This window comes from Streptomyces sp. NPDC012510 (genome assembly GCF_042955065.1).
Lineage (GTDB): Bacteria > Actinomycetota > Actinomycetes > Streptomycetales > Streptomycetaceae > Streptomyces.
The window spans coordinates 467,068-523,264 of sequence record NZ_JBIBEN010000004.1 but is presented as its reverse complement, the minus strand read 5'-3'; the positions used below and the strand labels follow the sequence as shown (position 1 = coordinate 523,264).

The following is a 56,197-nucleotide window of genomic DNA, read 5'->3' as shown; positions in this document are numbered from 1 at the left end:
CCTGCGGCACCGGCCACACCGAATCCGAAGGCGAGCACCGCCGCCCGGCCGCCGTACCGGGCGGGCGGCACAGGAGGATGTCGGATCAGACCTTCTTCACGACACCGGACTTGAGCCGCATCGCGCCGAACCCGTCGACCTTGCAGTCGATGTCGTGGCCGTCCACGCCGTCGACCAGGCGGATGTTGCGCACCTTGGTGCCCGCCTTGATCCCGGTCGGGCTGCCCTTGACCTTCAGCGTCCTGACGACCGTCACGGTGTCACCGTGGGCAAGCACGTTGCCGACCGCGTCCTTGATCACCCTGCTTCCCGAGGCGTCGTCCGCGGATTCCGCGGACGGTGACCACTCGTGTCCGCACTCCGGGCAGACCAGGAGCGCACCCATCCCGTAGGTGTGGGCGCCGGCGCATTCGGGACAGGGGGGAAGGTTCTCACTCATGGCACGGGGGTCTTTCAGTCGGTGAGCGGATACGGGGGTCAGGTGGGCCGGCCGACGGTGTGCCCCGCCCGCAGTGCCTCGTCGGGAGGCGTCGGGCGGCGAGAGGTGCCGGTCGGGGAGGGAGAGGGCGGTGGTGTCGTGCGGCCCGTCGAGGTCAGAGGGGGAGAGTCGCCCAGATGCTCTTGCCGTCGGCGTCGCCGTGCACGGCGACGGTGCCGCCGAGTTGCCGGGTGAGCTCCAGGACCGTCCCGAGACCGCCGCTGCCGCCGGTCGCGGCGCCGTGCAGCGGGGGCTGGTGGGGGTGGCGGTCGTGGACGGCGAAGGCCAGGCGGCCCCCGTTCGCCGCATACATGACCATGATCTGCGGGGACGCTTCGGCGGCGTGCCGGACGCTGTTGGTCACCAGCTCACTGAGGATCAGCAGCGCCGCGTCCACGACGGGCCGGTGCAGATCTATCCCCCACTCGACCAGCGCCTGTTCGGCGGTCTCACGGGCGAGACGGACGGCGGACGGCTCGTTGGGCAGGGTGAGCACGTGCCGGTACGGAAAGGCATCGAGAACCGGGACCATCATGTCTCCACGCGGGCGAGGCGGAAGCCGCTGACCGTCTTGGGGTGCAGGCACAGCAGCGTGTCGTGCGGGCCGTGCGTCCAGCCCGGCAGCGTACGGCGGTAGTGAGCCACCTCGTCCGCGTCGCCGAGCACGTCCACGGGGCCATGGGCGGTGGCCGTCCAGCCGGTGCCGTGCACCGCGCGGATCTCGTCGACCTGGTAGGTCACCGTGTCCGGCACCGCCGCCGCCCGGACGGGAGCCCGCACGATCAGTCGGCCGTACTCCCACACATGCCGGGCCGGCCGTATGACGGTCAGCTCCCGATGCGGGTGCACCAGCCGTCCCAGGCTGCTGCTTTCCAGCAGCCACAGGGCCTCCGCTCCGGAGATCTCCACCATGCGCAGAGGGGCGGGGGCGATGCTCATCGGACGGCCTCCTCGTCGGCGGTTCGGGGCTTATGGGCGGGTACGGCGGTCAGGACTCCGGTCGTCTCCAGGTGGGCGCGGGCGGCCCGGATCGCCTCTGGGCTGGTGGCGTACGCCCGGCCGTCGTGCCCCAGCAGTTCCAGCGCGCCGACGGAGTCCAGGACCCGGCGCTGGCCGGTGCGGATCCCGGAGGCCAGGACGAGGATGCCGCGCCGCCGCAGCTTCTCCACGGCGTCCTTGAGGACCAGTGCGCCGGTGGCGTCCATGGTCGACACCCGGGACATGCGCAGGATGACGACCCGTACGTCGGCCACCTCGGTCAGCTCCAGCAGAAAGCGGTGCGCGGCGGCGAAGAACAGCGGTCCGTCGATGCGGTAGGCGACGATGTGCTCGGCGAGCAGGGCGTGTTCCTCGGCGCTGTGGTCGCCCCGGTCGAGCGGGACCTGGTCGAGGCGGGCCTGCTTGGCCACGGCCCGCAGCGCGAGGGCACCCGCGACCACCAGGCCGATGATCACCGCGTACACCAGGTCCAGCACCAGGGTCGCGAGGGCGGTGAGGACGAGGATCAGCGCGTCCGAGCGGGTGGCCTTCGCCATCGCCCTGAGGGCGCCGACCTCCACCATGCGGACGGCGGTGGCCAGCAGCACACCGGCGAGGGCGGCCAACGGGATCCTGGAGACGAGGGGCGCCGCGGCGAAGACGATCACCGCGAGGATCGCGGCATGCGTCAGGGCGGCCAGCCGGGACCCGGCGCCCGTGCGGACGTTGACCGCGGTCCGGGCGATCGCGCCGGTCGCGGGCACCCCGCCGAACAGCGGGGCCGCGATGTTGGCCAGCCCCTGGCCGAACAGCTCCCGATCGGGGTCGTGTCGCTGCCCCACCGTCATCCCGTCCGCCACCGACGCGGACAGCAGGGACTCCAGGGCCGCGAGCACCGCGACGGCCACCGCCGGGGCGAGCAGCGTGCTGAGCGAACCGAGGTCCAGGAAACCGAGTGAGGGAGCCTGCAGCCCGGACGGAAGGTCACCGATCGGCTGCGCCGCGTCCAGGCCCGCGACCTGGGAGACAACCGTGGCCGCGACGACCGCGAGGAGGGAGAACGGGACCGTCGGCCGCCGACGGGCACCCACCAGCATGACCGCGGCCACCGCGACCGCGAACCCGACCGCCGTCCAGTTCGGATTCTTCGCGAACTCCACGACCGCCCGCCAGGTCACCACCAGCACACGATCGCCCTCGGGCACGGCCACCCCGAGCGCGTACGGGACCTGCTGCAGTCCGATCACACAGGCGATGCCGAGAGTGAAGCCTTCCACCACGGGCGCGGGCACGTACCGCATGCACGAGCCGGCCCGCAGTGCCGCCAGGGCCACGAGCATGACGCCGGCCATCAGCCCGACGGTCAGCACACCGGTCGGCCCGTACTCGCCGACGATGGGTACGAGTACCACGGTCATGGCCCCGGTCGGCCCGGACACCTGGAGGTTGGACCCGCCGAACAGCGCGGCGAGCGCGCCGGCGACCACGGCGGTCGCCAGACCGGCCTCGGCGCCGAGGCCGGAGGAGACACCGAAGCCGAGCGCGAGAGGCAGGGCCACGATCGCCACGGTGAGCCCGGCGAGCAGGTCCCTGCGCGGATCACGTCGCGCGTCCGCCAGGTCGGCTCGGGTGGGCATGAGCGCGGTGAGCCGGGCCCCGGCCCGGCTGATCCCCGAAGTCATCGCGCAGCGACCTCGGCTTCCCGCGGCTCGGCCGGTAGCAGGTCCCACACCGGCGACGGCCCGTCCTTCGACAGCTCCAGCACGCCTACGCGTACGGGATGGCCCAGCATCTGGAAGAACTCGGCCTCGGCCTGGTACGGCGGAACAGACACAATCCCTCGGCTTCCCCTGCACATCCCGCCCGGTGGGCCGGGCACAGCCGGGCCAGCATCTAGCTAATTGCGAAATTTTGCAATTCAGCAGGAGTAAGGGTCGGCGGAGTGTGTCTCGCAGACTTCGGGCGCTGCCGGTCCTCGCGTTCCAGCGGCACGCGGTAAACCATGGCGGCCCCCGCCGACAGCGCAGACGGACCGTAGGGCCGGGGGCAGGCGCCGCCTTCGCTCTGGGCGGCGCTGTGAGGGGTGTCAGGGGCGAGGGGCGTAGGCGGTGTGGAACGTGCTCGTGACGCGCCGTCCGGTGCATCAAGGGCGTCCCGCGGCACCGCTGGACGACCGCTGCGGGATCAGGAGATGCGCCCGGAGACGATGCGCAAGGATGGGCCGCAACGGGAGCAGGCGGGTCGCGCGGGTGAGGCGGGTCGTGGTGGCACGAGCCACCAGCCCTGACGCCGAACCCGTTCGCCCGCTATGGTGAAGTGCAAGTGGACGACGATCCGGAATGGGCAACGTATCGGACGACTATCCGGTTGAGCAAGGGCTTCTGACGTGAGCCTGGGAGGAGAACTTGTGAAGTCTGGGACGGGCGGGCCCAAGCGGTCGGACGCGCAGCGCAACCGGGAGCGCATCCTGGAGGTGGCGCTGGTCGAACTGTCGCGTTCCGCGGACGTCCCGCTGTGCACGATCGCCAAGAAGGCGGGCGTCGGGCAGGGCACGCTCTATCGCAACTTCCCCAACCGTGAGGCGCTCGTCCTGGAGGCGTACCACCACGAGGTGCAGCAGCTCACCGACAGCGCGTCCGAGTTGCTGAAGACCATGGAGCCCGACCAGGCCCTTCGTGTCTGGACGGACCGCCTCGCCCGCTTCATCATGGCCAAGACCGGACTTGCAGACGCGTTGCGTCAGGCGTCCAGCGCGACGGTAGGGCCGGAGCCGTCCGGGTACTCACTGGTGTTCGGATCGATCGAGTTCCTGCTCAAGGCCAACCATGAGGCCGGCACCATCCGCCCGGGAGTGACCGCGGACGACTTCCTGCGCGCCATCGCCGGCATCTGGCAGATCGACATCCGCGGAGACTGGCACTCCCAGGCCACCCGGCTGCTGGACATCGTGATGGACGGCCTGCGCGCGGGGGCTCCGGGGCGCCCCTGAGAGCCACCGAGCCCGCGAGGGCGGCGCGGAAGTCCGGCCGCTAACCGGACAGTCGTCCGATAGCTCCTCCATATCGGACAGCGCTCCGCTTCACTCCGGCGTCCAGACACAGAGGACACCGTCCCGGACACGGTCGACACCGCGCTCGCGTCGCCATGGCTGTCGAAGGCGTGACCGAGCGGTACGCCCCGGCGACACCGGTCGCTCCCACGGCCCTCTCGGCGCCGCTTCTGTTTCCGGGAATCCGCGGAGCTGGTGTGGCGCTCGCCCGAGAAGGTGCCGGTGGGCGATGACCAGGTCGAATTCCGCAGCGGTGAACGCCTGTTGGGCATCCCCGGGCCCGCCGCCGACGGAGTCCCGTGACGGCGTGGACTACGGTCCGACGATCGCCCGTAGGGCCGCGAGGTGGCCGTGGTACGCCATACGTCCCTGCGGCGTCAGGCGCAGCCAGACGCGTTGCCGGGTCTCTCGTACCGCCTTGCGCTGCTCGACGTAACCCGCCTCGATCAGGGCTCCGGCATGCTTGCTCAACACGGAGGCTGACAACCCGAGTTGCTCCTGCATGACCGCGAACTCGGCCTCGCCCACGGTGTCGAGCAAGGCACAGACGCGCAGCCGGTTGGGCGAGTGGACGAGGTTGTCGAAGCCGTCCATCGGGTCGGCGGGACGGGCGGTCACGAGGCCTTCCGGTGCAGCCGCACGAAAACGAGGTGGAAACCCACGGACACCGAGGCCGCGGCGACCGAGGCGGCGACGAGCCACCCTGCCTGGCCGGTGGCGCGGAACACCCAGGCCGGTCCCACCAACAGCGCGGGCATGACGATCGCCAGGGGAACGGTCACACTTCTGGGCAGCACGTCGAAGCGGAGTGCCACACCGGTGCGCTGCCGCCAGGAGCGGGCGGCGACCGCGAGCAGCACCAGGTACGCCGCGGTGATGGTCAGCAGCACCGCCCCCCAGGCCGCCTCCGGCAGCAGCCACCGTTCGTCGGCGACCAATCCCCCGTACACGACGGGGAAGGCCGCGGTGTACGCGGTGAGGACGGTGGTGAACCAGGTCGGCCACGGCGTCGCCGACAGAGCGGTGGCCGACGCCCGGATGCGAGCGGCTTCGGCCAGCATCGCCCGCGCCTCGTCCGGCGTGGGAGGGGAGTAACGGTCGGGGACGCTCGCACCAGTTTCCATAGCGGAAACAGTAGAGCCCTGTTTCCAATGTGACAACTGTAGATTTTCCGATACGGAAAATGAGGCCGGTGGCGCGTGATGCCGCCGACTCCTGCGGACGGGCGAGCCGCACTCCCCGGCACCCGCCCCTGACAAGCCCGCCTCTCCGACCGGCGACCGCTCAGTCCCTGACCGCCACCAGGACCTGGCTGTCGCCGAACTGCCAGACCGGCGTGACATGGCGGAAGCCCGCCTGCCGCAGCAGTTCCGCGTGACGGGCCGCGGTCAGGCCGTTGTCTCCGCCGCCGTCGCCGCCGCTGGGCGGCAGGCGCCGCTCGCGCTCGGTGAACAGGTCCGTGAGCTCGGGGTCCCGGGCGACGGCGGTCCACCAGGACTGCCAGTTCTCGTGGACGTGCGCGCGGGACCGCACGGCCCGCCGGCGGCCCACGTGCGCGGTGAGGTCCGAACAGGGCGGGCCGCCCGGCGGGAAGTGGTCGCCGTTGACGAGCGCGCCACCGGGGCGCAGGAGCCGCGCCAGACGACGGTAGGTGTCGAGCAGGACCGGCTCGGCGAGGTAGTGAAGGGCGGTTGTCGAGACGGCCGCGTCGAGGGGGCGGTCCAGGCCGAGCGCGTCGGTCCAGCCCTCCTTCCCGATCACCGCGTCCACATAGCGGGCGGCGCCCGCGTGATGGGTGCGGGCGAGTTCCAGGAGCAGCGGATCCATGTCGACGGCGACGATCTCGGTGTCGGGCCGGCGCTCGTGCAGGCGTGCGGCGAGCGAGCCCGGCCCGCAGCCCAGGTCCAGCAGGTGGGGCCGGGTCCGGTCGGCCGTGACGTACTCGATCACGTCGGCGATCACGGTGAACCGCTCCTCGCGGTCGACGGCGTAGTGCTGCTGCTGCCTCTCCCAGCGCTCCACCCACGTTCTGGCCGTCGCCATGCTCACGCCCATCCGACCGCGCCACCTCTTCCGTCGCCTACCTGTCGCGGGACACTCCGAATCTACAGGTGGAAACGGTTTTCATTCATATGTGGCGTTCGGCTGCCATGGGACCGGCGTCAGTGCAGCGAGGCGAGGACCGACAGCAGCCGGTCGATCTCCTCGACCGTGTTGTACACATGCAGGCTGACCCGCACCGAGCCGTCCTGCTCCGTCGCGCCCGCCTGGCAGAGGCTGTCGGCCCGGACCATGAAGCCGTGGCTGAACAGGATGAACCCGAGGTCGTCGGAGGGGATGTCCCGGTGCCGGAAGGTGACGATGCCGTGGCGCCGCTGGGCCGCGGGGACGCCGGACTCGGCGCCCAGACTGGCCTGACAGCCCAGGACCTCGTACGGGGCGAGGCGCCGGAGCCCTTCGGTCAGCCGGGCCGTGAGGGCGCCGGTCCAGCGTGCGACACGGTCCGTGCCCACCGCGTCCAGCCAGTCGAGCGCGGCCTCCAGCGAGGCGACGCCCACGGTGTTGGGGGTGCCCTGCCACCCGCCGGGGCGGAAGACCGGGCCACGCGCGTTGCGCGCCCAGACGGCTCCGGTACCGGGCAGGGCCAGTGCCTTGTGGCCCGAGAAGACCACGAAGTCGACGTCGAGGGCGGGATCGGCGACGGAGACCGGCAGATGGCCGACGCTCTGGGCCGCGTCCAGGCAGATCGGCACGTCCGGACCGACGGCCGCGCGAACGCGGTGGACGTTCATGTCCCCGCCGTACACATGGTGTACGTGCGTGACGGCGACAAAACGGGTGCGCGGGCCGACGACCCCGTCCAGGGCCCGGTGGTCGTAGTCGCCGGACGCCGTCTGGTACGGCAGCGCCCTGACCCGCACCTCCACACCCCGGTCGGCCAGCAGGTGCCGGACCTCCAGCCAGGGATCGAGGTTCGCCCGGTGGTCGGCGAAGGGGACGAGGATCTCGTCGCCGTCCGTCAGATACGCGGCGAGCCAGTCACGGGCGACGCTGCGCAGCCCGTCGGTGGTGCCGCTGGTGAAGTGGACGGTGGAACGCCGCGGATCCGGGTCCCGGAGGAACTCCTTGACCCGCTGCCGGGTCCGTTCCACCAGCTCGGTCGTCCGGTTGGCCCACGGGTACGTGCCGCGCCCCGCGTTCGCGTTCGACGTCGTGAGGTACGTCTGCACGGCGTCCAGCACCGCCCGCGGCTTCTGCGAGGTGGCCGCACTGTCGAGGTAGGCCAGCTCGGGATGGGCGGTGATGAGCGGGAACTGCTCCCGCAGCCCCCGCTGCCAGTCGGCCGTCTCGTCCCGGCTCGTCCCGTGCCGGGGGTGTGTCGCACTCATTCCCGCACCAGCGGCGCGCCCGCGTCCCGCCAGGCGACGATGCCGCCGGCCAGGCTGCGCACGTCGGGATGGCCCATCCTGGTCAGCAGCGCGGCACAGCGGGCGGACTTCTCACCGACCGGACAGGCCAGCAGCACCGGCTGACTCTTGCTGAACGGCAGCCCACCGCGGAGGAGTTCGTCGAAGAGCTCGTCGACGATGTTGACCGACCCCGCGATGTGCAGCGCGGCGTAGGCGTGCGGGCCGCGCAGGTCGACGACGAGCGGGCGGGGCTCTGCGCCACCGATCCACCGCCGGGCCTCGTCGACTCCGACGACCGTCGCCTCGGCCCGGATCTCCGCGTCGGTGAGGGCCGCGGCCAAGTGCCGCGGGCGGGACTGGCCCAGGAGCTCGGGACGTCGGCGGCGTACGTAGCTCAGATAGCTCTCGGCGCGGTCGCAGACGATGAAGACCGCCGTCCGGCGCTCCGCCGAGACCGACAACTCCTCGTCCACCGTACGCAGATGGCGCACCGCCCCGTGATAGGCGGCCCCTCCCGTCGGTCCCGTCAGCAGACCGCAGCGGCGGATGAGGGTCAGCATGCCGTCGATGGCCTCGTCGGAGGTCACCGACTCGATCGTGTCGTACGTCGCCGGGTCGAACAGGCCGACCTGGTGGACCTCGTCGATGGTGCGGATGCCGGGGATGAAGTCCGACTTGTGGGCGACCAGTCCGAGGACCCGGGTCTCCGGGTCGTGCTCACGCAGCGCCCGGGCCACCCCGGTCGACGAGCCGGCCGTGCCCACGCAGGCGATGAACCAGTCCGGGGCCTGTCCGTCCAGGTCCTTGATGATCTCCGGACCGGTGCCCTCCGCGTGTGCCTCGGTGTTGCGCGGGTTGAAGTACTGGTCGGTGTGCAGGTACGTGCTCCCCGGCTCGGAAAGCGCCTGGTGGAACCGGGTCAGCGGATCAGCGGTGTCGGTCGGGTCGAGACACTCGCTCTGTCCCGGCAGTTCCTCGATCTCTGCGCCCAGCAGCAGGAGCAGGTCCTTGATCTCCGGCACCCGCATCCGGTTGGTCACGCTCCTGAACCGCAGCCCGTGCATCCCGGCCAGCAGGGCGAGGGCCTTGGCGGTGTTGCCGCTGGAGAGTTCCACGACCGTCTCGCCGCGCTCGGCCGCGTCCTCGAGGAACGGGCGGGCCATGTTCCAGGCGGGACGGTCCTTGACCGAGCCGAAGGGGTTGAGCATCTCCAGTTTCGCGTACAGGTCGATGTGGCGCAGGCCGTGCACGGCCGGGTCGATGCGCACCAGCGGCGTGTTGCCGATGGCCTCGGTGATGCTGTCGTACCTCATGACACCGCTCTCCCGGGGGGCGTGATGGGCCAGTAGTCCTCGTCCAGGCACCAGCGCCAGGACTCGCCCTCCCGGACGACCGCGACGGTGCGGGCGACCGGTTGCCGTTGGGCGTGATGGGCGTGGAAGTCCATCGCGTAGCCGGCCGTGTTGGCGAAGGCCAGCAGGTCGCCGACGCGTGGGAGCCGGGGAAGGAAGACCTTGCGGCGCGTGATCAGATCGGCCTCCAGGCAGAGATTGCCGACGAGGTGGACACCCACGGGGCCCTCGTCGCGCTCCTGCGCGACGCCGGCCCGTGGCAGGAGGACGGGATCGACGACCACCCCGTGTTCCTCCAGGCTCATGTCCCCGGCGTTCATGCCGAGGCGCACCAGATGGTCGCCGGAGTCGTGCCCCGTACGCCGTACGTCCAGGACGCGGGCCAGGGAGAGCCCGCACTGGTCGACCAGGGCCCGGCCCGGTTCGGCGTACAGGTCGTAGAGGTGCTCCAGGAGGAGGGTGGCCGGCGGGCGGCCCAGGGAGGGGGCGGGCAGACAGAGCAGTTCGTCGAGGTAGCCGGGTCCGGCGGTGGGGCGGTGCGCCGGGTAGAGCGCCACGGACCCGCGGACCGTGCCGCCCTCGTTGCGCAGCCCGTAGCCGTGGCCGCGCCAGGTCAGGGCCGGTCCGGTGCCCAGCACCGCCTCGGACAGCGCCGTGGTCCAGCGCTCCCACTGGTCGGCGTCGGCCACGTAGCCGACGCCGAATCCGCCGCCGATGTCGACGGCCCGCGGAGCGAGTCCCCGGGCCCGGCACTCGTCCATGACCATCACGCACCGCTCCAGCGCACGGGCCTTCTCCGTCAGCGCCGTCGTGTCCAGGTGGTAGGCGACCCCGGTCAACTCGACGGCGTCCCGGTGCCGTTCGACGGCGGACAACAGCTCGCTCACCCGCTCCACCGGCGAGCCGAAGCGGCTGCGCCGCGAGAGCACCCGCACCCCGGACGGCCCCTGCGCGCCGGTGGCCGACTCGAACTCGGACAGGCGCAGCAGGACGTCGACGCGTGGCAGGGCGTACTTCCGTACCAGCTCGGCCAGTTGCTCCAGCTCACCGCGTGAGTCGAGGTTCACCGTCGCCCCGACGCGGGCGGCGAGCCACAGGAACTCCGTGTCCTTGGGGCCGGTGGCCATGATCCGGTCCGGGGTGACACCGCATCCCAGGACGTGCCGCAGCTCCGCCAGCGAGGCCACGTCGATGCCGATCCCGGCCGGGTCGGCCGCCGCGAGCCGCCGGACCAGGGCGCTGGACCGGTTCGCCTTGTGCGCGAAGTAGACCCGTCCGGCCAGGTGGTGCTTGCGGTACACGGTGAGGAACCGCTCGGCGTTCTCGACGATCCGCTCCGGGACCAGCACATTGAGCGGGGATCCGAGCGCGTCGACGAGCGTGTGCAGGAACGGGGCGTCGTCGAGCAGCGAGGTGAGCGGTGCTTCCAGCCGTGGCTGTAGGAACAAGGGCACGGGCACGACAGGTCCCTCCACCTCCGAAGGCCGACCGCGGCCCGGACAACCGTTCGGGCGTAAGCATTTCCGGTTACATACGCCTTTAAGCCCAGGCACACGGCCATAACGGCGCGACGCTCCGGGGAGAGTCAGGTACTCGCCTGATCCGCTGTCGGCCAGACGTACGGCAGGTCGTCCGGGACGCCGGGGAAAAGCGGTGCGTAGGTGGTCGGGTCCTTGCGCACCAGGGCCGATCGGTGGCTGCGGTGGAAGGCGTCCTCGCCGAGCCAGGGGGGCAGTTCCCCGGCCGCCGCCAGCCGCGGTTGGTCGCGTACCGGTGTGTGGGGACGGAAAGCGGCGAAATCGGCGACGAGGGTGGCCGCGCAACTGTCCTGGTGCCCCTGTTCGCGCCACACCGCGCAGACCTCCAGGCCGTACCGGACCAGCGCCTCCTCGTATCCCGCCCACATCCGCACGGCCGGATGACGACGCCACCCGTACCCCGGCACGACGAGGCCGCGAAGGACCTGCAACGCCTCGACCCGCTGCTTGCCGAGTCGGCGGCGGTCGAGGACCAGCGCCGACGCTCTGAAGTCGGGGTAGGGCAGGAACGTCTGCATGCTGTCGCCCCTGGCAACCGTGGGGGAGCGCCCTGGATCGGACGCCTTTCGCCTCACTGTCGTACGGAAGACCGGGCAGCGCATCAGGACCGGACCGGCCCCAGGGACGGCACTCAGCGGCAGTCGTAGGTGAAACGGGTCGTGGCCGTGCGCGGGGCCGGGGTGAGGATGCGCAGTTCGGCCTGTGCCGGGCGGTGCCCCTTGCCCTGGAACGTCCACAGCAGGTGGAGGCGTGCCTGTCTCTGGCCCCGGACCATCACCTCGCTCAGGACGCCCGAGGCGGTGCCGTCGCTTCGTGTCCAGCGGTAGGTGAGCGTGCCCGGACGGCCGTTCGTGGTGACCAGTGCGACGAGGTCCGCGGTGCCTTCGCATCCCAGGACCGTCGGCCGGGCCGTGACCTTCACCGTGCCGACGGTGAGGGGCGGCCCGAGGCGCTGCCAGGCGAGGAACGCGAGGACGCAGAGCACCACCAGGACGGGCAGGGCGTGTCTGCGCGGCCGTCGGCGCGGGTGCGCGGGCGGCGGCGGTACGGCGGGGAGGGTGCGGTGGGTGCGGTGCGCGACGGCGTTGGTCACACCGGGGCCGAAGCGCAGCACGGTGCCTTCGACGCGGTCGGGCGGTGTCGGCCGGTTCTCCGTGGAGGGGTGGACGAGGGTCTGCTCGACGAGGGTGCCGTCCTCCCCGGGTCTCTGTATCCAGTGGCTGGCCAGCACGGTGGCGCTGTACTCGGCGTCGGCCGGGACCGGCGGCGCGTCGCTCGGGGCGCGGCCGTCCGCGCGGCCGTCGACGGGGCCGTCGACGGGGCCGAGGTGGAGGGTGGCGGCGGAGCCGACACGGCGGGTCAGGTCGGAGCCGAGGTGGAGGGTCGGGTCGGAGCCCAGGTGGGGGGTGGGGTCGGAGCCCAGGTGGAGAGTGGAGGCGGCTTCGCCGGCAGCGGCGAGTACCGGGGTCTGCTCGACCCCGGACTCCAGCGCCTGCGTCGGCTCGTCCCCGGACACCCACACCCGGGTCGGCTCATCCCCCGACTCCAGCACCTGCGTCGGCTCATCCCCGGACTCCAGCACCTGCGTCGGCTCGCCCCTGGACTCCAGCACCTGCGTCGGCTCGCCGGCTTCGGCGGGTGCGGGGCGGTGGTCGTCGTTCCTCGCGGTCATCGGATGTCGCACCGCCTGGTCAGGAGCTGCTGCGAGGCACCGCCGTCGGCGGCGGCCGGAGTGGTCGTGGCCTGTACCGCCCAGTAGCAGCCGTCGTTCTGGAAGGTGTGGTCGACGGTCAGCGTGTACTGGGTGGCGCCGCCGCGCTCGAAGGTCTGGGACGCGCCGTCCGGGGTGCCGAGCCCGCGTCCCGAGGCGCTGGTGAACCAGGAGACGGTGACGGAGACCGGCCCCGTGCCGTCCGTGGTGACGGCGATGGTCGCGGTGGCGGTCGTCGGCCCGGTCTGCCGGAAGCCCGACACGGTGACGTCCTTGACGGCGGCGGCACCGGGCGTGGTGGGGGCGGCGGTCGTCGGCGTCACGGTGGTGGTCGCGCCGCCGGGCGCGCTCGTCTCCGGGGAGCCGTCCGTGGAGGCGGAGGACGAGGGTTCGCCGGTCTCGGTGGGCACCGGGTCCGAGGGGGAGACGGTGGGGGACGGTGACAGGCCGGGCGACGCGGTGGGCGAGGGGGACGAGGAGCCGGACGCCGTCGGCGCGCGGGGCGCCGCCGACTCCGTGTCCGGTCCGGCGCTGGTGGTGGCCAGTGCCTGCGCCGCCCGCTGAGCGTCGGCACCGGGGCTGTGCTGGAGCCCGAAGGTCAGGAGGGCACCGAGGGCCACGGCGGCGGCGGACACGAGCACGCCGGACCGGCCGGGCAGCCACGACTGAGCCCGGCCGGGGCCCGGCTCCTGCTCCAGGACCGTGCGGGCGGTGTCCGTGGTGGTACGGGGGCCACCGCGGGCCGACGGCAGCAGCAGCGGGAGCAGTGCCACCAGGGCGGCGAGCCGGCCCCGGCCGCGTTCCTCCCAGTCGGGGCCGTAGGCGGCGTCGGCCGCCGCCTCCAGTTCCCTGACGAACGCCTCTGCCTGCGCGGGCCGTTCCTCCGGATCCTTGGCCAAACCCCGGCGTACCAGCTCACGCACCGGCTCGGGAGTCTCCTCGGCCGGAACGGGCGCGTCGACGTGCTGCAGCGCGAGTGCCGCGAGGTTGTCGGCCGCGTACGGCTTGTGGCCCGTCAGGCACTCGAAGAACGTGGCGGTGGCCGCGTACACGTCGGCGGCGGGAGAGGCGGGTGCGCCGGTCCACTGCTCTGGGGCCATGTAGGAGGGGGTCCCGGCCACACCCGCCTGCACGCCCGCGTCCACCGCGATGCCGAAGTCGACCAGCTTGGAGGTTCCGTCCGGCGCGACCAGGACGTTCTCCGGCTTGTAGTCACGGTGGACGACGCCGACGTGGTGCGCGTCGGCAAGACCGAGCAACGATCCCTTGAGGAGGACGAGCGCTGCCTCGGGGTCGAGCGGGCCCTCCTGCCTGAGCAACGCCCGCAACGAGACGCCGTCCACCAGCTCCATCACGATGGCGGCGCCGTCCGGGCTCTCCACGTACTCGTACAGCCCGGCGACGTACGGGCTCTCCAGCCCGCCGAGCAGCCGGGCCTCGGCCCGGAAGTCGTGCACGAAACCCGGCCGGGTGCGCAGGGACTCGCTGAGGTACTTCACGGCCACCGGAACGCCGGTCTCCTCGTGCACGGCGAGGACGACTCGCCCGCTCGCCCCCGACCCGAGCTCGAACGACTCGGTGTATCCGGGCAGTGCCCATGTGTTCATTCCAGCCCCCCAAGGCCGTCGTGGCGCCGGAGCCCCGCCTTCTGGCGAAGCGACCACGCCGCGCGTGAAGAGACACATTTTCAGCCACTGCGGTTGCGGTATGACAAGCCCACCGGTGCGGGCGATCCGTTTGCCCGTCGGCGGGGGCCGAGGTGCCAGGCGCGGTGCGGCACGGTCGCAGTCGGCTGAAACCAGTCCGCCGAGGGCGGTGCCGGGGCCGAGCTCCGCGGCAGGTGCCGAGGACGGGGACGCCCGTGGCATGGGCGCGGCGCAGCAGGTCGAGTTCGCCCTCGCCCCAGGGGCACCTTCCCTTCGGCTCTCCCCGTCGGCTCTTGCGCGTCCATCGGCCTTCGGCTCTCCCCGTCGGCTCTGCCCGTATCGGCTCTACCCGTCGGCCTCCGGCCTTCTGTTCGCCCCTCCGGGGTCCGTCAGACCAGTGCGGACACGCGTCGTACGACCTCGCGGCAGAAGTTCCCGACGCCGTCGGGGTCGTCGATGAACTGCGAGGGCTTGACGCAGAACGTGGTGAAGCCCTGGTCCATCTGCTCGGGGATGGACGCGAGCGCCTGGCCGAGGTCCGCGCACGAGGTGTCGTCGGGGAAGACGGCGCGGGTGCCGCCGACCATCTCCAGCTCCGCGATGTCCCGTCCGGCGGCACTCATCGCGTCGGCGAGCCTGCGCATCTCCTCGGGTGTGGGCCTCCCCAGAGGATTGAAGGCATGGCCGTACCGGACGATCCTGCGGACCATGGCGTCGTGCATGCCGGCCCCGCCGAAGCACAGTCGGGGCCCTTCGGGGCGGTACGCCTTCGGCTCGAAGTACACCTCCTCGAAGGAGTAGTGCTCGCTCTTGTGGGACACCGGCGACGGCCCCCACAACTTGGCCCAGATCTCCAGGTGTTCGTCCAGCAGCCTGCCGCGCCGGGCGAACGGCACCCCGAGCGCGGCGTACTCGTCACGGCTCCAGCTGACGTTGGGCAGCACCATCAGACGGCCCTCGGAGAGCAGGTCGAGGGTGCCGAGTTCACGGGCCAGCAGCAGGGGGTGGCGCAGCGGTGCGATCACGGCGGACGCGGCGAGTCCGACCCGTTCGGTGACCGCCGCGACGGCACTCAGCAGGAGGAGGGAGTTGGGCCAGGGCAGGTACGGGTCCTGGTTGCCCGGCAGCGCCCAGTCACGGGGGTTGCCCATCACTCCGTTCACGCTCGCGTCCGGGCCGAGCACGATGTGCTCGCTGATCATGACGGAGTCGAATCCGGCGTCCTCGGCCTCCCGCGCCCAGCGCACCACCGTGGGCAGGTCGGCCCGGCCGCCGGTCATGGTCCAGTTCTCACTGAGCACGAGCTGCATACGGGGCTGGGGGCGGGGTTGTGTGCGGGGCTGGACGCGGGGTGCGGCGGTCATGGACGTACGCCTCTCGGCAGCCGGATCATTTGATGCCAAACAATAAGCACCGTAGACGCCTCCGGCAAGGGCCCATGGACGACGGAAGGGCTCCCGCGGGAACGTCCTCGCGGGAGCCCTTCGTCCTACCGACCGCTCAGCGGATCACGGGCGAGCACGCCGTGGCCGCGCCGTCGATGCCTCGCGACGCTCAGGCGGCGTCACGTGCTCACCGGTAGGTCCCGGTGCCCAGCAGGTCGGGCAGCGGGTTGGTGAGGCCGCCGCTCGGCGACTGCCGCTGGGCGGAGGGGCCGGCCGGCCAGACCGCGGGGCAGTGGGTGTTCTTGCGCGGGGTCTTCAGGGTGGTGAGGTAGGTGTCGATGGCGTCCCGTGCGCACGGGCTCAGCCAGTAGTCGCCGTGGCCGACACCGTCGTACGTGAGGAACACGGCCTCACGGCCCATCTGCCGGGCCGCGTTGGAGCCCCAGGAGTACGGCGTGGCCGGGTCGAAACGGCTGTTGGTGACCAGGATCGGCGGGGTGCCGTCGACATGGAGCCTGCGCTGGGGGTTGGTCACCTCGGTCGGCCAGTCCTGGCAGCCGGTCTGGACCGTCCACGCCAGGGGGCTGAGACGGGTGACGGGGGCACGACGGGCGAGTTCACGCTCGTAGCGGGCAAGGGTGCCGTACGAGCGGACGTTGAAGTCGTAGTCCTGACACATCACCGCGTAGAACGGGAACTTCGTCGGCTCGCCGAACCTCCGGAGGGACCGTGCCGCCGCGGGCTCGACGGCGTCAAGGTCGGCGAGGGTCTGGGCGAAGTCGAACCAGTCGACCGGGTCGTACAGGTTGCCCAGGGCGAAACCCTGGAGGTCATGGGCGGTGACCGTCTCGGGCGGGTCGCCCGGCAGGACCAGTTCACCGGCGTCGGCGCGCTTGTAGAGCGAGTCGAACAGGGCGCGGGCGTCCCGCCCGTGCAGCGCGCAGGACGGCGTACGGGCGCACCAGTCGGCGAACTGGCCGTACGACTCCTCCAGCCCGGTGGCCTCGGTCCTCTGGAAGTCCCGGTTGCCCAGGCTGTGGTCCATGTTGGAGTCGAGCGTCATCGCGCGGACGCGGTGCGGGTAGCGGGCGGCGTACTGCTGGCCGATCGCCGTGCCGTAGGAGACGCCGTAGTAGCTGATCCGCTTCTCGCCCAGGCCGGCGCGGATCGCGTCCATGTCGCGGACGACGCTGCCGGTGTCCATGTGGTCGACGAGCGGCCCGGTGAGGTCGCGGCAGTTCTCGCCGAGCGCGCGGTTGGCCTTGCGGAGGGCGGCGAAGGAGGAGGCGCTGTCCGGGTAGAGCAGCGCGTCCTGCTCGTTCACGAGGTCCTCGTCGCACTTCACCGGGTTGCTGAGGCCGACACCGCGCGGGTCGAAGCCCACGATGTCGAACCGCGCCAGCAGTTCGGGCGAGAAGGCGTCGGGGGCGGCGAGCGCGAAGTTCACGCCGGAACCGCCCGGACCGCCGGGGTTGATCAGCAGCGAGCCGATCCGGCGCCCGGGGTCGGTGGCCAGGTGGCGGGCGAGGGCCAGGTCGATGGTGGCGCCGCGCGGCCGCTTCCAGTCGACGGGCACCTTGATCGTGGCGCACTCGAACGTGCCCTGGCCGGAGGGGGATTCACAGGGCTGCCAGGCTATGCGCCCCGACGGCGGGGTCTTGGCCGGTGACGGCGCGGCCGAGGGGGCGGAGACGGCGGTCCCGGTGAGCAACTGGCCGAAGAGCGCGGTGGCCAGGACTCCGACGGCCAGCCTCCCGCGTCTTCTCGGACGTGGGGCCAGTGGGGGGTTGGATGGCACGGATGTTCCTCCATGAAGCAGGAGTTCATAGACGAACCACAGCATGCGTTCAACTTCCTTGTGAATCAAGAAAGATGATCCCTCATCAGGCAGCGGCGCCCACGATGCGTGAAGAGCCTGTGGAGACCAAAAAAGGTGTGTGAATCTTCAAGAATCTCTGTTCTTTCATGTGATGCTGGGTGATCATCCGGGATCACATCCGGAGCTGCGGTGATCTGTGCCCCTCGTCCGGGTCGCCGTACGCGCATTCCTCCTGCACCAGGGATTTCCGCATGCCTCCCACCCCCCGTCGCGCCCTGATACCGGGCGCTCCCCGCGTGGCCCGTGCCGCCGTGGCCGCCGGTCTGGTGACCGCACTCTGCGCCGCCGGACCCCTTCCCGTCGCCTTCGCCGCAGACGCCTCCGCACCGGCCGCGCAGGCCGACGACTCCCTCAAGTCCGCCCACGACAAGCTCGGTCCGTCCGATGCCGAGCTGCTCGCCGAGGCCCGGGCGGCCGGCGACAAGACCGTCACCATGACGATCGTGACCGAGCCCGGCCGGACCGAGCAGGTCGCCGGGCAACTGGACGCCGTGAAGGGCGGTTCCGTGGGCCGCGCCTACGACCAGCTCGGTTACGTCCGGGCCACCGTCCCCACCAACAGGGCCGACGCCGCCATCGCGGCCGCGGCGAAACTGTCCGCCGTGCACGGCATCGACCTCCGGCAGGAGATCAGACTCGACCCGCGCCCCGTCACCACGAACAACACCTCCGCACAGGCGAGTTCGGGCCCCTACGCCGGGCCCGGCAAGAAGACCCCGGCCAGGAACCCGTACAACCCGTCCTTCGAGACCGGCGCCGTCGACTTCGTGCAGCACACCCCGAAGGCGGACGGACGGGGCATCACCATCGGCGTCGTCGACTCCGGGGTGGACCTCGCCCATCCGGCGCTCCGGAAGACGACCACGGGCCAGCGGAAGATCGTGGACTGGGTGACGTCGACCGACCCGGTCGTCGACGGCGACGAGACCTGGCGGGCGATGACCGCCGAGGTCTCCGGTTCCGCCTTCACCTACGGCGGCCGGAGCTGGCGGGCACCGGCCGGGTCGTACCGGATCAACGTCTTCCATGAGTCCGCCACCCGAGCCGGTGAGCTCCGGTACGGCAACGCCGACGGCGACGCGAACCGTGACGGTGACACCACCGACGACTGGGGTGTCCTCTACGACGCCGAGGCCGGCACGGTCACCGTCGACGTGGACGACGACGGCGACTTCACCGACGACAAGCCGATGAAGCCGTACAAGAACGGCTACCGGATCGGGTACTTCGGCAAGGACAAACCGTCCACGAAGATCTCCGAGCGGCAGCCGTTCGTCGTGGAGATCCGCAAGGACGTGCCCATGGACCCGCTGGGCGGCGAGTGGGCCGGGAAGAAGTCCGACTTCGTCAACATCGGTCTCGTCGCGAGCTCGCACGGCACGCACGTCGCCGGAATCACCGCGGCGAACGGCCTGTTCGGCGGCAAGATGAACGGCGCCGCCCCCGGCGCGCGGATCGTCTCCTCCCGCGCCTGCCTGTTCGGACCCTTCTGCAGCACCATCGCCATGGACGAGGGCATGATCGACCTCGTCGTCAACCGTGGCGTCGACGTCGTCAACATGTCCATCGGCAGCCTGCCGGCCGTCAACGACGGTCACAGCGCCCGCGCCGAGCTGTACTCACGCCTCATCGACAAGTACGGCGTCCAGTTGGTGATCTCCGCCGGCAACGAGGGGCCGGGCGCCAACACCGTCAACGACCCGGCCATCGCCGACAAGGCCGTCTCGGTCGGCGCGGGCATCTCCAAGGAGACCTGGGCCGCCAACTACGGCTCCGGCGTGAAGAACCCGTACTCCGTGTTCCCGTGGTCCTCGGGCGGCCCGCGCGAGGACGGCGGCTTCGCCCCGACCCTCGTCGCCCCCGGCTCCTCGGTCAACACCATTCCCACCTGGATGCCCAGCGAGGTGCGCGAGGAGGCGGGCTGGAAGCTGCCACCCGGCTACGCCATGTACAACGGCACGTCGATGGCGTCCCCGCAGGCCGCGGGCGCGATCGCGCTGCTGCTGTCCGCCGCGGAGCGGCAGCGCGTCGACCTGCCGCCGGCCAGGCTGCGCACGGCTCTCACCTCGACGGCCCGGCACATCGAGGGGCTGCAGGCGTACGAGGAGGGCACGGGCCGCATCGACATCGGTGCGGCGTGGAAGTCGATCAAGTCGGCCGAGAAGGGGGCACCGGCCCGCCGGTACACAGTGAAGGCCCCGGTCGACACCGCGCTCGACCAGGAGCTGAAGACCCCCGGCTTCGGCACCGGCGTCTACGACCGCGAGGGCGGGCTGAAGGCCGGCCAGAAGAAGACGTACGGCATCACCCTCACCCGGACCTCGGGCCCCGACAAGGCCCTCGCGCACGACCTGCGGCTGAGGAACAACGCCGGTGGCACCTTCGCCCTCGTCGGCCCGAAGTCGGTCCGGCTGGGGCTGAACAAGCCCGTCACCGTCAAGGTCCGGGCCACCCCGAAGTCCGCGGGCATCAAGAGCGCCCGCCTGGAGATCGACGACCCCACGACCGTGGGCGTCGACCGGCAGATCCTGACGACCGTCGTGGTCTCCACGCCGGCGAAGTACACCTTCTCCGCCTCGGACAAGGTGCGGCGCAACAGCGTGAAGTCGTACTTCGTGACGGTCCCGCCGGGCGCCGGGACCCTGGAGGTCGCGCTGGACGGACTGAAGGACGGCAACGCGACGTACTTCAGCGCGATCCACCCGTACGGCACCCCCATGGAGGACGACGACGACAACACCCCGGACGTCGCCGCCTATCCGAACCCGCAGCCGGGAGTCTGGGAGATCGCGGTCTACGAGGACTACTACTCGGAGCGGCTCGACAACGCCTACGACCTGAAGGCCACCGTCTACGAGGCGGCCTTCGACCCGGAGACCGTGACCGTTCCGGAGGGAGGGGCCGACACCCCGTCCGCCGTCTCCTGGCGGCTGACGAACCGCTACGCGGCCGTGCGCGGCACACTCCAGGGCGGACCGCTCGGCTCCTCGCGGACGCTTCGGCCCACCGTCGCGGCCAAGGACACCTGGACCACCACGGTCGTGGTGCCCGAGGGCGCCACCTCACTGGACGTCTCCATCGGCGGCGTCTCGGACCCCGGGGCCGACCTGGACCTCACCGTGTCCGACGCCGACGGCGACCCTGTCGCCGAGGACGCGGACGGTGACTCCGAGGAGTCCGTCTCCGTGGCCGACCCGGCCGCCGGTACGTACACGATCGAGGTGTTCGCCTTCGACGTCCCGTCGGGAACGACCGCCTTCGACCACCACGACGTGTTCTCCTCCCCCGCGCTCGGCTCGATCACGGTCGACGGCCCGACGTCGGTGAAGATCGCCACGGGCGGGTCGAGGACCGTCTCCGCCCAGCTGCGGGCCGCCACGGCTCCGGCCGAGGGCCGGGACCTCATCGGTGAGGTAAGGCTGGTGAGCGAGCACGGCACGGTCGTGAGCGTGGGCACCGCGAGGATCGAGAAGGTCACGCCGTAGCCACCGCACGGCTTCACCGAAGGGGCGGGCGTCCGGCGACGGGCGCCCGCCCCTTCGGCGCAATATCTGTGTTCGCGACATGAGAAATAGGTGGGCCGCCCGGCGAATATTCCCTGCCCCGCCGAAACAAGCGGAATTATCGACCAAGCAGGGCCGATCGCACCGTGCTACTGTCGATATCAGTTGCAGGTGTGGTTGCCAGAGGGTTCATTTTCCGACGGGGTAATCATCACGGCGACACGGAAATGCACACAGGGTGGATTTCCGACACCGCCTCCGAAGGAGAAATGACATGGCTACCGGCACCGTGAAGTGGTTCAACGCGGAAAAGGGCTTCGGCTTCATCGAGCAGGACGGCGGCGGCGCCGACGTCTTCGCCCACTACTCGAACATCGCCACCCAGGGCTTCCGCGAGCTGCAGGAGGGCCAGAAGGTGTCGTTCGACATCGCTCAGGGCCAGAAGGGCCCGACGGCCGAGAACATCGTCCCCGCCTGACACCGGCGGCGACGCGCATACTCCGTGGCCGGGGCCCGCACCTTTAGGGTGCGGGCCCCGGCTCGTCGCATTTCAGGGGCGGCCCGCCCCACCGTCGGCGCCGTCGGCGCACCCTTCGTTCAAACGGCGCGGAGTGACGCGCATTCCCGCGGCGCCAATAAATCGCACACCCCGAGCCCGCACGGACGATCGCTTCGGAGTGAGCGCCGCCTCCAATCCTCCATTGCCCCGCGCCGCAGCTCCTCGCACCATGACCGGCTTCGCAAATCGGCAGACCGTGGAGACGATTTCGCACCGCTGAGTCACACCGCTGACTCGCACCGCCGAGTCACACCACTGGCTCGCACCGCCGAGGAACCGGTTCGGGCAGCGTGGCCGGTGCTCGTGTCGAGCACGTGAGCCGGCGCGACGGGGACGACCAGTAAGCCCGGTCGGGCCCTCTCGCCCCCCCCTTCCCTCGGGGTCCATGCGGTAGTCGCCGTACCCGACAGACAGCCATGAGGGCCCTGCCGAAGCGCTTCGAAGCGCTTCGGCAGGGCCCTCACACCTTTCCTACGCCCACCGCGAGCCCAAATCTGTCTTTGTCAGAGTAGACATTCGCGCTCGACAGGCCTACTCTCTCTCTTGGAAGTACCGCAGTACCCGTTCATTCAAGTGGTTGGACCCAGCACGAACGGAGGAGCAGACGCCATCAGGATCGCCCGGCCGACACGCGCTCGGACCGGGTACCGCAAGACCCCGGATTGGATGGTGGTCCCCGGTCACGCAGTCGCGATCCCCGCACCCCGCCCCTCGTCGGCCGGGTAGCGGAAAACAGTAGGTCGGCACAGCAGTAGGGCCGACAGATGGTGTTCAATTTCCTTCGGGGCCCTGGTGCCGTACGGCACCAGGGCCCCTCGACGCGTTGCACTACGAGGTGACATGACAGCAGACACGCCCCTGAACGATCGTCTGGACGACGACGACTACCCCGCCTACACCATGGGCCGGGCCGCCGCCATGCTCGGCACCACCCCGGCGTTCCTCCGTGCCCTCGGCGAAGCCCGGCTGATCACGCCGCTCCGCTCCGAGGGCGGGCACCGCCGGTACTCGCGCTACCAACTGCGCATCGCCGCCCGCGCCCGCGAACTCGTCGACCGGGGCACCCCCATCGAGGCCGCGTGCCGCATCGTCATCCTCGAGGACCAACTCGAGGAAGCGCAGCGCATCAACGCCGAGTACCGCCGCGCGGCGAACGAGGCGCAGGACGCCTGAGCCGGAGCGGAAGCCCGCACCGGCTCGACCATCGACGGGCCGTCGGCGGGTACGCCCGTCAGGGGCGGTAGGCGGCGCGGTTGTGGTACGTGACCTTTCCGCTGGGCAGCTTGGCCGGGGCGAAGAGCTGGTCGACGGTAACGAAGTGGAAGCCGCGCGCCTTGAGGGCCTTGATGATGCCCGGCACCGCGTCGACCGTCGTCCTGTGGATGTCGTGCAGGAGGATGATGTCGCCGGGCTTCGTCGTCTGGTTGACGGTCTTGATGATGCGGGCCGGGTCGCGGTACTTCCAGTCGAGGGTGTCGACGCTCCAGTGCACCAGCGGCCGTCCGGCGGCGCTGCGGACGGTCGCGTTGTGGGCGCCGTAGGGGGCGCGGAACGTGGTGGGCTTCTTGCCGGTCGCCTGCTTGACCGCCGTGTCCGTACGGGAGAGCTGCGACTTGACCTTCGCGGCGCTGAGCTTGGTCAGATCGGCGTGGTCCCAACTGTGGTTGCCTATCTGGTGACCGGCGAGCGCCGCGTCGCGCACGATCGACGGCTTCTTCTGGACGTTCTGGCCGACCACGTAGAAGGTCGATCTGACCTTCCTGTCGTTCAGGACGCGCAGCAGCCGCTGGGTGTCGGCGACCGGCCCGTCGTCGAAGGTGAGGGCCACGCACTTCACCTTGCGGCAGTCGACGGCCTGCGGCGCGGCGGAGGCCGACGTGGCGGTGCCGGCCAGGGTGGTGCCGCACAGTGCGGCGGTGACGGCTGAGGTGACGAGGCGTCGGTGCATCGGTTCCTCCAGGGGCGTGGGCTTTCCCCTTGTAAGACCGCCCCGACGCACGCTCGGATGCCCTCGCGCTGTACGAATTCCCCTACGTCTTCGGGAAGTTGGCACCCCCACGCCACAAAGAGCCGCCGCCTACGACAGGCCCGGTCACCCCTTGCGACCGCTCCTCACCTGGCGACGGTAAGGTCCGGGACGCCGAACAGCCGGGCCCCGTTGTCGTGGCAGACCGCCCGCAGCCACTCCTCTCCGAGGCCCAGGCGCTCCAGAGCGTGGAGCTGGTGCAGATACGGATAAGGGATGTTGGGGAAGTCGGAGCCGAGGAGGATCCGGTCGGCGAGATCCGCCAGTCGCGGCAGGGCGCGGCCGGGGAACGGCATGAACGCCTCGGTGAAGTCGGTGAACGCCATCGTCGTGTCGAGCCGCACCTCCCCGTACCGCTCGGCGAGGTCCAGGAACTCCTCCCACTCGGGCATCCCCATGTGCGCGACGATCAGCCGCAGCCGGGGGTGCCGGGCCAGCACCCGCGCGATCGGCTCGGGGCCGGTGTACCTCGCGGGCGCGGGCCCGGAACCGCAGTGGATCACCACGGGAGTGCCGGCCTCGGCCAGCAGCCCCCAGGCCCGGTCGAGCAGTTCGTCGGCCGGGTCGTATGCCCCCACCTGCACATGCGCCTTGAAGACGCGCGCGCCCGCCTCCAGGGCCTCCCGGACGTACGCCTCGACGCCCGGCTCGGGGTAGAGGGTGGCGGTGTGCAGACAGTCGGGGGTGCGGCGGGCGAAGTCGGCCGCCCAGCCGTTCAGCCAGTGGGCCATGCCCGGCTTGTGCGGGTAGAGCATCGCGGTGAAGGCCCGCACCCCGAACGCCCGCAGCCGGTCCGCCCGTTGCGCCTCCTCCTCGCGGTAGGTGATCGGCCACTCCAGCCCGCCGGTCAGCGGGCCGAGCGCGTCGAAGTAGCCCCACACCTTCCGCAGGACCCGGTCGGGCATGAAGTGCGTATGGACGTCGACCAGCCCGGGAAGACCCAGCCCCGCCCAGAACCGGCGGACCTCACCGGCCTCTTCACTCACGGGCCTCTCACTCCTCACAGGCGGGCCACTCCCTCACGACGGCTGCGGCTGAACGGACCGGCGGAACGTCATCCCCGGCGGCGCCGGACACCGATGGCGTACGCCAGGCCCCACGCCGTGGCCGCGGCCACGATCAGGCCCAGGGGGGAGAACCAGTCCACCCCGCCGGGGACCTCGTCGGTCCACCAGGCCTTGGCCGGGAGGAAGGGCTCGTAGGCGATCAGGTCCCAGGCGGCCTTGGGAGTCTCCTCGAAGGCGAAGACCAGGGGGACGGCGTTGGCGTAGCCGAAGAAGGCGCCGAGCATGGCGATGAGGGACGCGAAGACACGCGCGCCGTTGCCGCGTCCGCCCACCAGACCGACCAGGGAGCCGACGACCGCCCCGTTGAGCAGGGCGTGACCCAGATAGAGGGCGTTGGCCGTGATGAACGTCTGGTCCTCGTAGGTGGCCACGATGAGGCCGGAGTAGAAGAGCGAGATGACGACCGAGACGGCGAACCCGAGGAAGACCGCGCCGACCGGATGACCGCCCCCGCCCGGCCTCCGCCCAAAGGGCTGCGGCTGGAAGGGGGGTGCCGGGTGCGTCGGCGGGCGCCCCGGTCCCCCTATCGGCCCCGGTACCGGTCCGGACATCGGCCCGTACCCCGGCGGCTGCTGCGCCGGCGCGGCCTGTCCGTACGGGTGGTAGGGCTGCTGCTGCGGCCGCATGGACGGTTGCGGCTGCTGTGGCGGGTACGGCGGCTGGCTCATCGTTGTCCCCCGAGCTTGAAAAGTGAACGCGATCTGTCAGAAGCAGCAAGCTATCAACGAGATCGTCGGAGGCCGTCGGAGCCGGGGGCGGGCCTTGTGAACGGTGCGTCTGCAGACCGCTTGGCTACGCTGAGGGAAGGTGTCCATAGCAGGCGATAACTGAGCAAAGCAGCTCATCTTCACTAAGGAACCGAAAATGGGTCTCGGTATCGGCCTTCGGGCCGTGAAGCGCGGGTCCCTCGTCCGCGCGTCGGTGGCGACGGCACTCGCCGCCGGTCTGGTCCTCAGCGCGGGCTGCGGTGGGGGCGGGGGCGGTGGGAGCGGGGGCGAGGACCTGACCGTCGGGGTCCTGCTGCCGGGCGGCGGGGCCTCCAGGTTCGGGCAGTTCGACAGACCGCTGATCGAACAGCGGCTGAAGGAGCTGTGTCCGGGCTGCCCGGCGCCGAGCGTCGGCGCCACGGCCGAACCGGCGGTCCAGCGGCAGCAGTTCGACGCCATGATCACCAGAGGCGTCGACGTCGTGATCGTCGCCGCCGTCGACGCCAAGGCGCTGCGCTCCTCGGTGGAGGCCGCCGACCGGGCCGGCATCCCGGTCGTCGCGTACGACCGGCTCGCGCAGGGCCCCATCTCCGGGTACGTCACCTTCGACGGCGAGATCGTCGGCAGGCTGCAGGCCCAGGAACTGCTGAAGGGCATGGGCGACAAGGCGAACGGCGGCCAGATCGTCATGATGAACGGTGCCACCACCGACCCCAACGCGGGCTGGTACAAGCGCGGCGCGCTCTCCGTCCTGGAGGGCAGGGTGAAGATCGGCAAGTCGTACGACACCGTCGGATGGCGGCCGGAGAACGGCTACGCCAACATGAGCGGCGCCATCGCCGACCTGGGCGCGGAGAACATCGACGGCGTGCTGGCCGCCAACGACAGCCTCGCCGGTGCCGTGGTCGCCGCCCTCGACGCCAGCGCGGTACGGCCGCTGCCCCCGATCACCGGCCAGGACGCCGACCTCGTGGCCATCCAGCGCATCGTCCGCGGCGACCAGCACATGACCATCTACAAGCCGTTCAAGCCGGCCGCCGCCGCCGCCGCCGAGATGGCCGTCGCCCTCGGACGCGGCGAGTCGGTCGACTCCATCACCACCGGCACCGTCGACAGCCCCACCACCGAGGACGTTCCGGCGGCCCTGCTCCCGTCGGTCTCGGTGACGGCCGACACCGTCGAGGACACCGTGGTGAAGGACGGCATGTACACCATCGACCAGATCTGCACCCCGAAGCTCCGGCCCGCCTGCGACGAGGCCGGGCTCACCCCGTGAGACTGCCCGTAGGGCGGAAGGAGGTGGGCCCGTGGCTCAGCCCCTGCTGGCGTTGTGCGGCGTCTCCAAACGCTTCGCCGCCGTCCAGGCGCTGGTGGACGTCGAACTGGAGATCAGGGCCGGGGAGGTGGTCGCCCTGGTGGGCGACAACGCCGCCGGCAAGTCCACCCTGGTCAAGGTGATCTCGGGGGTAGGGCCCGCCGACAAGGGTGTCATCGAGTGGGAGGGCGCATCGGCGGCACCAGCCTCTTCGGCGGCCGCGGCTCCACCTGGTCGGCACTCCTCGGCGTCCTCATCATCCAGTCCATCGCCTCGGGCATGGCCCTCCCGGGGGTCCAGCTCGCCGTCCAGTTCATGATCACCGGCGGAGTCCTCCTCGTCGCCGTCGTCTTCGACGCCCTCGCACGGCGGGCGGCGGAGTCACGGGGACGGGCTTGAGGAGTCAGGAAACGGGCAATCTCGGCGAACATATTGCGAGATACCATCTCTCATCTCGTACAGTACCTCCGGACGCCGGTCAGGATCGCCTCCCTGTCGGCCTTCAGTCAGGTGGGCCGCGACGCGGTGCCCACGTCCGGATCGCGCCCGAAGTGAGCTCCCGATGCGCCGCACCGCCCTGTACGCAGCCGCCACAACGCTCTCCGTCTCGCTCGTCGTCTCGCTCGCCGGCTGCGGCGGGCTCGACGCGACGGGGCGCGGCGCCGACGCGAGCCCGGCCAGGTCCGACGACATCACCGTGGGGCTGCTGCTGCCGGAAAGGTCGAATCCCCAGTACGAGCAGTTCCACCTCCCCGTCATCAAGGCGAAGGTCGAGTCCCTCACCCACGGCCTGGGCCGGGTCGAGTACGCCAACGCCGAGGCCGACGCGGACGCCCAGTCACGACAACTGCGGCGGATGACCGACGACCGGGTCGACGTGATCCTCCTGGACCCCGTCGACGCGCACGCCGTCGCCGACGGCGTGCGGCGAGCCAAGGAGGCCGGCATCCCGGTCATCGCTTACGACCGGCTGGCCGAGGGCCCGATCGACGCCTACATCACCTTCGACAACGAGCTCGTCGGCGAGGTACAGGGCCGCTCCCTGCTCCGGGCCCTCGGCGACGACGCGGACCTCTCCGACAAGATCGTCATGATGAACGGCTCGGCCACCGACCCGAACGCCCGGCAGTTCAAGGCGGCCGCGCTCCGCGCGCTCGAGGGCAAGGTGACGATCGCCAAGTCGTTCGACACCCAGGACTGGAAGCCGCGGAACGCCGAGAAGAACATGACCGCGGCGATCGACGAGATCGGCGGGAACGACATCAAGGCCGTCTACGCCGCCAACGACGGCCTCGCGGGCGCCGCCATCAGCGCACTGAAGGCCGCGGGCGTGACCGACCTCCCTCCCGTCACCGGGCAGGACGCCGAGCTCTCGGCGGTCCGGCGGATCGTCACCGGCGAGCAGTACATGAGCGTGTACAAGCCGTACCCGGAGGAGGCCGAGAACGCCGCGGAGATGGCCGTGGCGAAGGCTCAGGGCAGAGACATAGAGTTCGACGCCCTCACGGCCGACAGGGTCGACAGCCCCACCCACAAAGGCATCCCCACGCATCTCGTGCCCGTCGTCGCCCTGACGAAGGACACCATCAAGGACACCGTCGTCAAGGACGGCATGTACCGACCGTCCGACATCTGCACGCCCCGCCTCGCGGCCGACTGCGCGGCGGCGGGCCTGAAGAAGTAGCCCGAGACCCGACCCTGGACATACGGCACCAGTCGGAGCACTCTTGGTCACATGCCCCGGTTCAGAACCTTCTGGCAGATAGCCGACACGCTTCCGGACTCGCACCTCGTGCAGGCCCGCTGGACCCCCGTGCCGAGCGGCATCCGCAGCGATCACCTCCTCCTCGCGGAGCATGTGCACCCCACGCTGCTGCGGGAACTGGACGAGTTCTGCCGGCACCTGGCGCACTCGGACCTGTATGTGCTGCGGCCCGAACTGGCGGCCACCGCGCCGGAGTTCCGCGTCCAGTACGAGCGGGTGGACCCCGACCTGCTGCCGCTGCGCACGTTCGGCATCAGGATCAGCCGGGACCGCAGGGACTACACGTTCTGCGTCCGCGCGGACATGATGTCGGCGGCCCTGGTCCGGGAGATCAACACGGACTTCCTGCCGGTCCAGCAGGGCGCGCTGCGCCTGAGGGGCAGCGACCCCGAGGCTGCCGAGCCGATCGATCCCACGGCGCTCGGCGCGCTCTCGGGTCCGCATCGGACGGTGTACTGGTCGACGGCTCCCGGTCTGTCGACTCCCGGCCCGTCGACTCCTGCCTCTTTTTCTGTGATTCAAGGCTTATAGGGTTTGAGTCTGGACAAAATGGGGAAACGGCGCCGAAGCTGTTCCGCATGGATCGTTTCCGCAGCAGGGACGCCCGATGAACGGGCTGAACTCCGAGGCGTTCGTCCTGTTCGGCCAGCACATCCTGTGGTCGGACATGATCGGCAACCTCCTCGGCCTGACCGCCCTCGCCCTCGGCTGGCGCCGCTCCGTATGGACCTGGCCGGTGCAGTTCCTGTCCGGCCTCATCCTCTTCGGGGCCTTCTTCGGCCACCTGACCGGCAGCGCCGGCAAGCAGGCCGTCGTCATGACCGTGGCCCTGTACGGCTGGTGGCGGTGGACCCGCGACCAGGGCCGGTCCGCGGACGGCCAGATCACCCCCCGGTTCGCCACCTGGCGTGAGCGCGCGGCGATGGCCGGCGCCGTCGCCGTCGGCACGGTGGCGGTGGCCCTGCTGTTCAAGGCCTATCCGACACTGTCCTGGGACCCCTGGCCGGACGCCTACATCTTCGTCGGCACCATCGTCGCGATGTACGCCCAGGCGCGCGGCCTGGTCGAGTTCTGGATCGCCTGGCTGCTGGTCGACCTGGTGGGCGTCCCGCTGACCTTCGCCAACGGCTACGCCTTCTCCGGCTTCGTCTACGTCATCTACGGCGCACTCGTCCTGTGGGGCATGCGCGACTGGTGGCTGCGCTCCCGCGGCGGGCCGCGACCCGCTGCGGAGCCACCCGCTGCGCACGCGTCCGAGGGAGCGGCGCGGTAAGGCCTGACCCGCCGAAAGGCGCTCCCTCACGCCGCTGAGTGCCGGCCGCCCCTGAGGAACCCCCTGGCTGACAGTGCGCACCAGACGGTCGTGCGGCTCGACAGACGGGAGCGACGCAGGGGCCCGTCGCAGCGGGGACAGGTGGGGGGTGGCGTCGTCACGGTGACCGGTGAGCCAGGAGTCGCGGCGTGGGACACGGCCGGCCGTGACCGAGGAGCGCAGGGCGCGGCGCATCCGGGTGAAGAGGCGCCCGCCGCCGCAGTCCCGCACGGACGCGCTGACCGGGCTGCCGGAAGGCACGTCCCGCGGCGCGCGCCGTCTTCGACGTGACGGCGTACGCCGTCACGGCCGCTTACGCCGTCACGGCCGTGTCCGGCCGGGGCCGCCACCCCGTGCGGCGGCGATCAGGAAGGATACGGCGGTGGTCACGGCGAGCGTCCCCGTCATGACCAGCATGACACCGACTACGTAGAGGCCGCTGGCGTCGTCCGACCAGTCGTAGAAGGCGGCGGCGGTCAGACCGGCCGTGGTGCCGGCCACGGCGGCCGCGATATGCCGCCGGGAAGCCGCCCAGTACACCGGCAGCAGCAGGGTCAGCACCAGGCCGATCACCTGCCAGGCCTCGTACGGGCCGGTCGACGAACCGTCAGGATGCAGGTCCCGCTGCTGGTCCCAGCCCAGCCAGGCGGCCCACATGGCGAGCGACGCCCCGGTGAGCACGAGGGTGGGCAGCAACTGGGGAACGGATGTGAGGAGTCTTCGGCGCATGGCTCCAGCGTCCCGGCGCGCACCCGCGCCAACCAGCGCTCATGTACTCAGTTCCCCCGAGTACATGAGCGCTCGCGGACGTGCCCGCCGACCCGGGGAACCGGGCGGGTTAAGCGGGTGAAGCGTGGGCCCGAGTGGGTGGTGCGGGGCATGGATGAAGCCCCCGGCCGGGCATCCGGCCGAATCGGGGACACGGCGGACACGACGGACGCGACGGCGGACATGGACGCGACGGCGGACGCGACGGACGCGACGGAAAACCACGCGCTGGAGGCGAGCGATGCAGCAGAGAGCCGATCAAGCCGGTCGGAACGGTGGAGCGGGCGGGACCGGACCCACGACCCACCACGTTCCGGTCCTCATCGTCGGCGGGTCCCTCGTCGGCCTGTCCACCTCCGTGTTCCTGGGCCGGCTGGGGGTACGGCACACACTGGTGGAGCGGCACGCCGGGACCTCCATCCATCCACGCGGGCGCGGCAACAACGTCCGTACGATGGAGCTGTTCCGGACGGCCGGCGTCGAGCCGGGCATCCGGCGGGCCGCCGCCACACTGGCCGACAACCACGGCATCCTGCAGACCCCCACCCTGGTCGGCGACGCCGGCGAATGGCTCTTCCGGGAGATCGACGCGGGCGGCGGACTTGCCCGGTTCAGCCCCAGCTCCTGGTGTCTGTGCAGCCAGAACGACCTGGAGCCGGTGCTCCTGGAGCACGCCGAGCGGCTCGGCGGCGACCTGCGCTACAACACCGAGCTGATGTCGTTCGACACCGACGCCACCGGTGTCACCGCGATCGTCAAGAGCCGGGAGACGGGCGAGCACACCACCGTCCGCGCGGACTACCTCGTCGCCGCCGACGGCCCCCGCAGCCCCGTCCGCGAGCAGCTCGGCATCGGCCAGAGCGGTCCGGGCGACCTGTTCCACAACGTCAGCGTCACCTTCCGCTCCCGTGACCTCGCCGACGTCGTGGGCGACCGCCGCTTCATCGTCTGCTACCTGACGAACCCGGAGGCCGACGGCGCGCTGCTGCCCGTGGACAACCGTGAGCACTGGGTCTTCCACGCCCCCTGGCACCCCGAACACGGCGAGACGCTGGAGGAGTTCACCGACGAGCGGTGCGCCGAGCACATCCGCCGCGCGATCGGGGTCGCCGGCCTCGACGTCGAGATCACCGGCAAGGCCCCCTGGCACGCCGCGCAACGGGTCGCCCGCGGCTACCGGTCGGGGCGCGTCTTCCTGGCCGGCGACTCGGCCCACGAGATGTCCCCCACCGGTGCGTTCGGCTCCAACACCGGTATCCAGGACGCGCACAACCTCGCGTGGAAGCTGGCCGCCGTCCTGGGCGGCTGGGCCGGCGAAGGGCTGCTGGACACGTACGACGCCGAGCGCCGCCCGGTGGCGGAGGCGACCAGCGCCCGCGCCGCCGCCCGGTCGGTCGAGCACAGCCACCCCGGCTTCGCTCCGGCCCCCGGCGTCGGCGGTGGCGGCGGCCCGCAGCGCGGCATCCTCAACGTGGCGCTCGGCTACCGCTATCCCCGGGGCGCCGTCCTCGGCGCCGACCCCGCGACCCCGGTCGTCCCCGAACGCCTCGACCTGTCCGGCGAACCCGGCAGCAGGGCCCCCCATGTACCGGTGCGGCACGCGGGCGACCGCATCTCCACGCTGGACCTCTACGAACGCTCGCTCGTCGTGCTCAGCGACGCCGCACAGCGAAGCGGCTGGCACGAGGCCGCCGTACGCCTCGCCGAGACGACGTCCGTGCCGCTGGTCTCGTACCGGGTGGGCGAGGGGCGGGACGCCGAGCTGACGCCCGAGGACGAAGCGGACTGGTCGGCCGCCCACGGCACGACGCCCTCGGGCGCCGTACTCGTCCGCCCCGACGGGTTCGTGGCCTGGCGGGCGCAGGGATCGGTGCCGGATCCGGAGGCGGTTCTGCGGGAGGTCCTGACGGCGCTGCTGGCCGGTTCACCCGAGTGATCGTCTTGAGTGGTGGCGACCGCCGCGCTGGCTGACGGTGGATCACGTCGGGGACGGGTCGTCTCAGCTGACGAAGCGCCAGCTACCCGTCCGTCGACGGAAGGAACGTCAGATGCGTCGCACCACTCGCATGCTCCTCGCCGGCACGGCGGCCTCGGCCGCCCTCGCCCTCGGCACCACCGGCGCCCACGCGGCCGGGGACGGCTGGGAGGACCACACCGACTCCTCCTACAGCAAGGAGACGGAGGCTCCGAAGGACGGAGCCAAGGAAGGAGCCAAGGAAGGAGCGAAGGAAGGCGCCGCGGAAGGTGCCAAGGAAGGCGTCAAGGAGGAGTCCAAGGAGCACGGCAAGGAGCACGGCAAGGAGAAGGGCCACGACTGGCCGCGCGGCGGCATGCACACCGGCGGTGGCGCCCTCGCCTCGGTGACCGAAGGCGACTGGGGCTCCGGGGAAGGCGCGAAGGAAGGCGCCAAGGAAGGCGTCAAGGAGGAGTCCAAGGAGCACGGCAAGGAGAAGGGCCACGACTGGCCGCGCGGCGGCATGCACACCGGCGGTGGCGCCCTCGCCTCGGTGACCGAGGGCGACTGGGGCTCCGCGAACGGGAGCGGCCAGGACTCGCAGGCCGCCAAGGACGGCGAGCAGGGCATGGACTCCGGCAGCGCCAAGAAGGACGAGGGCGGCTGGAGCGGCAAGCAGGAGGGCGACTCCTGGAGCAAGCAGGACGAGGGCGGCTGGAGCGGTAAGCACGAGAAGCCCAGCGGCGGTGTGCACACCGGTGGCGGAGCGCTGGCCTCGCCGGCCGTGACGGCGGGCGGGCTGGGCGTCCTGACGGCCGCCGCGGCCGGTCTGTACGCGGTGCGCCGCAAGGCGGCCGGAAGCACGGTCTGACCCATGCCCGGTGCGATAGCCGGCGCGGCCGCCACGCGCGCGCCGCGTGGCGGCCGGGCCGGCGCCCGTTCCCCCTTCCGAGCCGGCCGGTTCCCCCTTACGTGTCGGCCGGTCACCCGCGCAGTGCATACGAGTCGCGCGCCCGAAGGGCCGGGCACAGGATCGAGGCACGCCGACGTCCCGCCCAGAGGCCGACGTTCGTCCGCCTCTGCCCCCACTAAGGAGATGTGCGCAGGATGACCACCACGTCCGAGCGTGTTTCGGAGCCGCTGCGACAGATGGCGCAGCGAGTCTCCCAGTCCGTGTTCGACGGCTCCCGGCTCCGTGTCGTCCTGCTGGTGGACGTCTACGACGGAGCCCAGCAGCAGTTCCTGGAGGCGTACGAGCAGTTGTGCAACCAGGTCGCCTCCGTCCCCGGCCATGTCAGCGACCAGCTCTGCCAGTCCATCGAGAACCCCTCCCAATGGCTCATCACCAGCGAGTGGGAGAGCGCCCCGCCCTTCCTCACCTGGGTGAACAGCGAGGAACACGTACGCATGGTGGAGCCGCTGCACAGCTGTGTCCGGGACACCAGGTCGCTGCGCTTCCACATCGTCCGCGAGACGGGCGGCCCGGCGGTGGGCGCCGAGTCCGGCAAGCGCCGGCTCCAGTCGTCGCCCCGGATCGGTGACGGCCTGATCCGGCACGCGCTCACCTTCACCGTCAAGCCCGGCAGCGAGGAGACCGTCGCCAAGATCCTCGCCGGCTACACCTCCCCGGAGCCCCGGGTCGACGACACCACCCGGCTGTGCCGCACCTCCCTGTTCATGCACGGCAACCGCGTGGTCCGGGCCATCGAGGTGCGGGGCGACCTGCTCGCCGCGCTGCGCCACGTCGCCCGGCAGCCCGAGGTACGGGCCGTCGAGGAGGCCATCAACCCCTATCTGGAGCAGGACCGGGACCTCGACGACCCCGAGTCGGCCCGGGTCTTCTTCACCCGCGCGGCACTGCCCGCCGTCCACCATGTGACGGCTGGTCAGGAGAGCCCCGACGCCGTACGGCACGCGCTGTACTACCCGGCCCGTGAGGGTCAGGGCCTGCGCCTGGCCGAGCTGCTGGCCAGGCAGGACGAGGCGGCGGCGGACGCCCCGCGCGGCCCGGTGCTGCGCAGCACGATCTTCCAGCGCGACGACGTCGTGGTGCGGCTGGTCGACGTACGCGGCGGGATCGACACCGACCCCGGCCCCGTGCTCGGTCTCACGGACCGGGAACGAGCTGCCGAGCTGACGGCGCTCCTCGACGGCGAGGCCCTCGGCGTGGACGGTTCGGCGCTGCGGGACGGCGCCCCCGCCCGTCTGCTCACGGTCGCCCGTATGGAACTCGTCACCGACCGCCGCGCGCCCGACGCCTGATTCACCGGCCCCGGCCACGCCGGCCACGCCCTCATGTCGATGAAGCACTTGTTCGGAGGTACGTCGTGATCAAACGCCATCCCGGAATCGTGGATGTCAGCGAGGTCGAGCCCAACACTCGGCGCGGTGGCGATCTGCGGGCCATGCTGACCCCCTCCACGGTCGGCTCCACCAGCGGTTTCATGGGCGTGGCCATCGTGGCGCCCGGCGACCGCATCGCCGAGCACTACCACCCGTACTCCGAGGAGTTCATCTACGTCATCTGCGGCCGACTGGAGGTGGACCTGGACGGCGAGCCCCATGAGCTGCGACCCGAACAGGGCCTGCTGATCCCCGCCTACATGCGCCACCGCTTCCGCAACGTCGGCAACGTGGAGGCCCGTATGGTCTTCCACCTCGGCCCGCTGGCCCCGAGCCCGCCGCTCGGCCATGTCGACACCGAGGACGCGAACGGCGTACCGATCCCGGTGGACGAGGACCACGCGGCCGGGGCACGGCCGGCCGAGCGCACCCAGGTCCGCTCATGACCAGGCGGGTGGCGGTCACCGGCATAGGCATCGTCGCCCCCGGTGGCATCGGTGTCCCGGCCTTCTGGGACCTCCTGGCGAACGGCCGTACGGCGACGCGCGGCATCACCTTCTTCGACCCGGCCGGGCTGCGGTCGCGGATCGCCGCCGAGTGCGACTTCGACCCGGCGGCCCACGGCCTCGACGCGGAGCAGATCGCCCGGTGCGACCGGTACATCCAGTTCGCGCTGGTCGCCGGCGAGGAGGCGGTACGGGACTCCGGGCTCGACCTCGCCGCCGAGGACCCCTGGCGGGTCGGGGTCTCGTTGGGCACCGCCGTCGGCGGGACCACCCGGCTGGAGCACGACTACGTCCTGGTCAGCGGCCGCGGTCAGCGCTGGGACGTGGACCACCGGGAGGCCGGTCCGCATCTGCACCGGGCGTTCGCGCCCAGCACCCTCGCCTCCACGGTGGCCGAACGGTTCGAGGCACGGGGGCCGGTGCAGACCGTCTCCACCGGCTGCACCTCGGGTCTCGACGCGGTCGGGTACGCCTTCCACACCATCGAGGAGGGCAGGGCCGACATCTGCATAGCCGGTGCGTCGGACTCGCCGATCTCACCGATCACCATGGCCTGCTTCGACGCCATCAAGGCCACGTCCCCGAACAACGACGACCCCGCCCACGCCTCCCGCCCCTTCGACGCGGACCGCAACGGGTTCGTCATGGGCGAGGGCGGCGCCGTGCTCGTCCTGGAGGACCTGGACCACGCCCTGGCCCGCGGCGCCCATGTGTACTGCGAGATCAGCGGCTACGCCACCTTCGGCAACGCCTACCACATGACCGGTCTGACCACCGAGGGCCTGGAGATGGCGCGGGCCATCGAGGGCGCCCTCGACCACGCCCGGCTCGACCGCACGGCCGTCGACTACGTCAACGCGCACGGCTCGGGCACCAAGCAGAACGACCGGCACGAGACGGCCGCCGTCAAACGGACGCTCGGCGCGCACGCCTACGACACGCCCATGAGCTCCATCAAGTCCATGGTGGGCCACTCCCTGGGCGCGATCGGTGCCATCGAGGTCGTCGCCTGCGCGCTGGCCCTGGCCCACCAGGTCGTCCCGCCCACCGCGAACTACGAGACCCCGGACCCCGAGTGCGACCTGGACTACGTACCGCGCGTCGCCCGCGAGCGACGACTGGACAACGTGCTCTCGGTGGGCAGCGGGTTCGGCGGCTTCCAGTCCGCGGTGATCCTGACCCTGCCGAGGGAGAAGAGACGATGAGCGAACGGCGTCCTCGGCGCGCGGCCGTCACCGGAATCGGCGTGGTCGCGCCCAACGGAACCAGCACCGAGACGTTCTGGAAGGCCACCAGGGAGGGCATCACCGCCCTGGACCGGGTGACCCGCGAGGGCTGCGAACACCTGCCGCTGCGGGTGGCCGGTGAGATCCGGGGTTTCGACCCGCCGTCCGCGGTCGAGGAGCGCTACCTCGTCCAGACCGACCGGTTCACCCACTTCGCGATGGCCGCCGCCGACCTCGCGCTCGACGACGCCCGCCTGGACCGGCCCGCCACCGACGCCGCGCCGTTCTCGGTGGGCGTGGTCACCGCGGCGGGCTCCGGCGGCGGCGAGTTCGGGCAGCGGGAGCTGCAGCAGCTGTGGTCCAAGGGCAGCCGCTTCGTGGGGCCGTACCAGTCCATCGCCTGGTTCTACGCGGCGAGCACCGGCCAGATCTCCATCCGCCGTGGCTTCAAGGGCCCCTGCGGGGTGGTCGCCTCCGACGAGGCCGGCGGTCTGGACGCCCTGGCGCACGCGGCACGGGCCGTGCGGCGCGGCACCGATGTGATGGTGGCCGGGGCGACGGAGGCGCCGCTGGCCCCCTACTCGGTGGTCTGCCAGCTCGGCTACGAGGAGCTGAGCACCGTCGACGACCCGACCCGCGCCTACCGCCCGTTCACGGCCGCGGCCTGCGGGTTCGTGCCCGCCGAGGGCGGCGCCATGCTCGTCGTGGAGGCCGAGTCCTCGGCCCGGGAGCGGGGCGCGCCCGTACGGGCCGTGCTGGCGGGCCACGCGGCGACCTTCACCGGCGCCTCCCGGTGGGAGCAGTCCAGGGAGGGGCTCGCCGAGGCGATCCGGGGGGCCCTGCGCGAGGCCGGCTGCGTCCCGGAGGAGATCGACGTGGTCTTCGCCGACGCCCTCGGCGTACCGGAGGCGGACCGCGCCGAGGCGCTGGCCATCACCGACGCGCTCGGCCCGTACGGCACCAAGGTCCCCGTCACGGCGCCGAAGACCGCCATCGGCCGGGGTTACGGCGCGGCACCCGTGCTGGACGCCGCCGCCGCGGTGCTCTCGATGGAGCACGGAGTGATCCCGCCCACCCCCAACGTCTTCGACGTCTGCCACGACCTCGACCTCGTCACCACCCACGCCCGCGCCGCCGCACCGCGCACGGCGCTGGTCCTCAGCCGAGGACTCATGGGGTCGAACTCGGCGCTGGTGCTGCGTCTCGGCACCGGCGACACATCACAGGCAAGGAGAACCGCATGAGTGACCGCATCACCGTGGAAGAACTGTCCGAGCTCATGAAGAAGGCCGCCGGGGTCACCGTCGCGCCGGAGGAGCTGCAGCAGCGGTACGACACCGGCTTCGACGCCCTGGGCATCGACTCGCTCGGTCTGCTGGGCATCGTGGGCGAGCTGGAGAACCGTTACGGCACAGCGATGCCGCCGGACGCGGAGAAGAGCAAGAGCCCCCGGCAGTTCCTCGAGCAGGTCAACGGCGCGCTGATGGCGGGAGCCTGACATGGCCGGACACACGCAGAACGAGATCACCATCGCCGCGCCGCTCGACCTGGTCTGGGACATGACCAACGACGTCGCGAACTGGCCCCGGCTGTTCAGCGAGTACGCCACCGCCGAGATCCTCTCCCGGGAGGGGAACAAGGTGACGTTCCGGCTGACCATGCACCCGGACGAGAACGGCAAGGTGTGGAGCTGGGTCTCGGAGCGGGAGACCGACCGCGACACGCTCAGCGTGCGCGCCCGCCGCGTCGAGACCGGCCCCTTCGCCCACATGAACATCCTGTGGGAGTACGAGGAGGTCCCCCGCGGCACCCGGATGGTCTGGACCCAGGACTTCGCGATGAAGCCGGACGCGCCGGTCGACGACGACTGGATGACGAACAACATCAACCGGAACTCCAAGGTCCAGATGGCCCTGATCCGGGACCGCATCGAGAAGGCCGCCGCCGAGCAGGGTGCCGCGCCGGGCCTGACCGACTGAGCCGGACGGAGACACCACCCATGCACCAAACCCTGATCGTCGCCCGGATGGCCCCGGACGCCGCCCCGGACATCGCCAGGATCTTCGAGGAGTCCGACCGGGGGGAGCTGCCGCACCTCATCGGGGTCTCCCGGCGCAGCCTCTTCCAGTTCGGTGAGGTGTACCTGCACCTCATCGAGTCCGAGCGCGACCCCGGACCCGCCATCGCCAAGGCGGCCGGGCGTCCCGAGTTCCGGGACATCAGCGACCGGCTGACGGCCCATGTCAGCGCGTACGACCCCGCCACCTGGCGTTCCCCGAAGGACGCGATGGCGCAGCGCTTCTACCTCTGGGAGCGCGACCCGGCCGGCTGACCCGGCCGGCTGACCCGGCCGGCCACGCGCACCGGCCGCCGGGCCCGCGATGACGCGAGCCCGGCGGCCGGTCCTGCGACGCGATGTGCCGGTGCTCAGCCCGGCACGTGGCAGTCGAACGCGTGCAGATAGGCGTTGACCGGCCGGACGTCGTCGATGACCAGCCCTGCGTCCGTCAGCCTGCGGGACATGCTCGCGGTGGTGTGCTTGGCCCCTCCGACGTTGAGGAGCAGCAGCAGGTCCATCGCGGTGCTGAACCGCATCGAGGGCGTGTCGTCGACGATGTTCTCGATGACCACGACCCGCGTTCCCGGGCCGCCCGCCTCGATGACGTTGCGCAGGGTCCGGGCGGTGCTGTCGTCGTCCCACTCCAGGATGTTCTTGATGATGTACACATCGGCCCGGACCGGGACTGCCGCGCGGCAGTCGCCGGGCACGATGTGTGTACGGTCGGCGAGCGCGCCGCCCGCCCGCAGCCGTGGATCGGCGTGCTCCACCACCCTCGGCAGATCGAGCAGCGTGCCCCGCAGCGCGGGATGCTTCTCCAGCAGGCTCGCCACCACATGCCCCTGACCACCGCCGATGTCGGCGACCGAGGAACTCCCCGACAGATCGAGGAACTCGGCCACGTCCCGCGCGGACTGCACGCTGGAGGTGGTCATGGCCCGGTTGAAGACGTCGGCCGACTCCGGGGCGTCCTCGTTGAGGTAGACGAAGAACTCCTTGCCGTACAGCTCCTCGACGACGTTACGGCCGGAGCGCACCGCCTCGTCCAGCTTCGGCCACGCGTCCCAGGTCCAGGGCTCGGTGCACCACAGGGCGATGGCGCGCAGGCTGTGCGGATCGTCCTCGCGCAGCAGCCGGGACATCTCGGTGTGCGCGAACGTCCCGTCGGGCCGCTCGGTGAAGACGCCGTAGCAGGACAGGGCCCGCAACAGCCGTCCCAGCGGCTTCGGTTCGGCCTTCACCGCCGCCGCGAGGTCCTCCACGGCCAGCGGACGGTCACCGAGTGCGTCGGCGACCCCCAGCCGGGCGGCCGCGCGCAGGGCGGCGGCACAGGCCGCCCCGAACACGAGCTCCCTCAGTCGCATGGACGGCGGTGGCGTGGCCTGCGCGGGCCGCGCGGCCGGTGACGTGGGCACCGACTGCGCTGTCTGTGCGGTCGTCATGCGCCGCCCTCCTTCTTCGCGTTCATGAGCGGCCCACGGCCCGTCAGCACAGTCCCGCGGGCCTGGAGGCCCCACAGGTGTTGCCCTGGAAGATGTTGCCCTTGCCCGCGGTGTCCGTGTTGACGAGGTCGGCCGGAGCGTTGTGCTCCACCACGTTGTCGGTGATCCGGTTCCGCTCGCTGGTGGTGCCCACGAAGCTCTTCCACACCACGATGCCGCCCGACAACGGGGAGTTGCCTACGTTCTCCCTGATCTGGTTCCCCGTCACCAGGGTGTCCTCGGTGCCGGTCAGGACGATGCCGGTGCCCTGCAGCGCGTCCAGCCGCGCGGTCTTCGGGCAGGACCTGTTGTTCCGCTCGATGTCGTTTTCGCGCACGGTCAGCGCGCCGGCCCTCGGCTTGTTCTCGTCGCCCACGACGAAGATGCCCACGCAGTTACCGGTGACGTGGTTGTCGGCGACCATGAGGTTCCGCAGGCGCCGGACAGTGAGGCCGATCCGGTTGTTCTCCAGGCGGTTGTGCGCGACGACCGTTCCCTTGGTGTCGGTGGCGCCCTGCTCGGCCTTGATCGTGTTCGCGAGGAACAGACCGGCGTCGCCGTTGAGCCGGGCGATGTTGTTCCGGAACACCCCACGGACCGAGGCCTCCTGGGCGATGCCCCACACGCCGTTGCGCACGGCGGCCACGTCGCGCACGGCCAGCCGGTCGGTCGACGCCGCGGACACGCCGGACCCGGTGAAGCCGGTCACGGTCAGGGAGGCGACGGTGACGTTCTTGACGTTGCGGTTCTTCGTCCCGACGACGCAGATGCCGTTGCCTTCCTTGGCACAGGTGTCGGTGGCCGCCTTCTTCCTGGCCGGTGCGATGACGGTGTTGTGCCCCGCGCCGCGCAGGGTGAGGCCGGAGGTGCGCACCGTCACGCTCTCCCGGAACGTGCCGGCGGTCAGGAGAACGGTCTCTCCCTCCTTGGCCGCGTCCACCGCCTGCTGGATCGACTCCCCCGGGTGGACCACGTGGGTCCGATGGTCGGCGACGGCGGACGGGGCGGCCCCGAGCCCCGCCCCGAAGACCGTCGCGAGGCACACCAGTTGGGCAATACGCAATTTCTTCATATTGCGCACGATATGACCGGATGCTCGCGGAACCGGGCGGATGGGCCATCCGGTGGCGTGTCGTCCGCAGGTGAACGGAACTCCTCACCCGGCGCGAAGGTGTTCGGATACCGGAAGCCGTTTGCGAGCGACGCCGTACGGCCGACACCGCGTCCACGCCCGGAACGGGAGAGATCACACGACGGAACTTCGCGGTTTCATCGACCTTTCACTGCGGTTCGATCCCCGCGGCAATCCCCGCCGGTCGCTATTCTGCCGGATGCTCGATATCGGGCATCGGCCTCTCTCACGCCGGTCGGAAAAGCGGATCCCGAATGAACAGGATTCAGAATGAGAACCGATTATGACTCGGTAGATCACCATACTGACGGCGCTCAACCGCTCGTCGAGACGCAGCAGATCTGGCTCCCCGGCCCGAGAACCCCGGCCGGCGTCTGGGATCCGGACGAGGAGTTGATCCGCATGGCGCACGGCATGGATCCCGTCCCGCCCCCGCCGGACGGTCACGAGCCCCCGCGCCGCCCGACCAACCGGCGGCGGCCGCGCCCGGGCGCCCACATCCTGTCCGGCAACCCGAGAGTCATCCCCGTAGCGATCCTGATCACGGCGATCGCCGTGTGCGCGGTGACGATGCTCTTCTGGTCCCTGTCCTATTCGTACGTCCAGCTGCGCTCAATCGCACTGCAGGTGGTGTCGGCGAACCTGGCGCGGTGGTGGCCGCTGACCGTGTACGGGCCATGGCTCCTGGCGGGTCTGTCCATCCTGCGGGCAGCCGTTCAGAACCGAACCGCCCGGCGGTCCTGGGCCGTGATGCTGATTTCCTCCGCCACGGCGGTGGTTCTGTGTATCGGTCAATCACCGAGTTCTCTGCTGGGCATGACCGTCGTGGGAATTCCGCCGATTACCGCACTGGTGTGTTTTCGTGAACTTGTCGGACAATTCTCGTCCCGGCAGGGACCCCGGCACGCAGCCGACACCCTCACCAAATCCCCGCAGGTGAGGTAGGGGTGCGGCGGCGGTGAGGCCGTAGGTCACGCCGGGGCGGGTTCGATGGCCTGTTCCGTCCAGATGGTCTTGCCCATGGCGGTGGGACGGGTGCCCCAGCGCTGGGTCAGCTGGGCCACCAGGAGCAGGCCGCGGCCGCCTTCGTCGTAGGTACGGGCGCGGCGCATATGGGGTGCCGTGCTGCTGGCGTCCGAGACCTCGCACAGGAGAGTCCGGTCGTGGATGAGCCGCAGCCGTACCGGCGGCTCCGCGTGCCGGATGGCGTTGGTGACCAGTTCGCTGACGACGAGTTCGGTGACGAAGGCCGCGTCGTTCAGGCCCCATCTCTCCAACTGGCAGAGGGCGTTCTTGCGGGCCTCGGCGACGGCGGAGGGGTCGGGGGCGACGTCCCAGGTGGCGACCTGGTCGGCGCCGAGCGCCCGGGGGCGGGCGACGAGCAGGGCCACGTCGTCGGCGGGCCGCTCGGGGAGCACCGCTGTCAGCACCTTGTCGCACAGCGCCTCCAGGGAGACGGCGGGAGCGGCGAGGACCTGGCGCAACCGGGTGACACCGTCGTCGACGCCGTCGTCCCGGGACTCGACCAGGCCGTCGGTGTAGAGGGCGAGCAGGCTTCCCTCCGGCAGTTCGGTCTCCAGCGCCTCGAAGGGCAGACCGCCCAGCCCCAGCGGGGGGCCGGCCGGCAGGTCGAGCAGATCGGCGGTGCCGTCCGGGTTCACCACCACCGGCAGCGGATGCCCGGCCCGCGCGAGCGTGCACCGGCGCGAGACGGGGTCGTACACGGCGTACAGACACGTCGCACCGACATCCCCGGGTGCCAGGCTCGCGGCGGCCACGCCACCCGTGGCCGGGCCGCCCATGGTCACGTCCCCCGCCGTCCCGGAGCCCCCGGCGGCCTGTGCCTCCGCCGCCACCTCCGCCTCGGTGGCCAGGCGGGCCACGAGGTCGTCGAGGTGGGTGAGCAGCTCGTCGGGCGGCAGGTCGATGTCGGCCAGGGTGCGTACGGCGGTCCGCAGCCGGCCCATGGTCGCGGAGGCGTGGATGCCGTGGCCCACCACATCACCCACCACCAGCGCCACCCTGGCCCCGGACAGCGGGATCACGTCGAACCAGTCCCCGCCCACCCCGGCCCGGGCACCCGCCGGGAGATAGCGGGAGGCGACCTCCACCGCGGCCTGCTCGGGCATACTCTGCGGCAGCAGGCTGCGCTGCAGGGTGACGGCCGTACCGCGCTCACGGGTGTAGCGCAGGGCGTTGTCGATGGCGACCGCCGCCCGGGCCGCCAGCTCCTCGGCCAGGACGAGGTCGTCCCGCTGGAACGGGTCGGGGTCGCGGTGCCGGGCGAAGACGGCGACCCCCAGGGTGGTTCCGCGCGCCGACAGCGGCACGGTCATCGCCGAGTGGAACCCGAAGTCGCGGATCCGGGCGGTCCGCAGCGGGTCCTGCGCCACCCATTCGGCGATGGCTGGTTCGCTCACCTGGTGGAGCACGGCGCGCCCCGACCGCAGACTCTCCACCGGTGGCGAGCCGTCCGGGTACTCGTCCACCTCGCCCGGCGCGACGACCGCCTCGGGGGTCCCCTCGTACACGGACCGGTGGGCGACGCGCCGCAGGACGAGGGGGTGGCCGGCCCCCGCTGCCCGGGACGACCCGTGGCCGGCCACCGCCTCGACGGCGTGGGCGACGCCGCCGCCGTCGAAGGACGTCAGCATGTCGACACTGATGAAGTCGGCGAGATCCGGGACCGCCACCTCCGCCAGTTCCTGCGCCGTCCGGGTCACGTCGAGGGTGCTGCCGATGCGCCGACCGGCCTCGGCGATCAACTGGAGACGCTTGCGGGCCCAGAACTGCTCGGTCATGTCGTGTCCGGTGACGGCCACACCGAGGGCGCCGCCGTCCTCGTCCTCCAGCCGGTAGAGATGGATCGACCAGGCGTGCTCACGGGCCTCGCCGGGGCCCCGCGCGTGGTTCTCCATGTACTGCGGCTCCCCGGTCGCCAGGGTCCGCCGCATCAGCCGCTCCACCTCCCCGATCGAGGGGTCGTCCACCACCTCCGACAGCCGCAGTCCGCGCAGGTCGTCGTCGCTCAGGCCCAGTGCGCCCGTCGAGCCCTGGTTGGACCGGCGGAACCGCAGATCCTTGTCGTGCACCGAGGTCGCGCAGAACGGGGAGTCGAGGAAACCGCGCAGCGCGAGGACGTCGTCGTCGGAGCGGGGCCGCGACGACGACGGCGCGGACACCACGAACCAGTCACGGACGCCGGCGTACGACGTCCGGTGGAGCGCCAGGACCTTGACCTCCAGACGGCGGCCGTCCCGGTGCCGCAGCACGAGCATGCCGTGCCACCTGGGGAGGTCCGCGAAGGACGGCAGGTCGTCGGCCGCGGGTTCCTCGGCGAGCAGGACGAGGGCCGGGCGGCCCAGGATCTGCGCCGGGACGTACCCCAGCAGGTCTTCGGCGCCGGCGCTCCAGCCGGTGACGGTGCCCTGTTCGTCGACCGTGGCACGCGCCGTGAGCGCCTCCGCGGCGGCCCCGGGACCCACACCCGCTCCCGGGCCGCCGACACTGTGCCGCTCCATGTCCGCTCATCTCGCTCTCGTCGAGCTCCACACCCCATCGAGGCTTCGCCACTACCCCTGGTATGTCCGATTGCGAGGCTTTCACTCCATTTCGCGCACTTTATTCCGGGGCTGGAGCGCGGGCATCAGCGGCGGCGCGGTGACGGCGCGGTGACGGCTCAGCGCCGCCCGGCGCTCAGGGCTCCCACGGGTGCGCCGTCGGTGCCCGCCGTGTTCAGCGGGCTGTGTCGGGTCGGACGCAGGAAGCAGCCGTGGCGCGGGGTGCCGTCCCGGTCGCGCGCGTACGGCCGCGGCGGGGTGAGCGAGCAGAAGTCGGCGGCCGTTGCGGCCGTCGCACCGTCGGAGCTCACCGCCCGTTCTCCGTCGAAGAGGACGTTGGTGCGGTCGACGTCGCCCGAGAGGAAGTCCGGTACGGGGGTGGCGCCGCCGGGGCCGCCCGGGGTGCGGAAGGAGAGGTTGTCACGGTAGACGCCCTGCTCGTCCGTCGGGAAGTACGGGTTGAAGCGGGCGATGAAGTTGAACCGCTTGTTGTCGAAGGAGGTGTTGCGGGTCAGCGCCATCCGGCCCGGGTTGAAGTTGTCGGTGAAGCCGTCGAGGTTGTTGTCGAAGGCGATGTTGCCCCGCACCACATGGTCGACGGGCAGCCCCTCGCCGCCCAGCTTGAAGCCGCTGCCCCGGTTGCTGTCCTCGTCGTATCCGTCACTGAGGCGGCCGTTGGCGTAGGCGACGTTGTCCACCAGGGTGATCGGCAGGTTGGCGCCCTCGTTGGTCCGGTTGTAGAGGTCCCAGCCGTCGTCGATGTTGTGGTGGGCGATGTTCCCCCGGAAGACGTTGCCGGCGCCGACACCCAGTTTCGCCGCGAACCCGTCGGCGTTCTCGTCGTCGGGGTCCCGGTTGTCGTGCGACTCGTTGCCCCGCACGAGGTTGTACGAGGGCCACAGGGCCGGGTCGGTGCCGCTGCCGGTGATCTGGAAGCCGGTGTTGCCGTTGAAGTTGAACAGCATCCGCTCGACCGTGTTGTGACTGCCGCTGACCCGCATCGCGTTGGACCGGGCGTGCGTGATGTGGAAGCCCTTCACCTGCCAGTGGTCGGCGTCCAGACGGAGCACCACGTCGAGCGCGTCGCGGCCGTCGACGGTGACCTTCTGGTTCCGGTAGGGCTGGAGCGTCTTGGGGTGCCCGGCCAGTCCGCCGTAGGCGGCGCCGAGGTTGAGCGTGCCGGTCGGCCGGTAGGTCCCGCCGTGCATCAGCACCCTGCCTCCGGGGGCGACGTACCTGAGGGCGGTGGCCAGGTCGACGGGGTCGCCGGCCGTACCGGCGGCGGCGTCCGTACCGGCCGGGGAGGCGTGGATGACGGAACCGTCGCCGCGCGCCCCGTACGGCTTCCTGGTGACCGTGAGCGACCTGCTGACCGGGGCACCCCGGGACGAGGCCGCGTCCGGTGTGAAGGTGAGCGTGAACTCGGCCTCGCCGGAGGCGAGTCGGACCTTGTGGGCGAACACCTCCTTCGCCGTGACCCGCGCCTCGGTGAGCCGCTCGCCGCCGCGCGCGTCGGTGACGGTCAGGGTGCCGTCGTAGTTGGGGCGGGCCCGCAGCGTGTAGTCGCGCGTGCTGGTCTCGGGCGGCGAGAACAGGGTCAACGCGGGCGCCACGGGGGTCGGCTGGACCGGCGGACGCGGCCGTGTGTGCGCATCGCTCAGATCCAGCCTGGCGTTCTCGAAGCTGACCTTGGCGTTGCGGGCGGCGTAGAAGCCGACGTACATGCGGTCGGGGTCGATGTCCTGCACCCAGTCGGCGCCGGCCACCCGCTGCTCGAACGTGGCCGGTTCGCCCGCGTGCGTGAAGGTCGCCGACATCACGAACTCGGTGTCCGTGCGCTCCAGCCGGAGGGTGACCGGGGTGCCGGTGGGCAGCGCGTACGCCGGGTCACGGGTGAACGGGGTGGCTTTGAGGGCGCCGCCGGGATTGCCGTACGGCTCGGTGACGCCGGTGCGGCCGAAGCCGCTGAGCCCCTGCTTCATCATGCCCGCGCCGAACATGTTGGAGGCGGCGGGCACCTCCTCGAAGCCGAGGACCATCGGGTCCTGGCGGGGCACGCCGTTCACGTCGCGCACCATGATGCCCGCGCTGTCCGCCGAGTTGACGGCGGCGCCGGTCTCCGGCCCGAACTGCTCGACGGTCATGTCGGCGGTGAGCACGAAGTTGTCGGTCCTCGGGTCAAGGGCCGTCTGGTAGAAGGTGATCCCGTCGTGGCCGGGCGCCAGCTTGCCGCCCCGGCTCTCCAGCTCGATCCTGCCGTCGATGGTTCCGGGACGGTCGGGCTTCGCGTAGTTGGTGCCGACCTTCTCGGGCAGCACGTTCGACGCGAAGTTGAGGTCGGTGGACTGACCGAAGGTGATGGCCGACCAGGCCGGGCCGGCGGCGGCCGTGGAGACGGCCGTGGTGGCGGTCCCCGTGCCGGCCGCCGCCACCGGCGCGGCGATCAACGTGGCCGCCACGGTCAGTGCGGCCGTGGCCAGCGTGAGCAGCCGGGCCGGCGCCCGGCCGTCGGCCATCACTGTGGATCTCATCCTCGACGTCCTTTCGGGCCGCTGCCGGCCCTCTCGGACGGAGGGATGCCGCCCAGCCGCCGGGGATGACGGAGGCGGTGGTCGGGCCGGACGTGGGGGGAGAAGACGCCCGGCGCCTTCTGTCGCGGTTCGCCGGAACTCTATGGTCCGCACCACGCCGTAACAAGATCTACCAGGGAGTAGTGCGGGGCCGGAACGAGTCATCCCATCTGGTCCAACTCCCCTTCCCCGAGGGTCAGTTGGCCGACCTCCTCCGTCCGGTGAACACGGAACGTCGTAAGTACCCGAACAATCTGTGGCCCTACACGTGTCACTCCCTTGCCAGGCCGGAAAGTTGAGGCCAGCATGGGGCAGCTCGTTTGAGCCGAAACCACACTTCTCTCTTCCGCCCGACAGGTGAGGCATGGCTACAAGTGCGTCCAGAATGCGGCACGCGGCCGGTGACGGTTACGCGTCCACCGGCTCCCTCAAACAGAACGCGCTCGGCGTCCTGGGGATCCTCTTCTTCGTCCTCTCCGCGCAGGCGCCGCTGACCGGTGTGGCCGGAGCGGCCCCGGTCGCGATAGCCATCGGCAACGGCCCGGGCGTCCCCGCGATGTACCTGGTGGCCGGGGTCGTCGTCCTGCTCTTCTCCGTCGGCTACGTCGCCATGGGCCGCCACGTGGTCGACGCGGGCGCCTTCTACTCCTACGTCGGCAAGGGCCTCGGCGGTACGGCCGCCGCCGGCAGCGCGGGGGTGGCACTGCTCGCGTACCACGCCATCCAGGCTGCGGTGTACGGCCTGTTCGGTGCCGTCATGAACGGACTGGCGCTGCAGTACCTGGAGTGGGACGTGCCCTGGTGGCTGTTCGCGCTCGCCACGATGGTGATCGTCCAGGGGCTCGGCGCGACCGGCGTCGACGTGGGCGCCAAGGTGCTCGCCGTGTTCGTGCTGGCCGAGATCAGCCTGCTGCTGATCTTCGGTGTGGTGATGCTCCTCAAGGGCGGCGGCCCCGAAGGGCTGGCCCCCGGCTCCTCCTTCTCCCTGTCGGCGGCGCTCGACGGCGCGCCCGGCGTGGCGCTGATGTTCGCGGTGGCGTCGATGTTCGGCTTCGAGGCGACCGCGATCTACGGCGAGGAGGCGCGTGAGCCGCACCGGACGGTCCCCCGGGCCACCTATCTCGCGGTCGTCCTCGTCACCGCGTTCTTCGCCTTCACCTCCTGGATGCTGATCTCGGCGCACGGCCCGTCCTCCAGCGCCGAGGCCGCCGGGAAGGCCCTGGAGGCCGGGGACGGGGCGGCCTTCGTCGCCGCGCCCGTGTCCCAGGAGCTCGGCGCGTGGGCCGGCGACGCGCTGCCGATCCTGCTCGCGACCTCGCTCTTCGCCAGCATCCTGGCCTTCCACAACTCGGCCAACCGGTATCTGTTCTCCCTCGGCCGGGAGGGTCTGCTGCCGCGTCGGCTGAGCGCGCTCAACGGCCGCCAGTCGCCGTGGCTCGCGGGCGTCGTGCAGACCGTGGTCGCCGCGCTGCTGGTCTTCCCGTTCGCGCTGGCGGGCAAGGACCCCGTCCTCACCCTCTTCTCCTGGCTCAGCGGTCTCGCCGTACTGGCGATCATGCTGCTGTACCTGCTGACCTCGGTGTCGGTCATCGTGTACTTCCGCCAGGAGGGGGCCGGTGACACCCGGCTCTGGAACACGCTGATCGCCCCCGCCCTGGGCGCGGGCGGCATCGCCAGTGCCATCTGGCTGATCATCTCCAACTTCACCACCCTCATCGGCGGCGACACCACCACCGCAGTCTGGCTGGCCCTGGCCGTACCGGGCGCGCTGCTGGCGGGCGCGGCGATGCCGCTCCTGGCCCCCCAGCCGATCCGGCGGTAGCCGACAGGCGGTACGTCGCCGAGGGGGACGCCGCCGGAGCTCTTCGCCACCTCGAAGGGCCCCGGCGTCGAGGCGGCCGCGCCCCGCTGGCAGACGACAGTCGGAGGGCACCCGGCCGGGCGCTGCCGCGGCGGGTGGCCGCCCAGTGCCGGCGGCAGTCAGATGGGCGCGCCGCTGGCGGTCGCGGAGAGGTGGCGGTCAGGTGGCCGCGCGCTGCTGCCAGGTGGTGAAGGACTGCAGCGGGTCGCCGCTCTCCAGGGCCCAGGGGTACACCGTGACCATGCCGCCGATCGCGCGGAACACCTCGCCCGCCTCACCGGCTCGTTTCGCCTGCACGAGCGCGTAGGCCAGCAGGTTGAGGTCGGCCACGGCGGCGGCGTGGGTGAGGTGGCCGGGCCGGGGCCAGTCGGCCAGCGCGCGGCCCAGCGCCGCCACCGCGTTCGGACGGCTCCACAGGTGGACGGCGGTGAGGGCTTCGAGACCGCCCTGGTCGACCGTGCCGTGGTAGAGGTCGATGAGGGCCGCGACCTCCAGGCCCGCCGTCGGGGCCGTGGGCGCCGTCCCCGCGCGGACCCGGTCGAGGAAGTCGACCGTCTGCGCGTGCGAGCCGCACTCCCACGGCGACAGATAGCCGAGCATCTGGATGTGGGCCTCGCGGTGCCACGGGTCGCGGCGCACGATCTCGTCCCAGAGCGGGAAGACCTCGGCGCCCGGCCGGCGCCACAGACGCAGCAGACCGAGGCGCACCACCCAGGGGGTGGGATCCTCGGGCCGCAGCAGGGCGGCCCGCTCGCAGGCGTCTAGCGCCTCCCGGGTCTCCCCCGGGACGGGCTGCTCCTCGTACCGCGCGCGCAGCAGGACGCCCCAGGCGGACAGCAACTGCGCGTCCGGGTCCTGCGGTTGTTCCTCCACCCAGGAGCGCTGCAGGGCCGGTGAGGTCGACTCCGCGAGGACGCTCATCCGGTGCGCCCTGCGGTCCCAGTCCCTGCCGGTGTCGCGCAGCAGTTGCTCGATCATGGCCACCGCGAGCGTGCGGCCCCCTGAGCCGGCCCTCTCCACCAGGCGCTTGCGCACCTTGCCGAGGTCCGTGTCATCGAGTTCAGGGGCGAGTCTGGTCGTGCTGCGTCGGCGACCGAGGAGAGACATGCCCGGAGAGTAACGAATTTTGGTCGCACAGTGATGGGGTGAGATGCACGTATGCCGATCCGATATCCGCACCGGCCGGTGGCGCGCGTGTCGCTCGTGTCGCCCGTGATGCGCCGGGGGCGTCGCCGGGAGGTGGCGGTTGTCCTGCCATCAGGGCTTTTCCCGATCCGCCCATCATTTTTTCGCCCGCCCGCGCCATCTGCCGCGCACACACCGGATCGGCGGCTTCATCTCGGGATCCCCTGCGCGCGCTGCCAGCCTGTGCTACCTTGCCATGAAGTGGCAGTTTTGGTTACCAGAGGCTTCTGAGTGCTCTTCGACCTTCCGTCGACGAGCACTCTTTGTTGTTTCCGGGGCTTTCCGGGGCTTTTCAGAGTTTCCCGTCGGGTCAAATCGTAGCTGCGACGCCGGGTCCGCAAGGTGCGGATCCCGGGCACTGCGTCAAGGGAGTACAGCATGGCATCCGGCACCGTGAAGTGGTTCAACTCGGAAAAGGGCTTCGGCTTCATCGAGCAGGAGGGTGGCGGCCCGGACGTGTTCGCCCACTACTCCAACATCGCCACCTCCGGCTTCCGCGAGCTTCAGGAAGGTCAGAAGGTGACCTTCGACGTCACGCAGGGCCAGAAGGGCCCCCAGGCCGAGAACATCGTTCCCGCCTGACGCTGACGCGTACGCATGAGCCGGGGCCCGCACCTTCGGGGTGCGGGCCTCGGCTCGTGTGCGACCGGTGCCGCATCGAGGAAGGTCCCCCATGAACCGCACGCCCCGCACGACCAGCAGCAGCGCCTCCCGCACCCGCTCGCAGGGGGCGGGCAACCAGACCACTCCTTCCCGGTCGGCGAAAACCGGTGCGACCCGCGCGCCACAGAACGGCACGGCCAGGGGCGGCGCGCCCCAGGACGGCCCGGGCGGGAACGACTCGGCCAAGGCCGGTGCGGCCAGGAACGGCGCCTCCAGGAGCGGGTCGGCGAACGGCGGTACGGCCAGGGGCGGGTCCTCGAGGGCCGGTGCCGCCAGGGGTGACTCCTCCAGGGCCGGTGCGGCCGGGGGCGAGTCCTCCCGCACCGGTGCGGCCAAGGCAGACGGCTCGAAGACCGGCGGCACCAAGGCCGGCGGCTCAAAGACCGGCGGCTCAAAGACCGGCGGCTCGAAGACCGGTGGCTCCAAGGCCGGTGCCCCCAAGGCCGGGCGAGGCCGACGTGGTGGGCGGGCCGGCGCGGCGGTCGTCGGTGGGGAGTTCGCGCTGCCGGTCACCGTCACCCCCGCGCTGCCGGCCGTGGAGGCGTTCGCGGAGCTCGAACTGCCCGCGCGGCTGATGGAGGCCCTGGGCGCCGAAGGGGTGACCACCCCGTTCCCCATCCAGGCCGCGACGCTGCCGAACTCGTTGGCCGGGCGGGACGTCCTCGGCCGGGGCCGCACGGGGTCGGGCAAGACGCTCGCCTTCGGTCTCGCCCTGCTGGCGCGCACTGCGGGAGAGCGGGCCGAGCCCCGGCAGCCGCTGGCCCTCGTCCTCGTCCCCACCCGGGAACTGGCCCAGCAGGTCACCGACGCCCTCACCCCGTACGCACGCGCCCTGCGGCTGCGGCTCGCCACCGTGGTGGGCGGCATGTCGATCGGACGGCAGGCGAGCGCGCTGCGTGGCGGTGCCGAGGTGGTCGTGGCGACGCCGGGCAGGCTCAAGGACCTCATAGACCGCGACGACTGCCGGCTGGACCGGGTCGCGATCACCGTCCTCGACGAGGCGGACCAGATGGCCGACATGGGCTTCATGCCGCAGGTGACCGCCCTGCTGGACCAGGTGCGCCCCGGCGGGCAGCGGATGCTGTTCTCGGCGACCCTGGACCGCAACGTCGACCGGCTGGTCCGTGACTACCTGCACGACCCCGTCGTCCACTCGGTCGACCCGTCCGCGGGCGCCGTCACGACGATGGACCACCACGTCCTGCACATCGAGGACGACGACAAGCACGCCACCACGACCGAGATCGCCGCCCGCGACGGCCGGGTGATCATGTTCCTGGACAGCAAGCACGCGGCGGACCGGCTGGCCAAGAAGCTGCTCGCCGTCGGGGTGCGCGCGGCCGCCCTGCACGGCGGCAAGTCGCAGTCCCAGCGCAACCGGGCCCTGAAGCAGTTCAAGGACGGTGACGTCACGGCCCTGGTCGCCACCAACGTCGCCGCGCGCGGCATCCACGTCGACGACCTCGACCTCGTGGTCAACGTCGACCCGCCCATCGACCACAAGGACTACCTGCACCGGGGCGGACGTACGGCCCGCGCGGGCGAGTCCGGCACCGTCGTCACGCTCGTCCTGCCGCACCAGCGCCGTGACATGACCCGGCTCATGGCCGTCGCCGGCATCACCCCGACGACCACCAGTGTCCGCTCGGGCGGCGCCGACCTGAACCGCATCACCGGCGCCCAGGCCCCCTCGGGCGTCCCCATCGTCCTCACTCCGCCCCCGGCCCCCGAGCAGCGCCCCAGCCGTCCGGGTTCCACGTCGCGCGGCCGACGGAGCCGCCCCTCCCAGGGACGCCGCCGCGCCCCCGCCAAGGGGAACGGCCGCTGAGGCCGGCGTGTCCGCTTACCGGGGAACCCCGCTCGTTTCCCGGATCTTCACCCGTTCCACCGACGATCACCCGCCCGGCGGTGGAACTTCGCGGGCGTCGGCAGGCGTTGACAGAAGGACGCGGAACGCGCGCGTATGACCGGAACGCAATGGGCTAGCCGAGGTGGCACGCATGGCGATGTGGGATCGGATCAAGGACCAGGCCAAGGGTCTGCAGCAGCAGGCGCAGGGCGCGCGGGGCGGCACCGGCCACGGACGGCCGGGTACGGGTCCGCTGGGCGGCTTCGGCTCCTCCGGCTCTTCCGGCTCCTCGGGGTCCGGGCGGTCCGCCGGCGGATCGAAGGCGCAGTTGGTGGGCGCCCTGAAGTCCCAACTCACCTCCCTCAAGACGGAGCTGAAGAGCGGGGCCTACCGCGACGCCAGCATGGCCATGTGCGCCCTGGTCGCCGCCGCCGACGGGAACGTGGACCCGGCCGAGCGGCAGCACGTGGAGTCGCTGATCCTGAACAACGACGTCCTGCAGAACTTCCCGGCCGACCAACTGCGTCAGCGCTTCAACAAGCACGTCGACCAGCTCTCCCTCAACTTCCAGCAGGGCAAGGCCGAGGCTCTCCAGGAGATCGCCAAGGCGGCGAAGAAGCCGACGGAGGCCCGGGCGGTCGTCCAGACCGGCTTCGTGGTGGCGGGCGCCGACGGTTACATCGCCCCGGCCGAGGAGCAGGTCCTGCGCGAGGCCTGCGCGGCCCTGGGGCTGTCTCCTCAGGAGTTCGGCCTCTGACGGCCCCGGTCCGTCACTCGGCGGGCCGGTCCAGGGCGCCGGGTCCGGGCGTTTTCCCCGGCGGAGGGTACGGGCGCACCAGCGGATGAGCGCGGCGTTCGCCAGGCCGCCGAGGAAGCGCTGGCGACGGCCGAGGACGGCGACACGGAGTGCGTGCCCGAGGCCGCCTCCCTCGAGGTCACGGGCCGAGCCGGCGAGCCGGCCGGTGGACGCCGCGGGCGAGGTGTCCGGCATGCCGTTGTCAGTACCGGGGGCTAGTCTCCGGACAACTGACCTTATGCCCGTTTCAGGGAGGTTCCGATGGTCTCGCGGCTCAACCCGTACCTCAGTTTCGACGGTGACGCCCGGCAGGCGCTGGAGTTCTACAAGGAGGTCTTCGGTGGTGAGCTGGCGCTGAACACCTTCGGCGCCTTCGGCCAGCCGGACGCCCCGGAGTCCGACAAGATCATGCACGGCATGCTGGAGACTCCCACCGGCTTCACCCTGATGGGCGCCGACACCCCGCCCGGCATGGAGTACCAGCCCGGAGGCGGCTTCTCCGTCAGCCTCAGCGGCGACGACGAGACCGAGCTGCGCGGCTACTGGGAGAAGCTCTCGGCCGGCGGCTCGGTCTCCGTCCCCCTGGAGAAGCAGATGTGGGGTGACGTCTTCGGCATGTGCACCGACCGGTTCGGCATCCCGTGGATGGTCAACATCAGCGAGCCGCAGGACTGAGCGCCGAAGAACCGCGGCCCCCGCCCGTGACGGCGAACCGTCCCCGGGCGAGGGCCCATGTCATCCGGCTCTCCGCCTCGTCCGACTCCTCCTCCGACTCATCGTCATCCGACTCATCCGACTCATCCGAAGGTGACGTCGAGGCTTCCGTCGCTGCCGAAGGACCAGTGCAGGCCGCCGGAGTAGGAGGAGCACCGGGACCCGTTCGTGCCGGACCAGAACTGGTTGGAGCTGTCGGAGTTCCCGATGATCCGGTCGTTCGTACCGCTGCCGCTCCGGCACGAGGTGTTGTCGCGGAACACCGACGTACCGCCGTCGAAGGTGAAGTTGCGCTGGGCGTTGTCGATGCTCACGTTGCCGGAGATCGCCATCGTGCCCGGGTTGCTGTTCCACGTGAAACCGTGCTTGCCGTTGTCGTAGGCGATGCTCCGCCGGACGATGTGGTTCACGGCGATGTCGTCACCGCCCAGCTTGTAGCCGTTGCGGTCCCCGTTCCCGGCCTGCGACCCGTCGCTGAGCGTGCCGTTCTCGTAGGCGAGCGAGTCCTCGATGGTCACCGGCCCGATCGGTCCGGTGTCCGGCTTGGTGTAGAGGTCCCAGCCGTCGTCGATGTTGTTGTGGGCGACGGAGTACCGGAACACGTTCCCGTTCCCGGTGGTCAGCTTCGCGGCGAACCCGTCCGCGTCCTCCCCGTCCGAGTCCGCGTTGTCGTGCGACTCGGCGCTCAGGACGAGGTTGTTGGACGGCCACTCGGCGGCGGGCGTGGTGGAGGCCATCCGCCCCAACTGCAGACCTGTGTCACGGTTGAAGCGGGTCACCGTGCGCTCGATGACGTTGTTGCTGCCGCCGACGTAGATGCCGTTGTCACCGGCCCGCTCGACGACGAGGCCCTTGACGTGCCAGTACGAGGCGTTGAGCTGGAGCCCTCGGTTGGACGAAGCCTCGCTCTGTGCCGAGAAGTTGAGGACCGGTGTCTCGCCCAGGTAGGCGGCGAGCGTCGTACGGGCGCCGGAGGTCCCATTCTTCCCCGCCGGGATGGTGACGGTCGAGGAGTGGGCGTATGTCCCGCCGCGCAGGTAGATCGTCCCGCCGGCGGAGATGCGGCTGATCGCCGAGGTGAGGGTGGTCGGGGACGACATCGTGCCGGCGGCGGAGTCCGTCCCGCTCGGCGAGACGTACAGCGCCGAGCTCGACGGCGGTGGGGTGGTGGTGCCGTCGGGGACGGTGGCGTCGACGTAGTCGATGTTGGGCAGCCCGTCGGCGGAGGTGGGGTTGATCCGGATGACGTTGCTGCCCGAACTCACCGGCACGGACAGTGTCTTGGTCGTCCATCCCGTCCACGTACCGGTGCTCTGGAAGGACGCGGTCGCGGCCGTGGTGCCGTTCACCGTCACCGTGGCGGACCGCGCGGCGGTGGCGCCGTTGGCGAAGCGGACGGACAGTGTCGCCGTGCCCGATGCGGGTGCGGTCACGGTGAACTGGGCGTACGCGCCTGCGGCGTTGGTGCCGTTGCAGAATCCACTACCGGAGTATCCGGTCCAGTCGGAGTCGATCGTGCCGGTGCAGACGGCCGGTGACGTCTCGGCCTCGTAGCGGGCTGTCGCGGCCTGCGCCGTCGTCACCGCCGTGGCGGACAAGGCGGCGAGCAGAGCGGCAACCAGCCCGGCGCTCGCCATCGCCCTGACGGGTCTCAGGTGCGTCGTGTGCGTCGTGTGCGTCGTCGTGCGCATCGTCGTCTCCAGGGATGAGGTCCTGAATGCGGATCGGAAAGCGCTTTCCCTGGACTGAGTGTCAGAGCCTGACTTGAGCACGTCAATACACGTGCGTGGACTTATGTTCACGTAGGTGAACAGCAGAGGGTGGCTTAAGTGGGGTGGATCGAAGGTTGC

General features: G+C 71.2%; 49 protein-coding genes and 2 pseudogenes. 25 read left to right on the top strand and 26 right to left on the bottom strand.

From position 1 onward, the window contains the following. Window positions 1–85 precede the first annotated feature (85 nt). The 5 genes from ACFY9I_RS10125 to ACFY9I_RS10105 all read right to left on the bottom strand — a co-directional run bounded on the left by ACFY9I_RS10125 (window position 86) and on the right by ACFY9I_RS10105 (window position 3,290). Window positions 86–439: a zinc ribbon domain-containing protein YjdM gene (locus ACFY9I_RS10125; protein ID WP_390999121.1), complete on the bottom strand. Its 354-nt coding sequence runs from the start codon at window positions 437–439 to the stop codon at window positions 86–88. A gap of 154 nt (window positions 440–593) precedes the next feature. Next, window positions 594–1,010 carry an ATP-binding protein gene (locus ACFY9I_RS10120; protein ID WP_390999173.1) on the bottom strand — a complete coding sequence of 139 codons (417 nt, stop codon included), beginning with the start codon at window positions 1,008–1,010 and terminating at the stop codon, window positions 594–596. Further along, a complete protein-coding gene (locus tag ACFY9I_RS10115) occupies window positions 1,010–1,417 on the bottom strand; it encodes a pyridoxamine 5'-phosphate oxidase family protein (protein ID WP_390999118.1) in 408 nt (135 codons plus the stop codon). The genes ACFY9I_RS10120 and ACFY9I_RS10115 overlap by 1 nt, the downstream gene beginning before the upstream one ends. Further along, a complete protein-coding gene (locus ACFY9I_RS10110; protein ID WP_390999117.1) occupies window positions 1,414–3,138 on the bottom strand; it encodes a SulP family inorganic anion transporter in 1,725 nt (574 codons plus the stop codon). Before ACFY9I_RS10110 ends, ACFY9I_RS10115 begins: the two co-directional genes overlap by 4 nt. Next, window positions 3,135–3,290, bottom strand: coding sequence for a hypothetical protein (locus tag ACFY9I_RS10105; RefSeq protein ID WP_390999115.1), 156 nt, complete (start codon window positions 3,288–3,290; stop codon window positions 3,135–3,137). The genes ACFY9I_RS10110 and ACFY9I_RS10105 overlap by 4 nt, the downstream gene beginning before the upstream one ends. A 573-nt stretch (window positions 3,291–3,863) precedes the next feature. On the opposite strand from ACFY9I_RS10105, the gene ACFY9I_RS10100 reads away from it, so the two are divergent. Next, a complete protein-coding gene (locus ACFY9I_RS10100; protein ID WP_390999113.1) occupies window positions 3,864–4,445 on the top strand; it encodes a TetR family transcriptional regulator in 582 nt (193 codons plus the stop codon). 372 nt (window positions 4,446–4,817) lie between these two features. Here ACFY9I_RS10100 and ACFY9I_RS10095 read toward each other — a convergent pair whose 3' ends face one another. The 11 genes from ACFY9I_RS10095 to ACFY9I_RS10045 form a co-directional block, all read right to left on the bottom strand. Then, window positions 4,818–5,123, bottom strand: coding sequence for a transcriptional regulator (locus ACFY9I_RS10095; protein WP_390999111.1), 306 nt, complete (start codon window positions 5,121–5,123; stop codon window positions 4,818–4,820). Then, entirely contained in the window at window positions 5,120–5,629 is a 510-nt protein-coding gene (locus tag ACFY9I_RS10090; RefSeq protein WP_390999109.1) for a hypothetical protein, read from the bottom strand. The genes ACFY9I_RS10095 and ACFY9I_RS10090 overlap by 4 nt, the downstream gene beginning before the upstream one ends. A gap of 160 nt (window positions 5,630–5,789) precedes the next feature. Beyond that, entirely contained in the window at window positions 5,790–6,560 is a 771-nt protein-coding gene (locus ACFY9I_RS10085; RefSeq protein ID WP_390999106.1) for a methyltransferase domain-containing protein, read from the bottom strand. A gap of 107 nt (window positions 6,561–6,667) precedes the next feature. Then, window positions 6,668–7,894, bottom strand: a complete 1,227-nt coding sequence (locus ACFY9I_RS10080; protein ID WP_390999104.1) for an aminotransferase class V-fold PLP-dependent enzyme — start codon at window positions 7,892–7,894, stop codon at window positions 6,668–6,670. Continuing rightward, entirely contained in the window at window positions 7,891–9,228 is a 1,338-nt protein-coding gene (locus ACFY9I_RS10075) for a pyridoxal-phosphate dependent enzyme (RefSeq protein ID WP_390999101.1), read from the bottom strand. The genes ACFY9I_RS10080 and ACFY9I_RS10075 overlap by 4 nt, the downstream gene beginning before the upstream one ends. Then, window positions 9,225–10,727, bottom strand: coding sequence for a Y4yA family PLP-dependent enzyme (locus ACFY9I_RS10070; protein ID WP_390999099.1), 1,503 nt, complete (start codon window positions 10,725–10,727; stop codon window positions 9,225–9,227). Before ACFY9I_RS10070 ends, ACFY9I_RS10075 begins: the two co-directional genes overlap by 4 nt. 125 nt (window positions 10,728–10,852) lie before the next feature. Then, window positions 10,853–11,323 carry an MSMEG_6728 family protein gene (locus ACFY9I_RS10065; RefSeq protein WP_390999097.1) on the bottom strand — a complete coding sequence of 157 codons (471 nt, stop codon included), beginning with the start codon at window positions 11,321–11,323 and terminating at the stop codon, window positions 10,853–10,855. Window positions 11,324–11,436: 113 nt separating this feature from the next. Beyond that, complete coding sequence (locus ACFY9I_RS10060; protein WP_390999095.1) at window positions 11,437–12,477, bottom strand: hypothetical protein; 1,041 nt, start codon at window positions 12,475–12,477, stop codon at window positions 11,437–11,439. Then, a complete protein-coding gene (locus tag ACFY9I_RS10055; RefSeq protein WP_390999092.1) occupies window positions 12,474–14,123 on the bottom strand; it encodes a protein kinase in 1,650 nt (549 codons plus the stop codon). Before ACFY9I_RS10055 ends, ACFY9I_RS10060 begins: the two co-directional genes overlap by 4 nt. A gap of 428 nt (window positions 14,124–14,551) precedes the next feature. Further along, window positions 14,552–15,526, bottom strand: coding sequence for a TIGR03619 family F420-dependent LLM class oxidoreductase (locus ACFY9I_RS10050; RefSeq protein WP_390999090.1), 975 nt, complete (start codon window positions 15,524–15,526; stop codon window positions 14,552–14,554). 208 nt (window positions 15,527–15,734) lie between these two features. Then, window positions 15,735–17,345, bottom strand: coding sequence for an alpha/beta fold hydrolase (locus tag ACFY9I_RS10045; RefSeq protein ID WP_390999087.1), 1,611 nt, complete (start codon window positions 17,343–17,345; stop codon window positions 15,735–15,737). 272 nt (window positions 17,346–17,617) lie between these two features. Here ACFY9I_RS10045 and ACFY9I_RS10040 point away from each other — a divergent pair, with 272 nt between their 5' ends. From ACFY9I_RS10040 to ACFY9I_RS10030, 3 genes are all read left to right on the top strand, one after another. Beyond that, complete coding sequence (locus ACFY9I_RS10040) at window positions 17,618–20,911, top strand: S8 family serine peptidase (RefSeq protein WP_390999084.1); 3,294 nt, start codon at window positions 17,618–17,620, stop codon at window positions 20,909–20,911. A 292-nt stretch (window positions 20,912–21,203) separates the two neighbouring features. Beyond that, window positions 21,204–21,407: a cold-shock protein gene (locus tag ACFY9I_RS10035; RefSeq protein WP_189725621.1), complete on the top strand. Its 204-nt coding sequence runs from the start codon at window positions 21,204–21,206 to the stop codon at window positions 21,405–21,407. Window positions 21,408–22,328: 921 nt separating this feature from the next. After that, complete coding sequence (locus ACFY9I_RS10030; RefSeq protein WP_390999081.1) at window positions 22,329–22,661, top strand: MerR family transcriptional regulator; 333 nt, start codon at window positions 22,329–22,331, stop codon at window positions 22,659–22,661. A gap of 58 nt (window positions 22,662–22,719) precedes the next feature. Here the strand turns inward: ACFY9I_RS10030 and ACFY9I_RS10025 are convergent, their stop codons facing one another. The 3 genes from ACFY9I_RS10025 to ACFY9I_RS10015 form a co-directional block, all read right to left on the bottom strand. Next, complete coding sequence (locus tag ACFY9I_RS10025) at window positions 22,720–23,436, bottom strand: polysaccharide deacetylase family protein (RefSeq protein WP_390999078.1); 717 nt, start codon at window positions 23,434–23,436, stop codon at window positions 22,720–22,722. Window positions 23,437–23,600: 164 nt separating this feature from the next. Then, window positions 23,601–24,500 (bottom strand): amidohydrolase family protein, encoded by a 900-nt coding sequence (locus tag ACFY9I_RS10020; protein WP_390999076.1) that lies wholly within the window; start codon window positions 24,498–24,500, stop codon window positions 23,601–23,603. A gap of 68 nt (window positions 24,501–24,568) precedes the next feature. Continuing rightward, entirely contained in the window at window positions 24,569–25,249 is a 681-nt protein-coding gene (locus ACFY9I_RS10015) for a hypothetical protein (RefSeq protein ID WP_390999073.1), read from the bottom strand. A gap of 196 nt (window positions 25,250–25,445) precedes the next feature. Here ACFY9I_RS10015 and ACFY9I_RS10010 point away from each other — a divergent pair, with 196 nt between their 5' ends. The 6 genes and pseudogenes from ACFY9I_RS10010 to ACFY9I_RS09985 all read left to right on the top strand — a co-directional run bounded on the left by ACFY9I_RS10010 (window position 25,446) and on the right by ACFY9I_RS09985 (window position 29,641). Beyond that, the gene (locus ACFY9I_RS10010) at window positions 25,446–26,564 is read left to right on the top strand and encodes a substrate-binding domain-containing protein (protein WP_390999071.1); all 1,119 of its coding nucleotides are present in this window, start codon (window positions 25,446–25,448) and stop codon (window positions 26,562–26,564) included. Between the two features lie 43 nt (window positions 26,565–26,607). After that, window positions 26,608–26,793: pseudogene (locus ACFY9I_RS10005) on the top strand (ATP-binding cassette domain-containing protein); the annotation flags it as partial. 2 nt (window positions 26,794–26,795) lie between these two features. Then, window positions 26,796–27,002 (top strand): annotated as a pseudogene (locus ACFY9I_RS10000) (sugar ABC transporter permease); the annotation flags it as partial. A gap of 163 nt (window positions 27,003–27,165) precedes the next feature. Next, window positions 27,166–28,287 carry a substrate-binding domain-containing protein gene (locus ACFY9I_RS09995; protein ID WP_390999068.1) on the top strand — a complete coding sequence of 374 codons (1,122 nt, stop codon included), beginning with the start codon at window positions 27,166–27,168 and terminating at the stop codon, window positions 28,285–28,287. 51 nt (window positions 28,288–28,338) lie between these two features. Further along, complete coding sequence (locus tag ACFY9I_RS09990) at window positions 28,339–28,899, top strand: hypothetical protein (RefSeq protein WP_390999065.1); 561 nt, start codon at window positions 28,339–28,341, stop codon at window positions 28,897–28,899. 76 nt (window positions 28,900–28,975) lie between these two features. Beyond that, complete coding sequence (locus tag ACFY9I_RS09985) at window positions 28,976–29,641, top strand: nicotinamide mononucleotide transporter (RefSeq protein WP_390999063.1); 666 nt, start codon at window positions 28,976–28,978, stop codon at window positions 29,639–29,641. 360 nt (window positions 29,642–30,001) lie between these two features. On the opposite strand, the gene ACFY9I_RS09980 is transcribed toward ACFY9I_RS09985, so the two are convergent. After that, entirely contained in the window at window positions 30,002–30,409 is a 408-nt protein-coding gene (locus tag ACFY9I_RS09980; RefSeq protein ID WP_390999060.1) for a hypothetical protein, read from the bottom strand. A gap of 280 nt (window positions 30,410–30,689) precedes the next feature. On the opposite strand from ACFY9I_RS09980, the gene ACFY9I_RS09975 reads away from it, so the two are divergent. The 9 genes from ACFY9I_RS09975 (at window position 30,690) to ACFY9I_RS09935 (ending at window position 38,809) form a co-directional block, all read left to right on the top strand. Beyond that, window positions 30,690–32,384 (top strand): FAD-dependent monooxygenase, encoded by a 1,695-nt coding sequence (locus ACFY9I_RS09975; RefSeq protein WP_390999057.1) that lies wholly within the window; start codon window positions 30,690–30,692, stop codon window positions 32,382–32,384. 112 nt (window positions 32,385–32,496) lie between these two features. Further along, window positions 32,497–33,273, top strand: a complete 777-nt coding sequence (locus ACFY9I_RS09970) for a hypothetical protein (protein WP_390999054.1) — start codon at window positions 32,497–32,499, stop codon at window positions 33,271–33,273. Between the two features lie 236 nt (window positions 33,274–33,509). Further along, window positions 33,510–34,664: a SchA/CurD-like domain-containing protein gene (locus ACFY9I_RS09965; protein WP_390999051.1), complete on the top strand. Its 1,155-nt coding sequence runs from the start codon at window positions 33,510–33,512 to the stop codon at window positions 34,662–34,664. A gap of 65 nt (window positions 34,665–34,729) precedes the next feature. Continuing rightward, entirely contained in the window at window positions 34,730–35,191 is a 462-nt protein-coding gene (locus ACFY9I_RS09960; protein WP_390999049.1) for a cupin domain-containing protein, read from the top strand. Further along, window positions 35,188–36,456: a beta-ketoacyl-ACP synthase II gene (locus tag ACFY9I_RS09955; RefSeq protein ID WP_390999046.1), complete on the top strand. Its 1,269-nt coding sequence runs from the start codon at window positions 35,188–35,190 to the stop codon at window positions 36,454–36,456. Before ACFY9I_RS09960 ends, ACFY9I_RS09955 begins: the two co-directional genes overlap by 4 nt. Next, window positions 36,453–37,721, top strand: coding sequence for a beta-ketoacyl synthase N-terminal-like domain-containing protein (locus ACFY9I_RS09950; RefSeq protein WP_390999044.1), 1,269 nt, complete (start codon window positions 36,453–36,455; stop codon window positions 37,719–37,721). The genes ACFY9I_RS09955 and ACFY9I_RS09950 overlap by 4 nt, the downstream gene beginning before the upstream one ends. Next, window positions 37,718–37,975 carry a phosphopantetheine-binding protein gene (locus ACFY9I_RS09945; RefSeq protein WP_390999042.1) on the top strand — a complete coding sequence of 86 codons (258 nt, stop codon included), beginning with the start codon at window positions 37,718–37,720 and terminating at the stop codon, window positions 37,973–37,975. The genes ACFY9I_RS09950 and ACFY9I_RS09945 overlap by 4 nt, the downstream gene beginning before the upstream one ends. Window position 37,976: 1 nt before the next feature. Then, window positions 37,977–38,456 carry an SRPBCC family protein gene (locus ACFY9I_RS09940; RefSeq protein ID WP_390999039.1) on the top strand — a complete coding sequence of 160 codons (480 nt, stop codon included), beginning with the start codon at window positions 37,977–37,979 and terminating at the stop codon, window positions 38,454–38,456. A gap of 20 nt (window positions 38,457–38,476) precedes the next feature. Then, window positions 38,477–38,809, top strand: a complete 333-nt coding sequence (locus tag ACFY9I_RS09935; RefSeq protein WP_390999037.1) for a TcmI family type II polyketide cyclase — start codon at window positions 38,477–38,479, stop codon at window positions 38,807–38,809. A 95-nt stretch (window positions 38,810–38,904) separates the two neighbouring features. On the opposite strand, the gene ACFY9I_RS09930 is transcribed toward ACFY9I_RS09935, so the two are convergent. Both ACFY9I_RS09930 and ACFY9I_RS09925 read right to left on the bottom strand, forming a co-directional pair. After that, window positions 38,905–39,978, bottom strand: coding sequence for a methyltransferase (locus ACFY9I_RS09930; protein WP_390999036.1), 1,074 nt, complete (start codon window positions 39,976–39,978; stop codon window positions 38,905–38,907). 43 nt (window positions 39,979–40,021) lie between these two features. Beyond that, window positions 40,022–41,089, bottom strand: coding sequence for a right-handed parallel beta-helix repeat-containing protein (locus tag ACFY9I_RS09925; RefSeq protein ID WP_390999033.1), 1,068 nt, complete (start codon window positions 41,087–41,089; stop codon window positions 40,022–40,024). 330 nt (window positions 41,090–41,419) lie between these two features. Between ACFY9I_RS09925 and ACFY9I_RS09920 the strand changes: the two genes are divergently transcribed. Further along, the gene (locus ACFY9I_RS09920) at window positions 41,420–42,094 is read left to right on the top strand and encodes a DUF2637 domain-containing protein (RefSeq protein ID WP_390999031.1); all 675 of its coding nucleotides are present in this window, start codon (window positions 41,420–41,422) and stop codon (window positions 42,092–42,094) included. Window positions 42,095–42,120: 26 nt separating this feature from the next. Here ACFY9I_RS09920 and ACFY9I_RS09915 read toward each other — a convergent pair whose 3' ends face one another. After that, window positions 42,121–44,670 carry a SpoIIE family protein phosphatase gene (locus ACFY9I_RS09915; RefSeq protein WP_390999029.1) on the bottom strand — a complete coding sequence of 850 codons (2,550 nt, stop codon included), beginning with the start codon at window positions 44,668–44,670 and terminating at the stop codon, window positions 42,121–42,123. A 158-nt stretch (window positions 44,671–44,828) separates the two neighbouring features. Next, window positions 44,829–47,240: a right-handed parallel beta-helix repeat-containing protein gene (locus ACFY9I_RS09910; protein WP_390999027.1), complete on the bottom strand. Its 2,412-nt coding sequence runs from the start codon at window positions 47,238–47,240 to the stop codon at window positions 44,829–44,831. 424 nt (window positions 47,241–47,664) lie between these two features. Here ACFY9I_RS09910 and ACFY9I_RS09905 point away from each other — a divergent pair, with 424 nt between their 5' ends. Next, window positions 47,665–49,101 (top strand): amino acid permease, encoded by a 1,437-nt coding sequence (locus tag ACFY9I_RS09905; RefSeq protein WP_390999171.1) that lies wholly within the window; start codon window positions 47,665–47,667, stop codon window positions 49,099–49,101. A gap of 198 nt (window positions 49,102–49,299) precedes the next feature. Here ACFY9I_RS09905 and ACFY9I_RS09900 read toward each other — a convergent pair whose 3' ends face one another. Then, on the bottom strand, window positions 49,300–50,247 hold the full coding sequence (locus tag ACFY9I_RS09900) for a hypothetical protein (RefSeq protein WP_390999024.1): 948 nt from the start codon (window positions 50,245–50,247) through the stop codon (window positions 49,300–49,302). 456 nt (window positions 50,248–50,703) lie between these two features. Here ACFY9I_RS09900 and ACFY9I_RS09895 point away from each other — a divergent pair, with 456 nt between their 5' ends. From ACFY9I_RS09895 to ACFY9I_RS09880, 4 genes are all read left to right on the top strand, one after another. Next, entirely contained in the window at window positions 50,704–50,907 is a 204-nt protein-coding gene (locus tag ACFY9I_RS09895) for a cold-shock protein (RefSeq protein ID WP_005483357.1), read from the top strand. Window positions 50,908–50,998: 91 nt separating this feature from the next. Then, on the top strand, window positions 50,999–52,816 hold the full coding sequence (locus ACFY9I_RS09890; RefSeq protein ID WP_390999021.1) for a DEAD/DEAH box helicase: 1,818 nt from the start codon (window positions 50,999–51,001) through the stop codon (window positions 52,814–52,816). A gap of 172 nt (window positions 52,817–52,988) precedes the next feature. Further along, window positions 52,989–53,594 (top strand): TerB family tellurite resistance protein, encoded by a 606-nt coding sequence (locus ACFY9I_RS09885; protein WP_390999018.1) that lies wholly within the window; start codon window positions 52,989–52,991, stop codon window positions 53,592–53,594. 300 nt (window positions 53,595–53,894) lie between these two features. Further along, on the top strand, window positions 53,895–54,308 hold the full coding sequence (locus tag ACFY9I_RS09880) for a VOC family protein (protein WP_390999015.1): 414 nt from the start codon (window positions 53,895–53,897) through the stop codon (window positions 54,306–54,308). Window positions 54,309–54,430: 122 nt separating this feature from the next. Here ACFY9I_RS09880 and ACFY9I_RS09875 read toward each other — a convergent pair whose 3' ends face one another. Then, window positions 54,431–56,038: a carbohydrate-binding protein gene (locus ACFY9I_RS09875; protein ID WP_390999012.1), complete on the bottom strand. Its 1,608-nt coding sequence runs from the start codon at window positions 56,036–56,038 to the stop codon at window positions 54,431–54,433. Window positions 56,039–56,197: the final 159 nt, after the last annotated feature.

Bases quoted from the DNA above. Each gene is read 5' to 3' on its own strand.
- ACFY9I_RS10125 (WP_390999121.1), bottom strand. From the start codon at position 439: ATGAGTGAGAACCTTCCCCCCTGTCCCGAATGCGCCGGCGCCCACACC.
- ACFY9I_RS10120 (WP_390999173.1), bottom strand. From the start codon at position 1,010: ATGGTCCCGGTTCTCGATGCCTTTCCGTACCGGCACGTGCTCACCCTG.
- ACFY9I_RS10115 (WP_390999118.1), bottom strand. From the start codon at position 1,417: ATGAGCATCGCCCCCGCCCCTCTGCGCATGGTGGAGATCTCCGGAGCG.
- ACFY9I_RS10110 (WP_390999117.1), bottom strand. From the start codon at position 3,138: ATGACTTCGGGGATCAGCCGGGCCGGGGCCCGGCTCACCGCGCTCATG.
- ACFY9I_RS10090 (WP_390999109.1), bottom strand. From the start codon at position 5,629: ATGGAAACTGGTGCGAGCGTCCCCGACCGTTACTCCCCTCCCACGCCG.
- ACFY9I_RS10085 (WP_390999106.1), bottom strand. From the start codon at position 6,560: ATGGGCGTGAGCATGGCGACGGCCAGAACGTGGGTGGAGCGCTGGGAG.
- ACFY9I_RS10080 (WP_390999104.1), bottom strand. From the start codon at position 7,894: ATGAGTGCGACACACCCCCGGCACGGGACGAGCCGGGACGAGACGGCC.
- ACFY9I_RS10075 (WP_390999101.1), bottom strand. From the start codon at position 9,228: ATGAGGTACGACAGCATCACCGAGGCCATCGGCAACACGCCGCTGGTG.
- ACFY9I_RS10065 (WP_390999097.1), bottom strand. From the start codon at position 11,323: ATGCAGACGTTCCTGCCCTACCCCGACTTCAGAGCGTCGGCGCTGGTC.
- ACFY9I_RS10060 (WP_390999095.1), bottom strand. From the start codon at position 12,477: ATGACCGCGAGGAACGACGACCACCGCCCCGCACCCGCCGAAGCCGGC.
- ACFY9I_RS10055 (WP_390999092.1), bottom strand. From the start codon at position 14,123: ATGAACACATGGGCACTGCCCGGATACACCGAGTCGTTCGAGCTCGGG.
- ACFY9I_RS10050 (WP_390999090.1), bottom strand. From the start codon at position 15,526: ATGACCGCCGCACCCCGCGTCCAGCCCCGCACACAACCCCGCCCCCAG.
- ACFY9I_RS10040 (WP_390999084.1), top strand. From the start codon at position 17,618: ATGCCTCCCACCCCCCGTCGCGCCCTGATACCGGGCGCTCCCCGCGTG.
- ACFY9I_RS10035 (WP_189725621.1), top strand. From the start codon at position 21,204: ATGGCTACCGGCACCGTGAAGTGGTTCAACGCGGAAAAGGGCTTCGGC.
- ACFY9I_RS10030 (WP_390999081.1), top strand. From the start codon at position 22,329: ATGACAGCAGACACGCCCCTGAACGATCGTCTGGACGACGACGACTAC.
- ACFY9I_RS10025 (WP_390999078.1), bottom strand. From the start codon at position 23,436: ATGCACCGACGCCTCGTCACCTCAGCCGTCACCGCCGCACTGTGCGGC.
- ACFY9I_RS10015 (WP_390999073.1), bottom strand. From the start codon at position 25,249: ATGAGCCAGCCGCCGTACCCGCCACAGCAGCCGCAACCGTCCATGCGG.
- ACFY9I_RS10010 (WP_390999071.1), top strand. From the start codon at position 25,446: ATGGGTCTCGGTATCGGCCTTCGGGCCGTGAAGCGCGGGTCCCTCGTC.
- ACFY9I_RS09995 (WP_390999068.1), top strand. From the start codon at position 27,166: ATGCGCCGCACCGCCCTGTACGCAGCCGCCACAACGCTCTCCGTCTCG.
- ACFY9I_RS09990 (WP_390999065.1), top strand. From the start codon at position 28,339: ATGCCCCGGTTCAGAACCTTCTGGCAGATAGCCGACACGCTTCCGGAC.
- ACFY9I_RS09985 (WP_390999063.1), top strand. From the start codon at position 28,976: ATGAACGGGCTGAACTCCGAGGCGTTCGTCCTGTTCGGCCAGCACATC.
- ACFY9I_RS09980 (WP_390999060.1), bottom strand. From the start codon at position 30,409: ATGCGCCGAAGACTCCTCACATCCGTTCCCCAGTTGCTGCCCACCCTC.
- ACFY9I_RS09975 (WP_390999057.1), top strand. From the start codon at position 30,690: ATGCAGCAGAGAGCCGATCAAGCCGGTCGGAACGGTGGAGCGGGCGGG.
- ACFY9I_RS09970 (WP_390999054.1), top strand. From the start codon at position 32,497: ATGCGTCGCACCACTCGCATGCTCCTCGCCGGCACGGCGGCCTCGGCC.
- ACFY9I_RS09965 (WP_390999051.1), top strand. From the start codon at position 33,510: ATGACCACCACGTCCGAGCGTGTTTCGGAGCCGCTGCGACAGATGGCG.
- ACFY9I_RS09955 (WP_390999046.1), top strand. From the start codon at position 35,188: ATGACCAGGCGGGTGGCGGTCACCGGCATAGGCATCGTCGCCCCCGGT.
- ACFY9I_RS09950 (WP_390999044.1), top strand. From the start codon at position 36,453: ATGAGCGAACGGCGTCCTCGGCGCGCGGCCGTCACCGGAATCGGCGTG.
- ACFY9I_RS09945 (WP_390999042.1), top strand. From the start codon at position 37,718: ATGAGTGACCGCATCACCGTGGAAGAACTGTCCGAGCTCATGAAGAAG.
- ACFY9I_RS09940 (WP_390999039.1), top strand. From the start codon at position 37,977: ATGGCCGGACACACGCAGAACGAGATCACCATCGCCGCGCCGCTCGAC.
- ACFY9I_RS09935 (WP_390999037.1), top strand. From the start codon at position 38,477: ATGCACCAAACCCTGATCGTCGCCCGGATGGCCCCGGACGCCGCCCCG.
- ACFY9I_RS09930 (WP_390999036.1), bottom strand. From the start codon at position 39,978: ATGACGACCGCACAGACAGCGCAGTCGGTGCCCACGTCACCGGCCGCG.
- ACFY9I_RS09925 (WP_390999033.1), bottom strand. From the start codon at position 41,089: ATGAAGAAATTGCGTATTGCCCAACTGGTGTGCCTCGCGACGGTCTTC.
- ACFY9I_RS09920 (WP_390999031.1), top strand. From the start codon at position 41,420: ATGAGAACCGATTATGACTCGGTAGATCACCATACTGACGGCGCTCAA.
- ACFY9I_RS09915 (WP_390999029.1), bottom strand. From the start codon at position 44,670: ATGGAGCGGCACAGTGTCGGCGGCCCGGGAGCGGGTGTGGGTCCCGGG.
- ACFY9I_RS09910 (WP_390999027.1), bottom strand. From the start codon at position 47,240: ATGAGATCCACAGTGATGGCCGACGGCCGGGCGCCGGCCCGGCTGCTC.
- ACFY9I_RS09905 (WP_390999171.1), top strand. From the start codon at position 47,665: ATGCGGCACGCGGCCGGTGACGGTTACGCGTCCACCGGCTCCCTCAAA.
- ACFY9I_RS09900 (WP_390999024.1), bottom strand. From the start codon at position 50,247: ATGTCTCTCCTCGGTCGCCGACGCAGCACGACCAGACTCGCCCCTGAA.
- ACFY9I_RS09895 (WP_005483357.1), top strand. From the start codon at position 50,704: ATGGCATCCGGCACCGTGAAGTGGTTCAACTCGGAAAAGGGCTTCGGC.
- ACFY9I_RS09890 (WP_390999021.1), top strand. From the start codon at position 50,999: ATGAACCGCACGCCCCGCACGACCAGCAGCAGCGCCTCCCGCACCCGC.
- ACFY9I_RS09885 (WP_390999018.1), top strand. From the start codon at position 52,989: ATGGCGATGTGGGATCGGATCAAGGACCAGGCCAAGGGTCTGCAGCAG.
- ACFY9I_RS09880 (WP_390999015.1), top strand. From the start codon at position 53,895: ATGGTCTCGCGGCTCAACCCGTACCTCAGTTTCGACGGTGACGCCCGG.
- ACFY9I_RS09875 (WP_390999012.1), bottom strand. From the start codon at position 56,038: ATGCGCACGACGACGCACACGACGCACACGACGCACCTGAGACCCGTC.